Origin of the sequence: Citrobacter sp. Cpo147, from assembly GCF_030332405.1 — a bacterium.
Classification (GTDB): Bacteria; Pseudomonadota; Gammaproteobacteria; order Enterobacterales; family Enterobacteriaceae; genus Citrobacter; species Citrobacter portucalensis.
In genome coordinates this window covers 173,014-230,684 of the sequence record NZ_JAOWHX010000041.1, presented here as the reverse complement: position 1 = coordinate 230,684, position 57,671 = coordinate 173,014, and the positions used below count along the sequence as shown (strand labels likewise).

General features: G+C 52.5%; 49 protein-coding genes and 1 pseudogene (2 of these 50 only partly in view). 31 read left to right on the top strand and 19 right to left on the bottom strand.

From position 1 onward, the window contains the following. Both thrB and thrC read left to right on the top strand, forming a co-directional pair. Window positions 1–657, top strand: the 3' portion of a protein-coding gene (thrB, locus tag OGY06_RS21770; RefSeq protein ID WP_008786144.1) for a homoserine kinase. 273 nt of this gene lie to the left of the window's left edge; the window shows 657 of its 930 coding nt (coding positions 274–930); its start codon lies off the left edge, out of view; it ends in the stop codon at window positions 655–657. 3 nt (window positions 658–660) lie between these two features. Beyond that, the gene (thrC, locus tag OGY06_RS21765; RefSeq protein WP_063941079.1) at window positions 661–1,947 is read left to right on the top strand and encodes a threonine synthase; all 1,287 of its coding nucleotides are present in this window, start codon (window positions 661–663) and stop codon (window positions 1,945–1,947) included. A gap of 84 nt (window positions 1,948–2,031) precedes the next feature. Here thrC and yaaA read toward each other — a convergent pair whose 3' ends face one another. Together yaaA and OGY06_RS21755 are read right to left on the bottom strand one after the other, a co-directional pair. Beyond that, on the bottom strand, window positions 2,032–2,805 hold the full coding sequence (gene yaaA, locus OGY06_RS21760) for a peroxide stress protein YaaA (RefSeq protein ID WP_286605943.1): 774 nt from the start codon (window positions 2,803–2,805) through the stop codon (window positions 2,032–2,034). A 77-nt stretch (window positions 2,806–2,882) separates the two neighbouring features. After that, entirely contained in the window at window positions 2,883–4,313 is a 1,431-nt protein-coding gene (locus OGY06_RS21755) for an alanine/glycine:cation symporter family protein (protein WP_286605942.1), read from the bottom strand. Window positions 4,314–4,586: 273 nt separating this feature from the next. On the opposite strand from OGY06_RS21755, the gene tal reads away from it, so the two are divergent. From tal to OGY06_RS21740, 3 genes are all read left to right on the top strand, one after another. After that, window positions 4,587–5,540 (top strand): transaldolase, encoded by a 954-nt coding sequence (tal, locus tag OGY06_RS21750; RefSeq protein WP_286605941.1) that lies wholly within the window; start codon window positions 4,587–4,589, stop codon window positions 5,538–5,540. 110 nt (window positions 5,541–5,650) lie between these two features. Continuing rightward, on the top strand, window positions 5,651–6,238 hold the full coding sequence (mog, locus tag OGY06_RS21745; protein WP_193134993.1) for a molybdopterin adenylyltransferase: 588 nt from the start codon (window positions 5,651–5,653) through the stop codon (window positions 6,236–6,238). Window positions 6,239–6,362: 124 nt separating this feature from the next. After that, window positions 6,363–7,670 (top strand): MFS transporter, encoded by a 1,308-nt coding sequence (locus OGY06_RS21740; protein WP_197385304.1) that lies wholly within the window; start codon window positions 6,363–6,365, stop codon window positions 7,668–7,670. A gap of 34 nt (window positions 7,671–7,704) precedes the next feature. Here OGY06_RS21740 and satP read toward each other — a convergent pair whose 3' ends face one another. After that, window positions 7,705–8,271, bottom strand: coding sequence for an acetate uptake transporter (satP, locus tag OGY06_RS21735; RefSeq protein ID WP_003829744.1), 567 nt, complete (start codon window positions 8,269–8,271; stop codon window positions 7,705–7,707). 364 nt (window positions 8,272–8,635) lie between these two features. Beyond that, window positions 8,636–9,040, bottom strand: a complete 405-nt coding sequence (locus tag OGY06_RS21730; RefSeq protein WP_123268673.1) for a DUF2541 family protein — start codon at window positions 9,038–9,040, stop codon at window positions 8,636–8,638. Window positions 9,041–9,423: 383 nt separating this feature from the next. On the opposite strand from OGY06_RS21730, the gene dnaK reads away from it, so the two are divergent. Next, window positions 9,424–11,346 (top strand): molecular chaperone DnaK, encoded by a 1,923-nt coding sequence (gene dnaK, locus OGY06_RS21725; protein ID WP_003829739.1) that lies wholly within the window; start codon window positions 9,424–9,426, stop codon window positions 11,344–11,346. 85 nt (window positions 11,347–11,431) lie between these two features. Next, window positions 11,432–12,565 carry a molecular chaperone DnaJ gene (gene dnaJ, locus OGY06_RS21720; RefSeq protein ID WP_003829737.1) on the top strand — a complete coding sequence of 378 codons (1,134 nt, stop codon included), beginning with the start codon at window positions 11,432–11,434 and terminating at the stop codon, window positions 12,563–12,565. Window positions 12,566–12,633: 68 nt separating this feature from the next. Here dnaJ and OGY06_RS21715 read toward each other — a convergent pair whose 3' ends face one another. Beyond that, the gene (locus OGY06_RS21715; protein WP_286605940.1) at window positions 12,634–15,963 is read right to left on the bottom strand and encodes a DEAD/DEAH box helicase; all 3,330 of its coding nucleotides are present in this window, start codon (window positions 15,961–15,963) and stop codon (window positions 12,634–12,636) included. A gap of 248 nt (window positions 15,964–16,211) precedes the next feature. Here OGY06_RS21715 and nhaA point away from each other — a divergent pair, with 248 nt between their 5' ends. Beyond that, window positions 16,212–17,378: a Na+/H+ antiporter NhaA gene (gene nhaA / locus OGY06_RS21710; protein ID WP_003829733.1), complete on the top strand. Its 1,167-nt coding sequence runs from the start codon at window positions 16,212–16,214 to the stop codon at window positions 17,376–17,378. A 38-nt stretch (window positions 17,379–17,416) separates the two neighbouring features. Beyond that, window positions 17,417–18,316, top strand: coding sequence for a transcriptional activator NhaR (gene nhaR / locus OGY06_RS21705; protein ID WP_003829732.1), 900 nt, complete (start codon window positions 17,417–17,419; stop codon window positions 18,314–18,316). Between the two features lie 58 nt (window positions 18,317–18,374). Here nhaR and rpsT read toward each other — a convergent pair whose 3' ends face one another. After that, complete coding sequence (gene rpsT, locus OGY06_RS21700; protein ID WP_003018940.1) at window positions 18,375–18,638, bottom strand: 30S ribosomal protein S20; 264 nt, start codon at window positions 18,636–18,638, stop codon at window positions 18,375–18,377. Window positions 18,639–18,743: 105 nt separating this feature from the next. Here rpsT and OGY06_RS21695 point away from each other — a divergent pair. The 7 genes and pseudogenes from OGY06_RS21695 (at window position 18,744) to rihC (ending at window position 25,756) form a co-directional block, all read left to right on the top strand. After that, window positions 18,744–18,959: pseudogene (locus tag OGY06_RS21695) on the top strand (DUF2575 domain-containing protein). A 7-nt stretch (window positions 18,960–18,966) separates the two neighbouring features. Continuing rightward, window positions 18,967–19,905 carry a bifunctional riboflavin kinase/FAD synthetase gene (ribF, locus tag OGY06_RS21690; protein WP_003829725.1) on the top strand — a complete coding sequence of 313 codons (939 nt, stop codon included), beginning with the start codon at window positions 18,967–18,969 and terminating at the stop codon, window positions 19,903–19,905. A 37-nt stretch (window positions 19,906–19,942) separates the two neighbouring features. After that, entirely contained in the window at window positions 19,943–22,759 is a 2,817-nt protein-coding gene (ileS, locus tag OGY06_RS21685; RefSeq protein WP_003829724.1) for an isoleucine--tRNA ligase, read from the top strand. Next, on the top strand, window positions 22,759–23,256 hold the full coding sequence (lspA, locus tag OGY06_RS21680) for a signal peptidase II (protein ID WP_003018932.1): 498 nt from the start codon (window positions 22,759–22,761) through the stop codon (window positions 23,254–23,256). Before ileS ends, lspA begins: the two co-directional genes overlap by 1 nt. A 117-nt stretch (window positions 23,257–23,373) precedes the next feature. Next, window positions 23,374–23,823, top strand: coding sequence for an FKBP-type peptidyl-prolyl cis-trans isomerase (gene fkpB / locus OGY06_RS21675; RefSeq protein ID WP_003829721.1), 450 nt, complete (start codon window positions 23,374–23,376; stop codon window positions 23,821–23,823). Window position 23,824: 1 nt separating this feature from the next. Continuing rightward, a complete protein-coding gene (ispH, locus tag OGY06_RS21670; protein ID WP_003018925.1) occupies window positions 23,825–24,775 on the top strand; it encodes a 4-hydroxy-3-methylbut-2-enyl diphosphate reductase in 951 nt (316 codons plus the stop codon). A 66-nt stretch (window positions 24,776–24,841) separates the two neighbouring features. Next, window positions 24,842–25,756, top strand: a complete 915-nt coding sequence (gene rihC / locus OGY06_RS21665; protein WP_126319298.1) for a ribonucleoside hydrolase RihC — start codon at window positions 24,842–24,844, stop codon at window positions 25,754–25,756. On the opposite strand, the gene OGY06_RS21660 is transcribed toward rihC, so the two are convergent. Then, complete coding sequence (locus tag OGY06_RS21660) at window positions 25,757–26,665, bottom strand: LysR family transcriptional regulator (RefSeq protein ID WP_286605939.1); 909 nt, start codon at window positions 26,663–26,665, stop codon at window positions 25,757–25,759. It abuts the gene before it with no gap. A 92-nt stretch (window positions 26,666–26,757) separates the two neighbouring features. On the opposite strand from OGY06_RS21660, the gene OGY06_RS21655 reads away from it, so the two are divergent. From OGY06_RS21655 to caiF, 5 genes are all read left to right on the top strand, one after another. Continuing rightward, window positions 26,758–27,390: an alanyl-tRNA editing protein gene (locus OGY06_RS21655; protein WP_063941085.1), complete on the top strand. Its 633-nt coding sequence runs from the start codon at window positions 26,758–26,760 to the stop codon at window positions 27,388–27,390. 268 nt (window positions 27,391–27,658) lie between these two features. Continuing rightward, window positions 27,659–28,480 (top strand): 4-hydroxy-tetrahydrodipicolinate reductase, encoded by an 822-nt coding sequence (dapB, locus tag OGY06_RS21650; RefSeq protein ID WP_008786159.1) that lies wholly within the window; start codon window positions 27,659–27,661, stop codon window positions 28,478–28,480. 455 nt (window positions 28,481–28,935) lie between these two features. Next, the gene (gene carA / locus OGY06_RS21645) at window positions 28,936–30,084 is read left to right on the top strand and encodes a glutamine-hydrolyzing carbamoyl-phosphate synthase small subunit (protein WP_003018918.1); all 1,149 of its coding nucleotides are present in this window, start codon (window positions 28,936–28,938) and stop codon (window positions 30,082–30,084) included. 17 nt (window positions 30,085–30,101) lie between these two features. After that, the gene (carB, locus tag OGY06_RS21640) at window positions 30,102–33,326 is read left to right on the top strand and encodes a carbamoyl-phosphate synthase large subunit (protein ID WP_286605938.1); all 3,225 of its coding nucleotides are present in this window, start codon (window positions 30,102–30,104) and stop codon (window positions 33,324–33,326) included. 277 nt (window positions 33,327–33,603) lie between these two features. Further along, window positions 33,604–33,999, top strand: a complete 396-nt coding sequence (gene caiF / locus OGY06_RS21635) for a carnitine metabolism transcriptional regulator CaiF (RefSeq protein WP_003829705.1) — start codon at window positions 33,604–33,606, stop codon at window positions 33,997–33,999. Window positions 34,000–34,075: 76 nt separating this feature from the next. On the opposite strand, the gene caiE is transcribed toward caiF, so the two are convergent. The 6 genes from caiE to caiT form a co-directional block, all read right to left on the bottom strand. After that, entirely contained in the window at window positions 34,076–34,672 is a 597-nt protein-coding gene (gene caiE, locus OGY06_RS21630) for a carnitine operon protein CaiE (RefSeq protein ID WP_149335412.1), read from the bottom strand. A 55-nt stretch (window positions 34,673–34,727) separates the two neighbouring features. Continuing rightward, complete coding sequence (gene caiD / locus OGY06_RS21625) at window positions 34,728–35,513, bottom strand: crotonobetainyl-CoA hydratase (protein ID WP_286605937.1); 786 nt, start codon at window positions 35,511–35,513, stop codon at window positions 34,728–34,730. Window positions 35,514–35,567: 54 nt separating this feature from the next. Then, the gene (gene caiC / locus OGY06_RS21620; protein WP_197385298.1) at window positions 35,568–37,121 is read right to left on the bottom strand and encodes a crotonobetaine/carnitine-CoA ligase; all 1,554 of its coding nucleotides are present in this window, start codon (window positions 37,119–37,121) and stop codon (window positions 35,568–35,570) included. A 61-nt stretch (window positions 37,122–37,182) separates the two neighbouring features. Further along, window positions 37,183–38,400, bottom strand: coding sequence for an L-carnitine CoA-transferase (gene caiB / locus OGY06_RS21615; RefSeq protein WP_126319874.1), 1,218 nt, complete (start codon window positions 38,398–38,400; stop codon window positions 37,183–37,185). A gap of 123 nt (window positions 38,401–38,523) precedes the next feature. Beyond that, window positions 38,524–39,666 carry a crotonobetainyl-CoA dehydrogenase gene (gene caiA, locus OGY06_RS21610; RefSeq protein WP_063941089.1) on the bottom strand — a complete coding sequence of 381 codons (1,143 nt, stop codon included), beginning with the start codon at window positions 39,664–39,666 and terminating at the stop codon, window positions 38,524–38,526. A 34-nt stretch (window positions 39,667–39,700) separates the two neighbouring features. Further along, entirely contained in the window at window positions 39,701–41,218 is a 1,518-nt protein-coding gene (gene caiT / locus OGY06_RS21605; RefSeq protein WP_003829695.1) for an L-carnitine/gamma-butyrobetaine antiporter, read from the bottom strand. A gap of 480 nt (window positions 41,219–41,698) precedes the next feature. Here caiT and OGY06_RS21600 point away from each other — a divergent pair, with 480 nt between their 5' ends. The 9 genes from OGY06_RS21600 to folA all read left to right on the top strand — a co-directional run bounded on the left by OGY06_RS21600 (window position 41,699) and on the right by folA (window position 50,136). Continuing rightward, window positions 41,699–42,469, top strand: a complete 771-nt coding sequence (locus OGY06_RS21600; protein ID WP_191221844.1) for an electron transfer flavoprotein FixA — start codon at window positions 41,699–41,701, stop codon at window positions 42,467–42,469. A gap of 15 nt (window positions 42,470–42,484) precedes the next feature. Continuing rightward, on the top strand, window positions 42,485–43,426 hold the full coding sequence (locus OGY06_RS21595) for an electron transfer flavoprotein subunit alpha/FixB family protein (RefSeq protein WP_286605936.1): 942 nt from the start codon (window positions 42,485–42,487) through the stop codon (window positions 43,424–43,426). 48 nt (window positions 43,427–43,474) lie between these two features. Further along, window positions 43,475–44,761, top strand: a complete 1,287-nt coding sequence (locus OGY06_RS21590; RefSeq protein ID WP_286605935.1) for an FAD-dependent oxidoreductase — start codon at window positions 43,475–43,477, stop codon at window positions 44,759–44,761. Then, a complete protein-coding gene (fixX, locus tag OGY06_RS21585; RefSeq protein ID WP_000203736.1) occupies window positions 44,758–45,045 on the top strand; it encodes a ferredoxin-like protein FixX in 288 nt (95 codons plus the stop codon). Before OGY06_RS21590 ends, fixX begins: the two co-directional genes overlap by 4 nt. 147 nt (window positions 45,046–45,192) lie before the next feature. Then, window positions 45,193–46,536 (top strand): MFS transporter, encoded by a 1,344-nt coding sequence (locus tag OGY06_RS21580; protein ID WP_003829621.1) that lies wholly within the window; start codon window positions 45,193–45,195, stop codon window positions 46,534–46,536. Between the two features lie 91 nt (window positions 46,537–46,627). Then, entirely contained in the window at window positions 46,628–46,861 is a 234-nt protein-coding gene (locus OGY06_RS21575; RefSeq protein WP_003018880.1) for a YgdI/YgdR family lipoprotein, read from the top strand. Between the two features lie 211 nt (window positions 46,862–47,072). Next, window positions 47,073–47,603 carry a glutathione-regulated potassium-efflux system oxidoreductase KefF gene (gene kefF / locus OGY06_RS21570; protein ID WP_003829618.1) on the top strand — a complete coding sequence of 177 codons (531 nt, stop codon included), beginning with the start codon at window positions 47,073–47,075 and terminating at the stop codon, window positions 47,601–47,603. Then, window positions 47,596–49,458 (top strand): glutathione-regulated potassium-efflux system protein KefC, encoded by a 1,863-nt coding sequence (gene kefC / locus OGY06_RS21565; RefSeq protein ID WP_003829616.1) that lies wholly within the window; start codon window positions 47,596–47,598, stop codon window positions 49,456–49,458. The genes kefF and kefC overlap by 8 nt, the downstream gene beginning before the upstream one ends. Window positions 49,459–49,656: 198 nt before the next feature. Beyond that, window positions 49,657–50,136, top strand: coding sequence for a type 3 dihydrofolate reductase (gene folA, locus OGY06_RS21560; RefSeq protein WP_003018873.1), 480 nt, complete (start codon window positions 49,657–49,659; stop codon window positions 50,134–50,136). A gap of 96 nt (window positions 50,137–50,232) precedes the next feature. Here the strand turns inward: folA and apaH are convergent, their stop codons facing one another. From apaH to lptD, 6 genes are read right to left on the bottom strand one after another with little or no spacing between them, the layout of a single operon-like run. Beyond that, a complete protein-coding gene (apaH, locus tag OGY06_RS21555) occupies window positions 50,233–51,081 on the bottom strand; it encodes a bis(5'-nucleosyl)-tetraphosphatase (symmetrical) ApaH (protein WP_003829612.1) in 849 nt (282 codons plus the stop codon). Between the two features lie 10 nt (window positions 51,082–51,091). After that, window positions 51,092–51,469: a Co2+/Mg2+ efflux facilitator ApaG/CorD gene (apaG, locus tag OGY06_RS21550; protein WP_003018867.1), complete on the bottom strand. Its 378-nt coding sequence runs from the start codon at window positions 51,467–51,469 to the stop codon at window positions 51,092–51,094. 2 nt (window positions 51,470–51,471) lie between these two features. After that, window positions 51,472–52,293, bottom strand: coding sequence for a 16S rRNA (adenine(1518)-N(6)/adenine(1519)-N(6))-dimethyltransferase RsmA (gene rsmA / locus OGY06_RS21545; protein ID WP_003829609.1), 822 nt, complete (start codon window positions 52,291–52,293; stop codon window positions 51,472–51,474). After that, window positions 52,286–53,278 (bottom strand): 4-hydroxythreonine-4-phosphate dehydrogenase PdxA, encoded by a 993-nt coding sequence (gene pdxA / locus OGY06_RS21540; RefSeq protein ID WP_286605934.1) that lies wholly within the window; start codon window positions 53,276–53,278, stop codon window positions 52,286–52,288. The genes rsmA and pdxA overlap by 8 nt, the downstream gene beginning before the upstream one ends. Beyond that, window positions 53,278–54,564, bottom strand: coding sequence for a peptidylprolyl isomerase SurA (surA, locus tag OGY06_RS21535; protein WP_003018860.1), 1,287 nt, complete (start codon window positions 54,562–54,564; stop codon window positions 53,278–53,280). The genes pdxA and surA overlap by 1 nt, the downstream gene beginning before the upstream one ends. Window positions 54,565–54,617: 53 nt before the next feature. Then, window positions 54,618–57,026 (bottom strand): LPS assembly protein LptD, encoded by a 2,409-nt coding sequence (gene lptD, locus OGY06_RS21530; protein WP_164563134.1) that lies wholly within the window; start codon window positions 57,024–57,026, stop codon window positions 54,618–54,620. A 379-nt stretch (window positions 57,027–57,405) separates the two neighbouring features. Here lptD and djlA point away from each other — a divergent pair, with 379 nt between their 5' ends. Beyond that, window positions 57,406–57,671, top strand: partial view of a co-chaperone DjlA gene (gene djlA / locus OGY06_RS21525; protein ID WP_003829600.1) — the 5' portion only. It continues 550 nt past the right edge of the window; 266 of the gene's 816 nt are visible here — the first part of the coding sequence; the start codon lies at window positions 57,406–57,408; its stop codon lies beyond the right edge, outside the window.

Here is a 57,671-nt window from a genome sequence, read left to right as displayed (position 1 = left end):
ATTGGCTCCGGGTTAGGCTCCAGCGCCTGTTCCGTCGTGGCGGCGTTAGTCGCTATGAACGAACATTGCGGTAAGCCGCTCAACGATACGCGCCTGTTAGCGATAATGGGCGAACTTGAAGGACGTATCTCCGGCAGTATTCATTACGATAACGTCGCCCCGTGCTTTTTGGGCGGTATGCAGTTAATGATTGAAGAAAACGGCATTATTAGCCAGCAGGTGCCAGGCTTTGATGAGTGGCTGTGGGTACTGGCGTATCCAGGGATTAAAGTGTCGACGGCTGAAGCGCGGGCGATTCTCCCAGCGCAGTATCGCCGTCAGGACTGTATCGCTCACGGGCGGCATCTGGCGGGATTCATCCATGCCTGCTATTCCCGTCAGCCTCTTCTGGCCGCGAAGCTGATGAAAGATGTCATTGCTGAGCCGTATCGTACCCGCTTGCTGCCAGGCTTTAGCCAGGCGCGTCAGGCGGTAGCCGAAATTGGCGCACTGGCCAGCGGTATATCTGGGTCTGGGCCGACGTTGTTCGCCTTGTGCGATAAGCCGGATACGGCACAGCGCGTAGCAGATTGGCTGGGTAAAAATTACCTGCAAAATCAGGAAGGCTTTGTTCATATTTGCCGGCTGGACACGGCGGGCGCACGGGTACTGGGATAATCAATGAAACTGTATAATCTGAAAGATCACAACGAACAGGTCAGCTTTGCACAGGCTGTTACGCAAGGACTGGGCAAGAATCAGGGATTGTTTTTTCCGCACGATCTACCGGAATTCAATCTGACAGAAGTGGATGAGATGCTGAAGCAGGACTTCGTTAGCCGCAGCGCGAAGATCCTGTCCGCATTTATTGGTGATGAGATCCCTCAGGAAATTCTGGAAGAGCGCGTGCGTGCGGCATTTGCCTTTCCGGCACCGGTTGCTCAGGTTGCCGCGGATGTCGGCTGTCTGGAACTGTTCCACGGCCCAACGCTTGCATTTAAAGACTTTGGCGGGCGCTTTATGGCGCAGATGCTGACGCACATTAGTGGCGACAAACCGGTAACGATTCTGACGGCGACCTCCGGAGATACCGGGGCGGCCGTTGCGCATGCCTTTTATGGCCTGAAAAATGTGCGCGTGGTGATCCTTTACCCGAACGGCAAGATCAGCCCATTACAGGAAAAACTGTTCTGTACGCTGGGCGGTAACATTGAAACTGTGGCTATTGATGGCGATTTTGATGCCTGCCAGGCGCTGGTGAAACAGGCGTTTGATGACGAAGAGCTGAAGGTGGCTCTGGGACTGAACTCGGCTAACTCAATTAACATTAGCCGTCTGCTGGCGCAAATCTGTTACTACTTTGAGGCTGTGGCTCAACTGCCGCAAGAGGCGCGTAATCAACTGGTGATTTCCGTTCCCAGCGGTAACTTTGGCGATCTGACTGCCGGGCTGCTGGCGAAATCACTGGGCTTGCCGGTGAAGCGTTTTATCGCGGCGACTAACGTTAATGATACGGTTCCGCGCTTCCTTGCAGAAGGTGAGTGGGCACCGAAAGCGACTCAGGCGACGTTGTCGAATGCGATGGATGTCAGCCAGCCGAACAACTGGCCGCGCGTGGAAGAACTGTTCCGCCGTAAAATCTGGCGTCTGAATGAGTTGGGTTATGCCGCCGTTGACGATGCCACGACTCAGGACACGATGCGTGAGTTACATGAGATGGGCTACACCTCAGAACCGCATGCGGCGGTGGCTTTCCGCGCGCTGCGTGACCAGCTAAACCCTGGCGAGTATGGCTTGTTCCTTGGTACTGCGCATCCGGCGAAGTTTAAAGAAAGCGTTGAAGAGATTCTTGACCTGACGCTGGCGTTGCCAAAAGAACTGGCGGAACGCGCGGATCTGCCGCTGCTTTCTCATCACCTGCCTGCTGATTTTGCTGAACTGCGTAAGCTGATGATGACCCGCGGGTAATGGTTGTGCCCGCTGGCGCTTTGCTTAGCGGGCCGACAAAATCTGTAGGCCGGATAAGGCGTTAGCCGTCATCCGGCCTTTTTACTATTGCTCGTGGCGTTTAAATACCAGTTCGCCGTTTCCTGATGCTTCTTCATCAAAGAAATAGCCTTCGCTGTTAAATGCGGTCAATTGTTCCGGCTGCGTTAAGCGGTTCTCAATAATGTAGCGACTCATCAGGCCGCGCGCTTTTTTGGCATAGAAACTGATGACTTTGAACTTGCCGTTTTTCTCGTCGAGGAAGACTGGTTTGATAAGCTCAGCGTTGAGTTTTTTCGGCTTCACGGATTTAAAATACTCATCCGAGGCGAGGTTGATCACCACGCTGTCGCCTTGCGCTTCCAGCGCTTCGTTAAGTTTTTCGGTGATGGTATCTCCCCAGAACTGGTAGAGATCTTTACCCTTCGCATTGGCCAGACGAATGCCCATCTCCAGACGGTAAGGCTGCATCAAATCCAACGGACGTAAAACGCCGTATAGCCCGGACAGCATCCGTAAATGCTGTTGAGCGAAGTCGAAATCCGCCTCGCTGAAGGTTTCAGCCTGCAACCCTGTATAGACGTCGCCTTTAAACGCCAGGATGGCCTGACGTGCATTGTCCGGCGTGAAGTCAGGCTGCCAGTCATGGAAACGGGTGGCGTTCAGATCCGCCAGCTTGTCGCTAATCCCCATCAGCTTGCCAATCTGCGGTGCAGAGAGCTGGCGTGCCACGTGAATAAGCTGCTGAGAGTGATCCAGCAACTCGGGCAGCGTATGACGTGTCGTTGCCAGCGGGCTTTGGTAGTCGAGCGTTTTTGCAGGTGAAATCAGAATCAGCATATCCAGTCCTTGCAGGAAATTTACTGCGACTTTAGCAAAAAAAACGACTGAATTGATCGATGGTTGCGATTGCCGCGCTATTCGCGCGGCGTTTCATCCCAGCTATCGGGCGCAAGCTGTTGTCTGATATCAGGATAACGGCGCGGATCGAATTCCGGGCGCACCCCGAGTTTACGCTGGCGCAGATAGTCGATGGCGATGGTATGGACAACCGGAGAAAGCAGCAGAATCGCCGTCAGGTTAGTGATGGCCATACAAGCCATAATGATGTCGGCCAACTGCCAGACGAGTGGGAAGCTGACTAACGTTCCCCCAACAACGGTACTCACGGTAGCGATACGTAATAGCCAGATGACGCGCATGTTGTCCAGCTTCAGGAAAACGAGGTTGTTTTCCGCATAAATGTAGTTGGCGACGATAGAGCTAAAGGCAAACAGAATCACAATAAAAGCCACGAATCCGGCTCCCCATTCACCCGTCAGCGAGACCATGGCTCTTTGCAGCAACTGGATGCCTTCCATTGGCACATAAGTGGTGCCATTACCCGCCAGTAAAATGATCATTGCGCTGGCCGTACAAAGAATTAGCGTATCGCCCAATACACCAATCATTTGCACAATGCCTTGTGCTGCAGGGTGTGGCGGCCAGGATGCTGCCGAGGCAGCTGCGTTCGGGGTTGAGCCCATTCCGGCTTCATTAGAGAACATACCGCGTTGAAAGCCGCTGGCAATAGCCTGGCTCAGCGTATACCCGGCGGCACCGGCCGCGGCCTCCTGCCAGCCAAAGGCGCTTTTTATGATGGTCATGATAATGCCGGGGAGCTGTCCGAAATGCCAAAGGCAGATGACGAGGCTACAACCGATCCACAGCAGCGCCATCATCGGAACAAACCATTGCATCAGGCGTGCGACGCCTTTAATGCCGCCGACGATGACCACTAATGACGCGATTGCCAGTGCGATACCGGAGAAGAGGGGAGGGATATCAAAAGCAAAATCCAGCGCACGAGAGACTGAGTTCGCCTGAACGCTGTTAAAAATCAGGCCATAGGCAATGAGTAAAAAGATGGCAAACAGCACGCCCATCCAGCGCATGCCCAGCCCACGGGCCATATACCATGCAGGACCGCCGCGAAACTGTCCCTTGCTGTCGCGCTCTTTATACAGTTGGGCAAGTGAGCACTCAGCGAATGAGGTTGCCATACCAATGACCGCCGAGACCCACATCCAGAAAATGGCTCCCGCGCCGCCGGCGGCGATCGCCAACGCCACACCCGCCAGATTTCCGCTACCGACGCGCGCGGCAAGACTGGTGCACAATGCCTGAAAGGAAGTTAAACCGCCCGGCTGCGGGCTGATGCTGTTTTTAAGACTTTTGCCAAACTGGCGAATATAGCGGAATTGCACGAACCCTGTACGCCAGGTGAACCAACATCCTGCGCCAAGCAGGAGGTAGATCATCACCGATCCCCAGAGTATTTCATTAATAAATGAGAAAAAATCAGGCATTAACATCCCTCTTGTTGATGCCGGTAAGCGCGAATAATCCCGTGTAAGCGCTACCAATTATCGACCAGTATATACCTTATAAGGTGATTGATTGCGGGAGTTTACCATAACAATGGGTATATCTTTAATTGCGCATCACGGGCTGTGAGATGCGTAATCAGGGCTGAGCAGCGGGTCGGACAATCCAGGCGGTTGCGCTGAGAGTGCGTCGTGCTATCATCAGGGAAGATCGGTTACATCCCCCTAACAAGCTGTTTAAAGAGAATCGCTATCATGACGGACAAATTGACCTCCCTTCGTCAGTTCACCACAGTAGTGGCCGACACCGGAGACATCGCGGCAATGAAGCTGTATCAGCCTCAGGATGCCACAACTAACCCTTCTCTCATTCTTAACGCAGCGCAGATCCCAGAATACCGCAAGCTGATTGATGATGCTGTAGCCTGGGCTAAGCAGCAGAGCAACGATCGCGCACAGCAGATCGTCGACGCGACCGACAAACTGGCAGTAAATATCGGTCTGGAGATCCTGAAACTGGTCCCGGGTCGTATTTCTACTGAAGTTGACGCTCGTCTGTCCTACGACACCGACGCGTCCATCGCGAAAGCAAAACGTCTGATCAAAATGTACAACGATGCTGGCATCAGCAACGATCGCATTCTGATCAAACTGGCTTCAACCTGGCAGGGCATCCGTGCCGCTGAGCAGCTGGAAAAAGAAGGTATCAACTGTAACCTGACTCTGCTGTTCTCCTTCGCGCAGGCGCGCGCATGTGCAGAAGCTGGCGTATACCTGATTTCTCCGTTTGTTGGTCGTATTCTGGACTGGTACAAAGCCAACACTGACAAGAAAGAGTATGCACCGGCAGAAGATCCGGGTGTGGTTTCCGTAACGGAAATCTACGAGTACTACAAACAGCACGGTTACGAAACCGTGGTGATGGGTGCGAGCTTCCGTAACGTCGGCGAAATCATTGAGCTGGCAGGCTGCGATCGTCTGACGATTGCTCCGGCACTGCTGAAAGAGCTGGCGGAAAGCGAAGGCACTATCGAACGTAAACTGTCCTTCTCCGGCGAAGTGAAAGCGCGCCCTGCACGTATCACTGAAGCTGAGTTCCTGTGGCAGCACAACCAGGATCCGATGGCTGTAGACAAACTGGCGGACGGTATCCGTAAGTTTGCTGTAGACCAGGGTAAACTGGAAAAAATGATCGGCAATCTGCTGTAATCATTAACGCGTGGCCCTGACAGGGGTCACGCTACCTCTTCTGAAACCTGTCTGTCCTTCCCTTCGCAGTGTATCATTCTGTTTAACGAGACTGTTTAAACGGAATAATCATGAATACTTTACGCATTGGCCTGGTTTCCATTTCTGACCGTGCTTCCAGCGGCGTTTACCAGGATAAAGGCATCCCGGCCCTTGAAGAGTGGCTGGCATCTGCCCTTACCACCCCTTTTGAGCTGCAAACGCGACTGATCCCGGATGAACAGGCGATCATCGAACAGACCTTATGTGAGCTGGTGGATGAAATGAGCTGTCATCTGGTGCTGACTACCGGCGGAACGGGTCCGGCCCGCCGCGATGTAACGCCTGATGCCACGCTGGCCGTAGCCGACCGCCAGATGCCGGGCTTTGGCGAGCAGATGCGCCAGATAAGCCTGCACTTTGTGCCAACGGCTATTCTCTCCCGCCAGGTTGGTGTGATTCGCAAACAGGCGTTGATCCTGAATCTGCCAGGGCAGCCGAAATCGATCAAAGAAACGCTGGAAGGCGTGAAAGATGCCGACGGTAAGGTTATCGTGCCGGGTATATTTGCAAGTGTACCGTATTGTATACAGTTGCTGGATGGGCCGTATGTGGAAACCGCACAGGCTGTTGTAGCATCTTTTCGTCCTAAAAGCGCAATCCGCGATATAAACGCCTGAAAGTAGCCCGATCGTGACATAAGTGCCAATGACAGTGGAGTATTGAATTGTTTACGATATAGTAATTTTTGCTTTACATATATCGGCTGACAGATTCAATAACTCCACTGACTCATGGTTTGCTATGTCACAACACACTCGACCGCTGAATCGCCAGGATTATAAAACTCTTACGCTTGCTGCCCTCGGCGGTGCGCTTGAGTTTTATGATTTCATTATCTTCGTCTTCTTTGCCGCTGTTGTTGGCGAACTCTTCTTCCCGGCAGACATTCCTGAATGGCTACGTCAGGTGCAAACCTTTGGCATTTTTGCCGCCGGATATCTGGCGCGTCCGCTGGGTGGCATCATCATGGCGCACTTTGGCGATCTGGTCGGGCGTAAGAAAATGTTCACCCTGAGCATTTTGCTGATGGCGATACCGACGCTGGCGATTGGTCTTTTGCCTACCTACGCCTCAATGGGGATCCTCGCACCGCTGCTGTTACTGATGATGCGTATTTTGCAAGGTGCTGCCATCGGCGGAGAAGTGCCGGGCGCGTGGGTGTTCGTGGCGGAACACGTACCGGAGCGCCGCATCGGCATTGCCTGTGGCACGCTGACCGCCGGGCTGACGGTGGGGATTCTGCTGGGATCGGTGGTCGCAACTCTGGTGAATACCAGCCTGACGCAGCAGGCGGTGCATGACTACGGCTGGCGTATCCCGTTCCTGCTGGGGGGCGTGTTTGGGCTGGTGGCGATGTACCTGCGTCGTTGGTTGCAGGAAACGCCCATCTTCCTCGAAATGCAGCAGCGTAAAGCGCTGGCGCAAGAGCTACCGGTGAAGTCGGTGGTGAGCAAACATAAAAAAGCGGTGGTCATTTCCATGCTGCTGACCTGGCTGTTATCGGCCGGGATAGTGGTGGTGATCCTGATGTCGCCAGTCTGGTTGCAGAAGCAGTATGGTTTTGCACCCGCGCTAACGTTACAGGCCAACAGTGTCGCCACCATTATGCTGTGCGTCGGGTGTCTGCTGGCCGGGTTTATTGTCGACCGGGTCGGCGCCAGCAAAACCTTTATTGTCGGCAGCCTGCTGCTGGCCTGTTCAAGCTGGTTTTTCTATCACCTGACCGGCAGCCATCCTCAGCACTTGTTCTTGTTATACGGGCTGGTAGGGGTGTGCGTTGGTGTGGTGGGAGCAGTGCCTTATGTGATGGTGCGGGCGTTTCCGGCAGAGGTCCGCTTTACCGGAATTTCCTTTTCTTACAACGTGTCGTACGCCATTTTTGGTGGTCTGACGCCAATCGCCGTGACGATGTTAATGAGCGTGTCGCCAATGGCTCCGGCCTGGTATGTGCTGGCGTTATCGCTGGTGGGGTTAGGTCTGGGGATTTGGCTGCGACAGGATATTTATCATCGCGATACGAGCGTACAGGGAGAGTTACAGCGCTTGTAAGGAATATCCCCCCGTTCGGGGGGATAGCGTCAGTTTAGTGCGCTTCACCGATCGGCAGGATGGTACGGCCAAACTGTTCGTTCAGCACTTCACCCATCGCCAGGTAAATGGCGCTTGCGCCACACACTAAGCCAATCCAGCCAGCAACGTGAATGATCGCTTCGTTACCTGCAATGTTGCCAACCGCCAGCAGTGCGAACAGCACTGTCAGGCTCAGGAAGACAAACTGCAACGCGCGGTTAGCTTTCAGCGTGCCAAAGAACATGAACAGTGTGAACACGCCCCACAGACCCAGGTACACGCCCAGGAACTGACCATTGGTTGCATCCGCCAGGCCCATTTTCGGCATGATCAGGATTGCAACCAGCGTCAGCCAGAACGAACCGTAGGAGGTAAAGGCGGTTAAACCGAAGGTGTTGCCTTTTTTATATTCCAGCAGACCGGCAAATATTTGCGCGATACCGCCGTAGAAAATGCCCATCGCCAGAATAATAACGTCAAAGGCGAAGAAACCCGCGTTGTGCAGGTTAAGCAGAATGGTGGTCATGCCAAAGCCCATCAGGCCCAGCGGTGCCGGATTAGCCAACTTAGTGTTGCCCATAATTCCTCAAAATCATCATTGATTGAATGGTGAAATAGTTTCCCCAAATAACGATCACTGTCTTCGGGGCGCGGCATGATAATCAGGGGAGAGGGCACTGTCTATGATCTAACGAAGGGAAAATGAATTATTTTCCCTGTGATGGGCATCACGCTTACGCATGGTTGATCATTTTGCTAAGACAGACGATTTGAAGTACCACCGGGAACTGAGGGATTTGGTGGACGATCTGGTGAGAAATACCCATAGCCAGATGGCGCTGCTTCATGGGCGCGGCAGTGGTTATTCCAGTTCAAAGGCTTTCGCATCAACCGCGTATCTGCCCCGCATGTTTTCTATGGCTTCTGAATCAAAATGTGCGGAATTAGTCGTCGCCAATAACTTTCAGCGTTGCCATGTCAGAGGAGTTTACCGACTGGCCTGAGAAGGTGATTTTGGACACGCAGCGTTTATTGTCGTTATCGCTATTAATATTGATCCAGTTGGTCGTTTGTCCCTCTTTAATGGATGACGGGACGTTCAGGCTTTGGCTGGAAGTGCGTACGGCTTTGAAGTAGACGGATGCGCCGTTAAGTTTAATATCGCCGCGATCGGCGGTGAGCTGAATGCGTTTTACAACCCGGCAAACGGGAATTCTCAGCGTGAGATCGTTGGTTGCGTTGCGGGGCATCGCAATCATACCCAGAACTTTATGATCGTTAGCGTGCGCGGCGCTGCTCAGCAGCAGGCCCATAAGCAGGCTGGTGGAAAGGGTTAACACGGATTTCATGGAATTTCTCTTTGACGGCTGCAAAAGTGCGTAACTTCAGACCATCTTACCGCCGTCGGAGAAACGATTCATGCTCGTAATCTTTTCTTTTTATTACAATTTTTATATGAATGGCTTTATTTATTTAATTGGTGGTGCGAATTAATCCTGGTTGGCAACTATTCATTTTTTAATCTTTTAGCCTTTTTTCTGTGATTTTATTGCCACAAGGCTAAAAAAAATTTTCATGCCCCCCTTGATGACGTGGGTTACGACCCCATCTTGTAGACAACCGCAGTGGTGAGTCTGAAAAAAAACGATTCAGGGTAGTTGAAACCGCACGTTTCGCCCTTATTACAGATTCACAACCACATGATGACCGAATTTTTAGTGGAGACGTTTAGATGGGTAAAATTATTGGTATCGACCTGGGTACTACCAACTCTTGTGTAGCGATTATGGATGGCACTACTGCACGTGTGCTGGAGAACGCCGAGGGCGATCGCACCACGCCTTCTATCATTGCTTATACCCAGGATGGTGAAACTCTGGTTGGTCAGCCGGCTAAACGTCAGGCAGTGACAAACCCGCAAAACACCCTGTTTGCGATTAAACGCCTGATTGGCCGCCGCTTCCAGGACGAAGAAGTACAGCGTGATGAAGCCATCATGCCGTACAAAATCATCGGTGCTGACAACGGTGATGCATGGATTGATGTAAAAGGTCAGAAAATGGCACCGCCGCAGATTTCTGCTGAAGTGCTGAAAAAAATGAAGAAAACGGCTGAAGATTACCTGGGCGAACCGGTAACTGAAGCGGTTATCACCGTACCTGCATACTTCAACGATGCTCAGCGTCAGGCAACCAAAGATGCTGGCCGTATCGCAGGTCTGGAAGTAAAACGTATCATCAACGAACCGACCGCAGCGGCACTGGCTTACGGTCTGGATAAAGAAGTTGGCAACCGTACTATCGCGGTTTATGACCTCGGTGGTGGTACTTTCGATATCTCTATTATCGAAATCGACGAAGTTGACGGCGAAAAAACCTTCGAAGTTCTGGCAACCAACGGTGATACCCACCTGGGTGGTGAAGACTTCGACAGCCGTATGATCAACTACCTGGTTGACGAATTTAAGAAAGATCAGGGTATCGATCTGCGTAATGATCCGCTGGCGATGCAGCGTCTGAAAGAAGCCGCTGAGAAAGCGAAGATCGAACTGTCTTCCGCTCAGCAGACCGACGTGAACCTGCCGTACATTACTGCAGACGCGACTGGTCCGAAACACATGAACATTAAAGTGACCCGTGCGAAACTGGAAAGCCTGGTTGAAGACCTGGTTAACCGTTCTATCGAGCCGCTGAAAGTTGCTCTGCAGGATGCTGGTCTGTCTGTTTCCGACGTTCAGGACGTTATCCTGGTCGGTGGTCAGACTCGTATGCCGATGGTACAGAAGAAAGTTGCTGAGTTCTTCGGTAAAGAGCCGCGTAAAGACGTTAACCCGGACGAAGCAGTGGCAATCGGTGCTGCCGTTCAGGGTGGTGTATTGACCGGTGATGTGAAAGACGTGCTGCTGCTGGACGTTACCCCGCTGTCTCTGGGTATCGAAACCATGGGTGGCGTGATGACTCCACTGATCGCGAAAAACACCACTATCCCGACCAAGCACAGCCAGGTGTTCTCTACCGCTGAAGACAACCAGTCTGCGGTAACCATCCACGTGCTGCAGGGTGAACGTAAACGCGCCGCTGATAACAAAGATCTGGGTCAGTTTAACCTGGATGGTATCAGCCCGGCTCCGCGCGGTATGCCGCAGATCGAAGTTACTTTTGACATCGATGCCGACGGTATCCTGCACGTTTCCGCGAAAGACAAAAACAGCGGTAAAGAGCAGAAGATCACCATCAAGGCTTCTTCTGGTCTGAACGAAGAAGAAATTCAGAAAATGGTTCGCGAAGCAGAAGCGAACGCAGAATCTGACCGTAAGTTTGAAGAGCTGGTTCAGACTCGTAACCAGGGTGACCATCTGCTGCACAGCACTCGTAAGCAGGTTGAAGAAGCAGGCGACAAACTGCCAGCTGATGACAAAACTGCCATCGAGTCTGCACTGACCGCGCTGGAAACTTCTCTGAAAGGCGAAGACAAAGCGGATATCGAAGCGAAAATGCAGGCGCTGGCACAGGTTTCCCAGAAACTGATGGAAATCGCTCAGCAGCAGCACGCACAGCAGCAGGCTGGCGCAGCAGGCGCTGATGCTTCTGCAAACAACGCGAAAGATGACGACGTTGTCGACGCCGAGTTTGAAGAAGTGAAAGACAAAAAATAATCGCCCTTTGAACGGGTAATTACTGGCACGGGCGAAGAGGTTTCCTCTCCGCCCGTGCACGCATGTTAGGGGCAGATAAAAAGAGATGGCTAAGCAAGACTATTACGAGATTTTAGGCGTTTCCAAATCAGCGGAAGAGCGTGAAATCAAAAAGGCCTACAAGCGCCTGGCCATGAAATTTCACCCGGACCGCAACCAGGGTGATAAAGAGGCCGAAGCCAAGTTTAAAGAGATCAAAGAAGCGTACGAAATCCTGACCGATGCGCAAAAACGTGCGGCTTACGATCAGTACGGTCATGCTGCGTTTGAGCAAGGCGGCATGGGCGGTGGCGGCGGTTTTGGCGGCGGGGCTGACTTCAGCGATATCTTTGGTGACGTGTTTGGCGATATTTTTGGCGGCGGTCGTGGTCGTCAGCGCGCCTCACGTGGTGCTGATTTACGTTACAACATGGATCTCACTCTGGAAGAAGCCGTGCGTGGCGTCACCAAAGAGATCCGTATTCCGACTCTGGAAGAGTGTGACGTCTGCCACGGTAGCGGTGCGAAGGCAGGTACTCAGCCGCAGACCTGTCCAACCTGTCATGGTTCTGGTCAGGTACAGATGCGTCAGGGCTTTTTTGCCGTACAGCAGACCTGTCCACACTGCCAGGGTCGCGGTACGCTGATCAAAGATCCGTGCAACAAATGCCACGGTCATGGTCGTGTTGAGAAAAGCAAAACGCTGTCCGTTAAGATCCCGGCAGGGGTTGATACCGGCGACCGTATTCGTTTAGCGGGCGAAGGTGAAGCCGGTGAACATGGTGCGCCAGCAGGTGATTTGTACGTTCAGGTGCAGGTAAAACAGCACCCAATTTTCGAACGTGAAGGCAATAACCTGTACTGCGAAGTACCGATTAACTTTGCGATGGCAGCGCTGGGCGGCGAGATTGAAGTCCCAACGCTGGACGGTCGCGTGAAGCTAAAAATTCCGGGCGAAACGCAAACTGGCAAACTTTTCCGCATGCGTGGAAAGGGCGTCAAGTCTGTACGCGGTGGCGCTCAGGGCGACCTGCTGTGCCGCGTGGTGGTTGAAACCCCTGTGGGCCTGAACGACAAGCAGAAGCAACTGCTCAAAGATCTGCAGGACAGCTTTGGCGGTCCGACCGGCGAACAAAACAGTCCGCGCTCCAAAAGCTTCTTCGACGGTGTGAAGAAGTTCTTTGACGATCTGACGCGCTAAGCTTACTGCCGTATATTCTAAAAAGCCTGAAATTGGAAAATCTCAGGCTTTTATTTTTGGTTCTGTTCTCACTTCCACTCCAGGCTTACCTGTTCAACAACGATATTTGTCTCTGCTTTCTCCGGCAAGGTATGTGCGACACTTGCAAATCCGGGTAATGTCTTCCATACCAATGGGTCTCCAATAACAAAAATGTGTTTTTTAGCACGGGTAAGGGCCACGTTCAGAAGATTAGGTTTGCTCGAAGCCCATTCTGCGCCGCCGCGATTGTGTACATCACATCCAAGAACAAAAATAACGATGTCGTTTTCTTTCCCCTGAAAAGTATGGACTGTACCAACACAGCTTTTTTGCCACTCTTTAATTTCTTTATGTTTTAGTCGCGGTGAGTATTGTTGCCAGCTGGCCAGCTCTCTTTGTTCAATCAGTTCCAACAAAGCATATTTAACAGCCTTGAATGGAGTAATAACGTAAATAGACCCCAGATCTATATTTTCCGTGAGTAGACGGTCCAGCAGTGTAATCAGGCTTTGACCGTGACTATCTCGGTACTGCTTGTCTCCCAAACCGCCTCTTGAAACCAACCAGTGGTTTTCAAGTTCGCCATTGACAAGACGGCTACAGATTTTGTCTGTATCAAGCCCGTGAATCATCCGGTTATTGTATGCCAGTTTATTAGCAATACTGAACATGGGTTCGATACAACGGCGATGTACCCATAATGGGATCCCAATCCAGATGTTATTGTTCATCATCTCTAATTTGCAGCCCCAATGATTGACGCGATCGGCAACCTGTTGGACTGAGAGCTTTTCTGGATTCCACTTTTCAGCATGCTCGTGTAGAAGGTCCTGACAAAGGTGCCTAACCAGTGATGGAGAGGTGGTGAATACAGGCTCAATCTGTAACGGATCGCCCACAACGAGTACGCGTTTGGCGCGCCATATAGCGCCGACGGCCTGTTGAGGTGATGCCTGGCCAGCTTCATCGATCATTACCCAGCCAAGCTCGCCGCCTTTTACTCCATGCAGCATACGTCCCACTGAGGCAAAGGTTGTAGAGAGTACCGGGACAAACATGCATAACGTTTGCCACCAGGGGAGTGGCGTGGGCTCAAGATGAGGGGAATTTAAAAAATTCCTCAGGCGGAGCAGGAACATTTCTCTAAAGCGATCAACGCTCCCCATTGCCTCGTAAAGCCAGGCTTGATGAAGATCCATCGCAGCCATAAACAACAGTGAGCGTTGGCGGTTGATCTGAGCGTTTTGCCAGAATGCGGTGCGCTGTAAGCCAGCATTATCGATGGGTTTATGGCTATCAGGTAGAGCTATTCCTGAAAACTTATCCTTCAGGCCCCGCAATTTTTGTTCTATTTCCTCGCGCAGCAGGGCAATCCTGTCTATTTCTTGCTGTAAGCGGCGTTTTTGGGCGTCTGCCTCATTCAGTTGTTTACGCTGTTCAGAAATGAGCTGTGTTTTGTGTATTAATGATGCGCTAAGCGTTAAAAGATGCTGTTGTGTGTTACGTAATGATGTCTGGTAAGTCTGTACCTTTTTACGATTGAGCAAACGAGTCAGCAGGCCCGGTGCATCGGCTTCTTCTATTTTTTGCTGTTGCTTGGCATGCTGAATCTGTTTTTCAATTACGTCCTGCTCAGCTTCAAATTCCTTAAGTGCGCTAAGCCGCTCTTGACATCGCACTGCCGCTTTTGCCATGTCCGAAGACAAAACATCAGATGAACAGTAAGGTTTTTTTGCCAGCAGTTCGGCTAATTCTGCTAACTGTTTTTGCAGCTCTTCTGTTGTTTTCAGGCAGTGAATGAAATGCTGCTTTGCTGCGGTAAAAGAGAGTTTATTGTGGCAAGACTTCCAGCGCCAAAGGCTGAGAAAGTTTTCGTTGTCCGGTCTGGCCATTTCGACTGATGTGTCGCGTAAAAAATGCTCATCAAACAGTAGTCTTTGGGCGAGTTTTGTACGATTTGTTTTTCTTCCAAGAGCTACTGAAATTAATCCCCAACACTGTTTTTCTGTCGCAAGAGGACGAAAGAGATGGTAATTACGCTCAGTTCCTTTTCCATCTTTATCTCTTTTATGCGCAGATTTGGGCAGGGATTTTGCTGCAACTTGATTTGCGGTCGGTGACAAATAGTCAAGAGAACGAAATTCTTCGGCCAGCGATTTCTTTTGCGGTAATTCGTTAGAGATATTTTCTACGGCTGCATTATTGGATGAGGCCACAATCATTTCGAAACCGGTCAGCTCCGGGACGATAAAGCCTTCATGGGTCAGCGTATCTTCCACATTACTGAAGCCCGCAAGGACTCTCGCTCGTTCAACGACATTATGCGCAACTAAATCACGCAGCAACGTCGTTTTCCCCGTTCCCGGAGGCCCATTTACTGATAGTAATCCACCTTCAGCAAGCTCTTCTACCGCCGTGTTAATTGCAAACTGCTGCATTAATGACATCGCGTGCTCTGGCTCTGAAGGCCAACGCCCCAGAGGCATTTTAGTCGGATGCAGCTTATCGATAATGGCTGTTAGTCCTTTCTGAGAATAGAGATCCGGGTTTCTGTGAATAAGGTGAGTGAGGTAAGTATTGAGTGTTCGGCATCGAGTGTCTTCCAATGATGACATTGCATCTTCAATATCCTCAAAAAAGAAGCTATTTAAGATGGGAAGTACTAATGCCTTTTCATTGTCGCTTATGAGGTCTTCCGTTTCGCTAGCTTCTTCTTGTTCCGTGTCCTGGCTCTCATTGTTGCCGTTAAACCAGTCAATTTGTATTGCATATTGCCATTCAGGTGCAAAGTCCGCCCATGATGTTAAATGAGTGTCGAGCAGCGTGAGAATATTGCTTGCGCGCAATACTCCCGGGCCTTTTTCCCTTACGGGCTCTAACGTAACGCAGAAATCATTGAATGTATCGGCAAGATGCATACAATCGACCGCGAAGACTGATGAGTCGAGTTTGTGGAATTGACGTTTTTTAAGATGGCCCAACGCCCAGGGTAGCGAACTTACCGACAGTTTATCTCTCGTGGGTACACCTTCTCCGTTCAACTGCATCTTAGCAAAACAGGTTGTCCCTTCCTGATCCAAGCGCTGTTCGCATTCGTCGTCATTTTCCTCATTTGTTCCAAGAACCTCCTGACTAATACGGCTGACGATATTTTTCTCAAATAGCCCTAAGTGAACAATAAATGATGCCTTCGGCGGAATGTCATATTGCTGGCGTAATTTCTCTGAATGCCACGGAAGTGAAGCATCACCTAATGTAATGAGTTTTTTTAGTGGGATCAGCAGGCTTTTATCTTTTCTTTCAAGCGTATAAGGCTGAAAAAATTCTATGCGTTGCCAGGTTCTCAATATTTCTTGCGGGAGAGGTGTCGAGTCCATCTTAGCTCTTTGATTATTATCCCAATATATCAATGAATACGAGAATACTCTGATCCAAGAATTTTTGAAGATCTGAGAGGAGGAATCATTCTCTCTGGCGGTAATGGCACAGGCAGAACATCTTGATGATTGCTGAAATTTTTACTCGTAAAATCCGATCTATCCATAATGAATAATCTAATTTTAACGAGCTTTTTGAGGGTGTAAGATAGTATTTACGAAGTATTCACCCAATAGAGAGAATAAAAGTGAAACATCTGCATCGTTTTTTTAGTAGTGACGCCTCGGGGGGCATCATTCTGATCATCGCAGCCGTGGTCGCTATGCTGATGGCAAATATCGGGGTTACCAGCGGATGGTACCACGCCTTTTTGGAAACGCCCGTTCAACTGCGGGTTGGCGCGCTTGAGATCAACAAAAATATGCTGCTGTGGATCAACGACGCGTTGATGGCGGTGTTCTTCCTGTTGATTGGTCTGGAAGTAAAGCGCGAGTTAATGCAAGGTTCGCTGGCCAGTCTGCGTCAGGCGGCGTTCCCGATCATTGCTGCTATCGGGGGCATGATTGTCCCGGCGCTGCTGTACCTGGCATTCAACTATGCCGATCCCATCACCCGTGAAGGGTGGGCGATCCCGGCGGCAACGGATATCGCTTTTGCGTTAGGTGTGCTGGCGTTGTTGGGCAGTCGTGTACCACTGGCGTTGAAAATCTTCCTGATGGCGCTGGCGATTATTGATGACCTCGGCGCTATCGTCATCATCGCACTGTTCTATACCAGCGATCTCTCGCTGCTGTCGCTGGGCGTTGCCGCGTGCGCGATCCTCGTTCTGGCGGCATTGAATCTGTGCGGAGTGAGACGCACCGGTATTTATATTCTGGTCGGCGTAGTGCTGTGGACTGCCGTACTGAAGTCTGGCGTGCATGCAACACTGGCGGGCGTGATCGTGGGCTTCTTCATTCCATTGAAGGAAAAACACGGACGTTCACCGGCGAAGCGACTGGAGCATGTTCTGCATCCATGGGTGGCATACCTGATCCTGCCACTGTTTGCCTTCGCTAACGCAGGCGTTTCACTGCAGGGCGTCACTATTGATGGACTGACCTCGATATTACCGCTGGGGATCATTGCCGGCCTGTTGATCGGCAAACCGTTGGGTATCAGTCTGTTTTGCTGGCTGGCGTTACGCCTCAAGGTGGCGCAATTGCCGGAAGGAACGAATTTCCAGCAGATTATGGCGGTCGGTATTCTTTGCGGCATTGGCTTTACGATGTCGATTTTTATTGCCAGCCTGGCGTTTGGCAACGTCGATCCTGAGCTGATTAACTGGGCAAAACTGGGGATCCTGATCGGCTCCTTGTTGTCGGCAGTGATAGGTTACTGCTGGTTACGTGCCCGGTTGAACGCATCAGCCTGACGGGATAACCCTTTCGTGACAATTTTCAGGGAGAGAGTATGTCTCATATAAATTACAACCATCTGTACTACTTTTGGCATGTCTATAAAGAAGGGTCAGTGGTTGGTGCAGCAGAAGCGCTTTATCTGACACCGCAGACCATTACCGGGCAGATTAAAGCGCTTGAGGAACGCTTACAGGGAAAATTGTTTAAGCGGAAGGGGCGTGGGCTGGAGCCCAGTGAGTTAGGCGAATTGGTTTTTCGTTACGCGGATAAGATGTTCACCTTAAGCCAGGAAATGCTGGATATCGTGAACTACCGCAAAGAGTCTAATTTGCTGTTCGATGTCGGCGTGGCGGATGCGCTATCGAAGCAGTTGGTCAGTAGCGTACTGGATGCCGCTGTGGTTGAAGATGAACAAATCCATCTGCGTTGTTTTGAATCAACGCATGAGATGCTGTTGGATCAACTCAGCCAACATAAGCTGGATATGATCATCTCCGACTGCCCGATCGATTCTACGCAGCAGGAAGGGTTGTTCTCAGTGCGGATAGGCGAGTGCAGCGTGAGTTTTTGGTGCACCAAACCGCTGCCTGAAAAACCATTCCCGGCCTGCCTTGAGGAGCGTCGGTTGCTGATCCCAGGGCGCCGTTCGATGCTCGGACGTAAGCTGCTGAACTGGATCAACTCACAAGGATTGAATGTCGAAATCCTCGGTGAGTTTGATGACGCTGCGCTGATGAAAGCGTTTGGGGCAACGCATAATGCTATTTTTGTTGCACCTACGCTGTATTCGCACAATTTCTATGCCGATGATTCTATTGTTGAAATTGGACGCGTAGAAAATGTGATGGAAGAGTATCACGCCATATTTGCGGAAAGGATGATCCAGCATCCGGCGGTGCAGCGTATCTGCAATGCGGACTACTCGGCGCTCTTTACGCCAACGAACAAATGACAGACATAAAAAAACCCGCTTGCGCGGGTTTTTTCACAAAGCGACAACAAGCAGGCGATTAAGCCAGTTTGTTGATCTGTGCAGTCAGGTTTGCTTTATGACGTGCAGCTTTGTTTTTGTGGATCAGACCTTTAGCAGCCTGACGGTCCACGATTGGTTGCATTTCGTTAAATGCTTTCAGTGCAGTAGCTTTGTCGCCAGCTTCGATAGCTGCGTATACTTTCTTGATGAAAGTACGCATCATAGAGCGACGGCTAGCGTTGTGCTTGCGGGCCTTTTCAGACTGAACGGCGCGCTTCTTAGCTGATTTGATATTAGCCAAGGTCCAACTCCCAAATGTGTTCTATATGGACAATTCAAAGGCCGAGGAATATGCCCTTTTAGCCTTCTTTTGTCAATGGATTTGTGCAAATAAGCGCCGTTTAAATTGCAGCACTCGTTGCGTAGTGATGGCGCAGGATTCTACCAGCTTGCGTGGCGTGAATACAGCTTTTCCACGAGAAAAATTGCATTGGCGTGCCCGTGAAGGTCTGCAATTTGTTTCATAACAATGAAAACAATCCTCTTTCTGTTTCGTAGAAACAATCGCCGGTTAACGTTGACCGCGGTACAGGGTATACTTTCACGATTTTCACTGTTTTGAGCCAGACATGAAGCTGATACGAGGCATACATAATCTCAGTCAGGCCCCGCATGGGTGTGTGCTGACTATTGGTAATTTCGACGGCGTGCACCGTGGTCACCGTGCGTTGCTGCAGGGTTTACGGGAAGAAGGGCGCAAACGCAATTTACCGGTGATGGTGATGATTTTCGAGCCGCAGCCGCTAGAGCTGTTTGCGACCGACAAGTCACCTGCGCGCCTCACTCGCCTGCGCGAAAAACTGCGTTATCTGGCGGAATGCGGCGTGGACTACGTGCTGTGCGTGCGTTTTGACAGGCGCTTTGCGGCATTAACGGCGCAGACCTTCATCAGCGATCTGCTGGTTAAGCGCCTTGGTGTACAATTTCTTGCCGTTGGTGATGATTTCCGCTTTGGCGCTAGCCGTGCGGGCGATTTCTTGTTATTACAGGAAGCGGGCGCTGAGTATGGTTTTGATATCACCAGCACCCAAACCTTCTGCGAAGGCGGTGTGCGCATTAGCAGCACCGCGGTACGTCAGGCGCTGGCAGAAGATAACCTGCAACTGGCCGAAAGCCTGCTTGGGCATCCTTTTACTATCTCAGGACGTGTCGTTCACGGTGATGAATTAGGGCGCACCATCGGTTTTCCGACGGCAAACTTACCGCTGCGTCGCCAGGTTTCTCCGGTGAAAGGGGTTTATGCAGTTGAAGTGATGGGACTGGGTGACAAACCTTTACCCGGCGTCGCCAACATCGGCACCCGCCCGACGGTAGCAGGCGTACGCCAACAGTTGGAAGTGCATCTATTGGACGTTGTAATGGACCTGTATGGTCGCCATATAGATGTAGTACTGCGTAAAAAAATACGCAGCGAACAGCGATTTGCCTCGCTGGATGAGCTAAAAGCGCAGATTGCGCGTGATGAGTTGACTGCCCGTGAATTTTTTGGGCTAACAAAACCGGCTTAATGCCTATACGAGTTTTAAATACGGAACCGAGAATCTGATGAGTGACTATAAATCAACCCTGAATTTGCCGGAAACAGGGTTCCCGATGCGCGGCGATCTCGCCAAGCGCGAACCGGGAATGCTGGCGCGTTGGACTGATGATGACCTGTACGGCATCATTCGTGCGGCCAAAAAAGGCAAAAAAACCTTCATTCTGCATGATGGCCCTCCTTATGCGAATGGCAGCATTCATATTGGTCACTCGGTTAACAAGATTCTGAAAGACATTATCGTGAAGTCCAAAGGACTCACGGGTTATGACTCGCCTTACGTTCCGGGCTGGGACTGCCACGGTCTGCCGATCGAGCTGAAAGTAGAGCAGGAATACGGCAAACCGGGCGAGAAGTTTACCGCCGCTGAGTTCCGTGCCAAGTGCCGCGAATACGCAGCGACCCAGGTTGACGGTCAGCGTAAAGACTTTATCCGTCTTGGCGTACTGGGCGACTGGTCGCATCCGTACCTGACCATGGACTTCAAAACCGAAGCCAACATCATTCGTGCGCTGGGTAAAATCATCGGTAACGGTCACCTGCACAAAGGTGCGAAGCCGGTGCACTGGTGCGTTGACTGCCGTTCCGCGCTGGCGGAAGCGGAAGTTGAGTATTATGACAAAACCTCCCCGTCCATCGACGTAGCGTTCCACGCTGCCGATCAGGATGCGGTGAAAGCGAAATTTGGCGTTTCTGACGTCAACGGCCCGATCTCTCTGGTTATCTGGACCACTACCCCGTGGACGTTACCGGCGAACCGCGCAATCTCTCTGGCACCTGATTTTGACTATGCGCTGGTGCAGATTGACGGCCAGGCTGTGATTCTGGCGAAAGATCTGGTTGAAAGCGTTATGCAGCGTATTGGCGCGGCTGAATACACCATTCTCGGCACCGTTAAAGGCGCTGAGCTGGAACTGCTGCGCTTTACCCATCCGTTTATGGGCTTCGATGTACCGGCTATCCTTGGCGATCACGTTACGCTGGATGCGGGTACCGGTGCGGTTCATACCGCTGGCGGTCACGGTCCGGATGACTACGTCATCAGCCAGAAATACGGTCTGGAAATCGCTAACCCGGTTGGCCCGGACGGCGCATACCTGGCGGGTACCTATCCGGATCTGGACGGCGTGAACGTCTTTAAAGCCAACGACAAAATCGTTGCGCTGCTGAGCGAAAAAGGTGCGCTGCTGCACGTTGAGAAGATGCAGCACAGCTACCCATGCTGCTGGCGTCACAAGTCACCGATCATCTTCCGCGCGACCCCACAGTGGTTCGTCAGCATGGATCAAAAAGGCCTGCGCGCACAGTCGCTGAAAGAGATCAAAGGCGTGCAGTGGATCCCGGACTGGGGCCAGGCGCGTATTGAATCGATGGTTGCTAACCGTCCTGACTGGTGTATCTCTCGTCAGCGTACGTGGGGTGTGCCGATGTCTCTGTTTGTTCACAAAGACACCGAAGAGCTGCATCCGCGCGCTATCGAACTGATGGAAGAAGTGGCTAAACGCGTTGAAGTTGACGGCATCCAGGCGTGGTGGGATCTCGATCCGAAAGATATCCTCGGCGACGAAGCTGACCAGTATGTCAAAGTCCCGGATACGCTGGACGTATGGTTCGACTCTGGTTCAACCCACTCCTCCGTCGTGGACGTGCGTCCTGAGTTTGCGGGCCATGCGGCAGATATGTATCTGGAAGGCTCTGACCAGCACCGTGGCTGGTTCATGTCATCTCTGATGATCTCCACCGCCATGAAAGGCAAAGCACCTTATCGCCAGGTACTGACCCACGGTTTCACCGTTGATGGTCAGGGCCGTAAGATGTCCAAGTCTATCGGTAACACCGTTTCTCCGCAGGATGTGATGAACAAACTGGGCGCGGATATTCTACGTCTGTGGGTGGCTTCAACCGACTATACCGGTGAAATGGCCGTTTCTGACGAAATTCTGAAACGTGCTGCCGACAGCTATCGTCGTATCCGTAACACCGCGCGCTTCCTGCTGGCGAACCTGAACGGGTTCGATCCGGTAAAAGACATGGTGAAACCGGAAGAGATGGTGGTTCTGGACAGGTGGGCGGTAGGTTGTGCGCAAGCGGCGCAGGACGAAATCCTGAAAGCCTATGAAGCCTATGACTTCCACGAGGTGGTACAGCGCCTGATGCGCTTCTGCTCCGTCGAAATGGGTTCGTTCTACCTCGACATCATCAAAGACCGTCAGTACACCGCGAAAGCGGACAGCGTGGCGCGTCGTAGCTGCCAGACTGCGCTGTTCCATATCGCTGAAGCGCTGGTTCGTTGGATGGCGCCGATCATGTCCTTCACCGCCGATGAAATCTGGGGCTACCTGCCGGGCGATCGTGAGAAGTATGTCTTTACCGGTGAATGGTACGAAGGTCTGTTTGGCTTAGGCGAAACCGAGGCGATGAACGATGCCTTCTGGGACGAGCTGCTGAAAGTGCGTGGCGAAGTGAACAAAGTCATCGAACAGGCACGTGCGGATAAGAAAGTCGGTGGTTCTCTGGAAGCGGCAGTGACCCTGTACGCTGAACCTGAGCTGGCGGCGAAACTGACCGCGCTGGGCGAAGAGTTGCGTTTTGTACTGCTGACCTCTGGTGCGACGGTTGCGGATTATGCAGCGGCTCCTGCTGATGCTCAGCAGAGCGAACTGCTCAAAGGTCTGAAAATCGTACTGAGCAAAGCCGAAGGTGAGAAATGCCCGCGCTGCTGGCATTACACTACCGACGTCGGCCAGGTGGCGGAACATGCAGATATCTGCGGACGCTGTGTCAGCAACATCGCCGGTGATGGCGAACAACGTAAGTTTGCCTGATGAGTAAGCCTCTTTGTTCAACAGGACTACGCTGGCTGTGGCTGGTGGTAGTCGTGCTGATTATCGATTTAGGCAGCAAATACCTGATCCTCCAGAACTTTGCTCTGGGGGATACGGTGTCGCTGTTTCCGTCGCTTAATCTGCACTACGCGCGTAACTACGGTGCGGCGTTTAGCTTCTTAGCTGACAGCGGCGGCTGGCAACGTTGGTTCTTTGCCGGCATCGCCATCGGTATTTGCGTCATCCTGATGGTGATGATGTATCGCTCGAAGGCGACGCAGAAGCTGAACAACATCGCGTATGCGTTAATCATTGGCGGTGCGCTGGGCAACTTGTTCGACCGCCTGTGGCACGGCTTCGTGGTTGATATGATTGACTTTTACGTCGGCGACTGGCATTTCGCGACCTTCAATCTGGCCGATACTGCTATCTGTATCGGCGCGGCATTGATTGTGCTCGAAGGCTTCCTGCCGTCGAAAGAGAAAAAAGCCGCATAAAAAAATGCCGGATGGCGCTATGCTAATCCGGCCTACAATATACTGCGATGCTTGTTTGCCCGGTAAGCGTAGCGCCACCGGGCAAACAGGCGGCAGCAATTTTAAAGAGCAACCTGCATGTCTAAATCAGTACAGAGTAACAGTGCGGTGCTGGTGCACTTCACCCTTAAGCTCGACGATGGCTCAACCGCAGAGTCAACCCGCAATAACGGCAAGCCTGCGCTGTTTCGCCTGGGTGACGGTTCTCTGTCTGAAGGACTGGAACAACACCTGCTGGGGCTAAAAGAAGGTGATAAAACCACTTTTGCTCTGGAACCGGATGCCGCCTTTGGCGTGTCAAGCCCGGACTTAATTCAGTATTTCTCGCGTCGGGAATTTATGGACGCGGGCGAGCCAGAAATTGGCGCTATCATGCTCTTTACCGCAATGGACGGCAGTGAGATGCCTGGTGTGATCCGCGAAATCAACGGTGACTCGATCACGGTTGATTTCAACCATCCGCTGGCCGGGCATACCGTTCATTTTGATATTGAAGTGCTGGAAATCGAACCGGCACTGGAGGCGTAAAATGCAGATCCTGTTGGCCAACCCGCGCGGTTTTTGCGCTGGCGTAGACCGCGCTATCAGCATTGTGGAAAACGCGCTGGCTATTTATGGCGCGCCGATTTATGTCCGTCACGAGGTGGTGCATAACCGCTATGTGGTGGATAGCCTGCGCGAGCGCGGCGCTATTTTTATTGAGCAAATCAGCGAAGTGCCGGATGGCGCGATCCTGATTTTTTCCGCTCACGGCGTGTCTCAGGCGGTGCGTAACGAAGCCAAAGGCCGCGACCTCACGGTTTTTGATGCAACCTGTCCGTTGGTAACGAAAGTGCATATGGAAGTTGCCCGCGCCAGCCGTCGTGGTGAAGAATCCATTCTGATTGGTCACGCCGGGCACCCGGAAGTTGAAGGCACAATGGGTCAGTACAGCAACCCGCAAGGGGGAATGTATCTGGTTGAATCACCGGATGATGTGCTGAAACTCAATGTGAAAAATGAAGGAAAATTATCCTTCATGACACAGACAACGCTTTCCGTTGACGACACTTCTGACGTTATTGATGCGCTGCGTCAACGCTTCCCGAAAATTGTCGGGCCGCGCAAAGACGATATCTGTTATGCCACCACCAACCGTCAGGAAGCGGTTCGCGCGCTGGCGGAACAGGCTGATGTTGTGCTGGTGGTCGGCTCTAAGAACTCCTCTAACTCCAACCGTCTGGCTGAACTGGCCCAGCGCATGGGGAAAGCTGCGTATTTGATTGACGATGCGACCGACATCCAGGAAGCGTGGGTGAAAGAAGCGAAGTGTGTGGGCGTGACGGCCGGAGCCTCGGCGCCGGATATCCTGGTGCAAAATGTGATTGCTCGCCTGCAAGAGCTTGGCGGTGGGGAAGCGATCCCACTGGAAGGCCGCGAAGAGAACATCGTTTTCGAAGTGCCGAAAGAGCTGCGTGTGGATGTTCGTGAAGTAGAGTAAGTCTTTTCGGTTACGATTATGAGAAGATGCCAGACTTAACGTCTGGCATTTTTTTATGGAGAAACCATGCGCTTACCGATCATTCTTGATACCGATCCCGGCATTGATGATGCCGCCGCCATTGCCGCCGCGCTGTTTGCCCCTGAGCTGGATCTGCAACTGATGACCACGGTAGCAGGCAATGTTTCGGTGGAAAAAACCACCCGTAATGCGTTGCAGTTGCTGCACTTCTGGAATGCGGATGTTCCGCTGGCGCAGGGGGCATCAATGCCGCTGGTGCGGCCGCTGCGTGATGCCGCTTCCGTGCACGGCGAGTCCGGTATGGAAGGGTATGAATTTGTCGAACACGACCGCCAGGCGATGGCAAAACCCGCTTTCCAGGCGATTCGCGATGCGTTGATGCATGCCCCGCAGCCCGTGACGCTTGTAGCGATTGGCCCGCTGACCAACATTGCGCTGCTGCTGACTCATTATCCTGAATGCGTATTCAACATTCAGCGTCTGGTGATTATGGGCGGCTCTGCCGGGCGCGGGAACTTCACACCCAACGCCGAGTTTAATATTGCTATCGATCCCGAGGCCGCCGCGAAAGTCTTCCAGAGTGGGCTGGAGATTGTGATGTGTGGGCTGGATGTCACTAATCAGGCTATGCTCGCCCCGGACTATCTGGCGACGCTCCCCCAGCTTAACCAGACGGGGAAAATGCTGCATGCGCTGTTTAGCCATTACCGTAGCGGCAGTATGAATACGGGGCTGCGAATGCACGATCTGTGCGCTATTGCCTGGCTGGTGCGCCCGGAACTGTTTACCCTGCAGTCGTGTTTCGTGGCGGTTGAAACCCAGGGCGAATATACCTCGGGTACGACGGTGGTGGACATCGAAGGGCGCCTGGGGCATCCGGCAAATGCGCAGGTTGCGCTGGGCCTGAACGTTGAAGGTTTCCAGCAGTGGGTGGCAGAGGTATTTGCCCGCGCGCTGTAATCAGGTGTTGTGCAACGGCACCTTCTCACTGAGATAATCAATCATCGCCCGCATTCTGGCGGGCATATGTTGATTGCGCGTCCATAGCAGCCACAGTTCCCCGCTGTAGTCGCTGATAAATTCCCATTCTGGCAGAACCTGGACAATCTCGCCATTGGCGAGTGCCTCGCTGGCGGTGAACAGTGGCAGGCTGCCGATTCCCAGATCCTTTTTTACCGCGTCCAGACGCACACCGGTGTGGTTGGCGGCGTAACGGCCATAAGTCTGAATGGTCTCCATGCGCTCACCGCGTCGAAACTTCCAACGTGAATCCGCAGGTGTCTCGCCAAGACTGATACAGCTATGCTCGCGCAGTGCCTGCGGATGCTCGGGCGTACCGTGCTTGCGTAAGTATTCGGGGGTTGCGCATATCACATGACTGACCGGCATCAGCGGTTTCCCGTACAGGCCCGGGGAGGGCGACTGGCTGATGCGCAGTGCAAGGTCGACGCCGTCGTCGATTAAATCCATATACCGGTCTTCCAGCCGAAGGCAGACGTCCACTTGCGGGTAGCGCGCAAAGAATTCGGCCATCAGCGGATGAATGACAAATCGCCCCACCGCTTTCGGCACGCTGAGGGTCAGTTGCCCTTGCGCGATGGTTTGTCGACTGCTGCCTGAGTCGACAGCCATTTGTGCCGCATGCAGCATTTCCTGCGCGTGTGCATACACAATTTTGCCCGTTTCGCTGAGCGCCAACTTGCGCGTCGTACGGTGCAGCAGCTTACTGCCCAACGCCTTCTCGAGGCGTGAAGCGCTGCGGCTAATAGCGGAAGGCGTAGCCCCCGAGGCTTTGGCGGCAGCGGAGAAGCTCCCCTGGTCGATAATCAACACAAAGGTGGCAAGGTCGGGAAGAAGGTTAGGATTCATTTGTGCTTACCAGGCAAAGATGCATTGAACCAGCGCAGGATTATCGCCGTCAGTAAAGTGAATATACTCTTCCCATCAAGAGGAGAGCAATCATGACTGAACGTCTTTATTACACCAGCGATAACACTGAAGGCCAGGCTAACTTACTGAGTTGCTCGGCTGAACCGGATGGACGGTACTCGGTGGTACTGGATAGAACCCTTTTTCACCCGCAGGGAGGCGGGCAGCCTGCGGATGCGGGCTGGATTGATGATGAGCGGGTTGAAACAGTCCTCGCGCGCGGTGACGATGTGGTGCACATCCTGGCAAAACCGCTCCTCCCCGGCATCGTGAACCTGCGTGTGGATGCCGCGCTGCGTCAACTGCACGCCCGCCTGCACTCGGCAGGACATCTTATCGGCCTGGCGGGTACAGCGTTCGGCTGGCTCCCGGTGAAAGCACACCATTGGCCCAATGAGGGGCGCATTACTTTCGCCGCCGGTGAAAACGGCACGTTACCGGATACGCTATCGCTGCAGGAGAAAATCAACGCCTGGCAGGCAGACAATCTCTCCAGACAAGTGACATTCACCGATGGGTTGCGGCAGGTTGGATTTGGTCATCTCCTTGCTTATCCCTGCGGAGGGACGCATGTTGCGCATCTCTCTGAGATTGGGCCGGTGACGATTACTCAGGTGAAGATGAAAAAAGGGCAAATGATCGTCAACTACACGCTCGTGCCATAAAACCACACTCGCGAAAATATCTACGCAGACTGGCTGGTTTGTGCTCGTATTTCCGTCGTTTTCCCATCATTTTGCGCCATACTGAGTAAGTTTGACTTCTTTCCTGTGCTCCAGCAATGATTCATCCTGCGGGATGAATCATGTCTTTTACTGATATTCCCCTCTGTTTATCATTAAATTCTAATTATGGGTGTTTTCAGCTAGCGGCCTCCGGGCGCGCTGGTTACTCTGAAAACGGTTTACGCAATTTTTATAAAAGAGAATAGCTATGCATGAAGCACAAATCCGTGTCGCAATTGCCGGCGCCGGTGGCCGCATGGGACGGCAGTTAATCCAGGCCGCCATGGCGATGGAAGGTGTTCAATTGGGTGCCGCGTTAGAGCGCGAAGGCTCGTCCTTACTGGGAAGTGATGCCGGAGAATTAGCGGGGGCCGGAAAAACGGGCGTTACCGTGCAAAGCAGCCTTGACGCGGTGAAAGATGATTTCGATGTTTTCATCGATTTTACCCGTCCGGAAGGCACGCTGGCGCATCTGGCGTTTTGTCGTCAGCACGGTAAAGGGATGGTGATTGGCACCACCGGCTTTGACGATGCCGGTAAACAGGCTATTCGTGATGCCGCGCAGGAGATTGCGATCGTTTTCGCCGCGAACTTTAGCGTCGGCGTGAACGTTATGCTTAAGCTGCTGGAGAAGGCGGCGAAAGTGATGGGCGATTACACCGATATTGAGATTATTGAAGCTCACCACCGCCATAAAGTTGATGCGCCGTCAGGCACTGCGCTGGCGATGGGCGAGGCGATTGCCGGGGCGCTGGATAAAGATTTAAAAGAGTGTGCCGTCTATTCGCGTGAGGGTTACACCGGCGAGCGCGTACCGGGCACGATCGGTTTTGCCACGGTGCGGGCGGGGGATATCGTCGGTGAGCACACCGCGATGTTTGCTGATATTGGCGAGCGTATTGAGATCACGCATAAAGCGTCCAGCCGCATGACTTTTGCCAATGGCGCAGTGCGTTCGGCAATTTGGCTAAAATCAAAGTCAAATGGTCTTTTTGATATGAAAGATGTGCTTGATTTACGCAGTTTATAGCTTTAATTACCCTTCGTGATGTGGTTATTGTAATCATAATTGTTTGATTACATAGGGCAATATTTTATTGCCCTTTTATTTTTAGCTTCTGAATATGTTTTTTCTTTTTATTGGTTATTTTTCCGTATTTTGTTGGGTGATTCTGTTATCTCAATGTAAATTTTGACCAAATGGTCCACTTTTTTCTCTCCCGCATTCTGTTTTTACACTCTTTGCCTGCCGCAAGCGTTTTCCACCCCGAGTTAGCTGATCTTTTTGCCTGTTAAATCGTGTGATTTATCCCAGTGGCGCAAAATAATAATAAAAATTGCCCTTTTGGGTAGACTTTTACGTGGGCTATCTCTAGAATGCCGCCGTTTGCCAGAAATCCATAGGTAAGCAAATTTGCATTGATTCATGAGGTGTTAATGAATTAATATGCAAATAAAGTGAGTGAATATTCTCTGGAGGGTGTTTTGATTAAGTCAGCGCTATTGGTTCTGGAAGACGGAACCCAGTTTCACGGTCGGGCCATAGGGGCAACAGGTTCGGCGGTTGGGGAAGTCGTTTTCAATACTTCAATGACCGGTTATCAAGAAATCCTCACTGATCCTTCCTATTCCCGCCAAATCGTCACTCTTACTTATCCTCATATCGGTAATGTCGGCACCAATGAAGCCGATGCAGAATCTTCTCAGGTACATGCGCAAGGCCTGGTCATCCGCGACCTGCCGCTGATTGCCAGCAACTTCCGCGATACTGAAGACCTCTCTTCTTACCTCAAGCGACATAACATTGTGGCGATTGCTGATATCGATACCCGTAAGCTGACGCGTTTGCTGCGTGAAAAGGGCGCACAGAACGGCTGCATCATCGCGGGAGATAACCCGGATGCGGCGCTGGCACTGGAAAAAGCAAAAGCTTTCCCTGGCCTGAACGGTATGGATCTGGCGAAAGAGGTAACCACCGCGGAGCCTTATAGTTGGACGCAGGGGAGCTGGACGCTAGCCGGTGACCTGCCGGAAGCGAAATCTGCCGATGAACTGCCTTTCCACGTTGTGGCTTACGATTTCGGCGCCAAACGTAACATTCTGCGTATGTTAGCGGACCGCGGCTGCCGCCTGACGGTTGTACCGGCGAAAACCTCAGCAGAAGACGTTCTGAAGATGAATCCGGACGGTATTTTCCTGTCCAACGGCCCTGGCGACCCGGCGCCGTGCGACTACGCGATTACCGCGATTCAGAAATTCCTCGAAACCGATATTCCGGTATTTGGCATCTGCCTCGGCCATCAGCTGCTGGCGCTGGCGAGCGGCGCGAAGACCATTAAGATGAAGTTTGGCCACCACGGCGGCAACCATCCGGTAAAAGATATTGATAACAATACCGTGATGATCACCGCACAGAACCACGGTTTTGCTGTAGATGAAGCCTCCATGCCTGCCAACCTGCGCGTGACCCACAAGTCACTGTTCGACGGCACCTTGCAGGGGATTCATCGTACCGATAAACCGGCGTTTAGCTTCCAGGGGCACCCTGAAGCGAGTCCGGGTCCGCACGACGCTGCACCGTTGTTCGACCACTTTATCGAGTTAATTGAGCAATACCGTCAGTCCGCGAAATAATCAGGAGTAAAAGAGCCATGCCAAAACGTACAGACATAAAAAGTATCCTGATTCTGGGCGCGGGTCCGATTGTTATCGGTCAGGCGTGTGAGTTTGACTATTCCGGCGCGCAGGCGTGTAAAGCCCTGCGTGAAGAGGGTTACCGCGTTATTCTGGTGAACTCCAACCCGGCAACCATCATGACCGACCCGGAAATGGCCGATGCCACTTACATCGAGCCGATTCACTGGGAAGTGGTACGCAAAATTATTGAGAAAGAACGCCCGGATGCGGTGCTGCCAACCATGGGCGGTCAGACAGCGCTGAACTGTGCGCTGGAACTGGAACGCCAGGGCGTACTGGCTGAGTTCGGCGTGACCATGATTGGCGCAACGGCGGATGCCATTGATAAAGCGGAAGACCGTCGTCGCTTCGATATCGCGATGAAGAAGATTGGTCTCGACACCGCACGTTCAGGCATCGCTCACACCATGGAAGAAGCGCTGGCGGTTGCCGCTGACGTTGGCTTCCCGTGCATTATCCGCCCTAGCTTCACCATGGGCGGCACCGGTGGCGGTATCGCCTACAACCGCGAAGAGTTCGAAGAAATCTGCGAACGCGGTCTGGATCTTTCCCCAACCAACGAGCTGCTGATTGATGAATCACTGATTGGCTGGAAAGAGTACGAGATGGAAGTGGTGCGTGATAAAAACGACAACTGCATCATCGTCTGCTCCATCGAAAACTTCGATGCGATGGGCATCCATACCGGTGACTCCATCACCGTAGCACCTGCCCAGACGCTGACCGACAAAGAATATCAAATCATGCGTAACGCCTCGATGGCGGTACTGCGTGAAATCGGCGTAGAAACCGGCGGCTCTAACGTCCAGTTTGCGGTAAACCCGAAAAACGGTCGCCTGATTGTCATCGAGATGAACCCGCGCGTATCCCGCTCCTCGGCGCTGGCGTCCAAAGCTACCGGCTTCCCGATTGCGAAAGTCGCCGCCAAGCTGGCCGTAGGTTACACCCTCGACGAACTGATGAACGACATCACCGGTGGCCGTACTCCGGCCTCGTTTGAACCGTCCATCGACTACGTTGTGACGAAAATACCACGCTTCAACTTCGAGAAATTCGTTGGTGCTAACGACCGCCTGACTACGCAGATGAAATCTGTCGGTGAAGTGATGGCGATTGGCCGTACCCAGCAGGAATCGTTGCAGAAAGCGCTGCGCGGTCTGGAAGTGGGCGCGACCGGCTTCGACCCGAAAGTAAGCCAGGACGACCCGGAAGCACTGACTAAAATCCGTCGTGAGCTGAAAGACGCTGGCGCTGAGCGTATCTGGTACATCGCCGATGCCTTCCGTGCTGGCCTGTCCGTCGATGGCGTGTTCAACCTGACCAACATCGACCGCTGGTTCCTGGTGCAGATTGAAGAGCTGGTACGTCTGGAAGAAAAAGTCACCGACCTTGGCATCAACGGCCTCGACGCTGACTTCCTGCGCGTACTGAAGCGCAAAGGCTTCGCCGATGCGCGTCTGGCGAAACTGGCCGGCGTTCGCGAAGCGGAAATCCGCAAACTGCGCGACCAGTACAATCTGCACCCGGTCTACAAACGCGTGGATACCTGTGCGGCAGAATTTGCCACCGACACCGCTTACATGTACTCCACCTATGAAGATGAGTGCGAAGCGAACCCGTCCGTTGACCGCGATAAAATCATGGTGCTGGGCGGTGGTCCAAACCGTATCGGTCAGGGCATTGAGTTTGACTACTGCTGTGTACACGCCTCGCTGGCGCTGCGTGAAGACGGTTATGAGACCATCATGGTCAACTGTAACCCGGAAACCGTTTCAACTGATTACGACACCTCTGACCGCCTGTACTTCGAGCCGGTCACGCTGGAAGACGTACTGGAAATCGTGCGTATCGAGAAGCCGAAAGGCGTCATCGTACAGTACGGCGGACAGACCCCGCTGAAGCTGGCGCGTGCGCTGGAAGCGGCAGGTGTACCGGTTATCGGTACCAGCCCGGATGCCATCGACCGCGCCGAAGACCGCGAGCGTTTCCAGCAGGCGGTTGACCGTCTGAAGCTGAAACAACCGGCGAACGCTACCGTAACGGCTATCGAACAGGCTGTTGAGAAGGCGAAAGAGATTGGCTACCCGCTGGTAGTGCGTCCGTCGTATGTTCTCGGTGGTCGCGCGATGGAAATCGTCTACGACGAAGCCGACCTGCGTCGCTACTTCCAGACCGCAGTCAGCGTTTCTAACGATGCGCCGGTACTGCTGGACCGTTTCCTTGATGACGCGGTTGAAGTGGACGTGGACGCTATCTGCGACGGTGAAATGGTGCTGATTGGCGGCATCATGGAGCATATCGAACAGGCGGGCGTACACTCCGGTGACTCCGCATGTTCTCTGCCTGCGTACACCCTGAGCCAGGAAATTCAGGATGTGATGCGCCAACAGGTGCAGAAACTGGCCTTCGAACTGCAGGTTCGCGGTCTGATGAACGTCCAGTTTGCGGTGAAGAATAACGAAGTTTACCTGATTGAAGTGAACCCGCGTGCGGCACGTACCGTTCCGTTCGTCTCCAAGGCAACTGGTGTACCGCTGGCGAAAGTCGCGGCGCGCGTGATGGCCGGGAAAACGCTGGCACAGCAGGGCGTAACCAAAGAAGTAATCCCTCCGTACTACTCGGTAAAAGAAGTGGTGCTGCCGTTCAACAAATTCCCGGGCGTTGACCCGCTGTTAGGGCCAGAAATGCGCTCTACCGGGGAAGTGATGGGCGTGGGCCGTACCTTCGCGGAAGCGTTCGCCAAGGCACAGTTGGGCAGCAGCTCCACCATGAAAAAACAGGGTCGTGCGCTGCTCTCCGTTCGCGAAGGCGATAAAGAGCGCGTGGTGGACCTGGCAGCGAAACTGCTGAAGTTTGGCTTCGAGCTGGATGCGACGCACGGGACCGCGATTGTGCTGGGTGAAGCGGGTATCAATCCACGTCTGGTGAACAAGGTGCATGAAGGTCGTCCGCACATTCAGGACCGTATCAAGAATGGCGAGTACACCTATATCATCAACACCACCGAAGGTCGTCAGGCGATTGAAGACTCCAAGCTGATTCGCCGCAGCGCGCTGCAGTACAAAGTGCATTATGACACTACGCTGAACGGCGGTTTCGCCACAGCGATGGCGTTGAATGCCGATGCCACCGAGAAGGTAACATCGGTGCAGGAAATGCACGCGCAGATCAAAAAGTAATAAACAAAAGGTCCGGTGAATATTGCTCTAACCAGACCTGTAATATAATTTTGAAAGGGTTTCTGTAAAGAAACCCTTTTTTTGTCTTGCGTAAGGTCATTCCTGGACAAGTCCGTTTCCGTAACCACATTTTCAATGTAATAAGCACGATATTGCTCACACTAATCAACATTCAAGTCGCATACTATCCTTTATATCCACAATTTTAATATGGCTTAGTTTTTATTAATTTGGACAGGCCGTAGCCAGATTTTTAATTTGTGAAAATGGTGTGCTTATGTGTGAAAAATATGTTGAAAGACCGCTTTATTTGTTAATTGCTGACTGGATGATGGCCGAGGATCGTTGGATCACCGCAAAGGAAATTTCCCGCCATTTTGATATCGAGCACTGCAAAGCAATTAATACGCTCTCTTATATTCTGTCGGAAGTGGGCGAAATTGTTTGTGAAGTTAAGATGATCCCTAATCAGATTGCCGGTCGGGGTTGTCAGTGCCAGCGTCTGGTGAAAGTCGTGAGCATTGACTCTCATCTTTACAGCCGACTGAATCACAATTTGCAGGAGAAAAAGGTGAGCATGGCGAAAACGCCACGCCTGTCTGCCGTTCCTCCAACAGAGCTCAACCGTGAGCAGAAATGGCAGATGATGCTCTCCAAGAGTATGCGTCGCTAATAATCAGTTTGCCTGATGGCGGCATAAACGGTGATTGACGCGTAGGCCGGATAAGCGTGAGCGCATCCGGCATCAATTACTGTGCTGATTTGGGTTTTACGTCCGTTGTGCCTTTCAGGCGTGGCCGGTTTTCTTCGACCCGCGTTAAGGGCAGTGTTTCGTGTAGACCTGTGTGGCAGCGGATTGCAAGATCCTGATACTCTTTGGTGTTTAGCCGTTTCCAGTGCAGTTCCTGGTCCGTGACTTCACGCAATACGCGAGCGGGTGAGCCAACCAGCATCTGCCTTGCCTCTCCCTGAAATCCGGCTTTGACAAAGCTCATGGCGGCGACAATGCTCTCTTCGCCAATCACTGCGCCGTCCATAATGACGCTGTTCATGCCGATCAGCGCATCTCTGCCCACCACGCAACCGTGCAGGATTGCGCCATGGCCGATGTGTCCGTTCTCATGCACAATGGTATCGGTGTCACAGTAGCCGTGCATGATGCAGCCATCCTGCAAATTAGAACCAGCCTCCAGGATCAAGCGACCATAGTCACCGCGCAATGACGCGTGCGGGCCAATATAAACTCCGGCACCCACTATGACATCGCCAATCAGCACGGCGCTGGGATGGACAAAGGCATCCGGATGTACCACCGGAATCAGGCCCTCAAAGGCGTAGTAGCTCATCGTTTTATCTCGGTTTTATTGCCGGATCAGCGAATCGCTATCCGGCATCGGCTTATTAACGACCTTTCCACACCGGGTCGCGTTTTTCGGCAAACGCCTGCGGACCTTCAAGCGCATCTTCCGAATGCAGTACAGATGGATAGTGTTTCAGCACGCCGCTGCGGATGTAGCGGTAGCCTTCTTCCACCGGCATTTCGCTGGTGGTGCGATAGATCTCTTTCAGTGCGGCGATAGCCAGCGGGGCGCTATTGACCAACTGCTGCGCCAGTACGCGCGCGCTATCCATCAGTTCGCTCTGGCTGACAACGCGGTTGACGATGCCCCAGCGCAGCGCTTCTTCGGCGCTCATTCGTCTGCCGGTCATCACCATTTCGTTGACGATTGCCGGTGGCAGCAGCTTAGGCAGACGCAGTACGCCACCGCTGTCTGGCACGATCCCGAGCTTGGCTTCCGGTAGTGCGAAGCTGGCGTTATCCGCGCAGACGATAAAATCCGCTGCCAGCGCCAATTCAAAACCACCGCCAAACGCATAGCCGTTTACCGCAGCGATGACCGGTTTATCGAGGTCGAAAATTTCGGTTAAACCGGCAAAGCCACCTGGGCCAAAATCGGCATCCGGCGCTTCACCTTCAGCCGCCGCTTTTAAGTCCCAGCCCGCAGAAAAGAATTTCTCACCGCCGCCGGTGATAATCGCTACGCGTAATTCCGGGTCGTCACGAAAATTAAGAAACGCTTCACCCATGGCAAAGCTGGTTTTGGCGTCAATGGCATTGGCTTTAGGTCGGTCGAGGGTAATTTCCAGGATCGGGCCGTTACGGGTCAGATGTAATGATTCACTCATAGTTCATCTCCAGATAAATAGATTTCCCGGCAGGAGGAGTTCCTGTCGGAAGGGTTATTTCAGATTTTTTTTGATTATTTTTCCTGAACAATTGCGCGGCAGGTCGGCTCTTATCTCCATAAAAGAGGGAACCTTGAATTTCGCCATATTGTTTTCGCAGAAGCTGAAGAACTCGGCTTCGCTTAATGTTTCACCTTCATTAAGGACGATAAACGCTTTAATGGCTTCATCACGGATTGAATCTTTAATACCGACAACCACAATGTCCTGAATTTTCGGATGCGCAGAAATAATATTTTCCAACTCGACGCAGGAGACATTTTCCCCACCGCGTTTAATCATGTTGCAGCGTCTGTCGACGAAATAAAAATAGCCATCCTCATCCTGATAGCCCGAATCACCGGTATGTAACCAGCCCCCGGGCTCCAGCGCTTTGGCGGTAGCCTCCGGCTGCGCGTAGTACTCTTTGAAGATGGTTTTGCCCGGCACGCCTTTAATACAGATTTCGCCAATTTCTCCGGCGGGCAGGGGACGGTTGTGATCGTCACGGATTTCGGCTTCATAGCTAAATCCCACGCGGCCAATGGAGGGCCAGCGTCGTTTGTCTCCGGGACGGTCGCCGATAATACCGACGATGGTTTCAGTCATACCGTAGGAGGTCAGCAGCCTGACGCCAAAGCGTTCGGTAAAATCGTCTTTTTCCTGCTCGGATAAATTGAGATAGAACATCACTTCGCGCAGGTGATGCTGTTTGTCGGTTGGTGCAGCGGGCTGCACCATTAGCGTTCTGATCATCATCGGAATGCATTCGGTAACTGTCGCCTTATATCTATGCACCTGATTCCAGAACGCCCTGGCACTGTACTTCTCTAGCAGCACAAAGGTGCTGCCTGCGGAGAATGCGGGCATTGCGGCGGTACACTGACAGTCGATATGAAAAGCGGGCATCACCGTCATGTAGACGTCATCATTACGCAGAGCAATTTGCCAGGCAGAGTAATAGCCCGCAAAACGCAGGTTGTAGTGGGTAATTACCACCCCTTTAGGTCGAGAGGTGGTGCCTGAGGTAAACAGAATTTCCGCCGTATCGTCAATGGATAACGCGGGCATATAGCACAGCGTGGCGGACTGGCGGGATTGCAGTTGGGTAAAGTGACTCACGCCGTCGTCAGCCGGAAGCTGTTCGCCAATCAGACAGATATGATTAAGCGGGGTGCTATTTTCCAGCCGTATCTGGCGGTACATAGGATAAAACTGGGCGCTGGTGACCAGCAGACTTACCTGGCTGTTTTGCAGGATCCAGGCACTTTCTTCACCCAGCAAGCGGGCATTAATCGGTACCATGATGGCGCCAATTTTTGCCAGCCCAAACCAGCAAAAAATGAATTCCGGACAGTTATCCAGATGCAATGCGACCTTATCGCTCTTGCGGATCCCTAAGGAATGGAACAGGTTTGCGGTGCGGTTAATCTCTTCATTGAGCGAGGCATAGCTAAACTGCCGAACGACTCCTTCGCAGGATTCGAAAATTAACGCCGTTTTATCTCCGTACACCCCGGCCAGGTCGTCCCACATCTGACGTAAGTTTTGTCCGCCAACGATATCCATATTGCTTTATCCACTGAAATCAGGCGTGAGCGCTAACCATCGAGGGGTCAGCGCGTCGCGTTTATTCCTCAACTCTGGCCAGGCCTTTGCCGACCAGCTCATTTATGTCTGCTTCGCTATAACCAATATTTTTCAGAATGGCGGCAGTATCCATGCCATGTGACGGCATGCCGCGCCAGATTTTCCCCGGGTTGTTTTTAAATTTCGGCATGATGTTTGGCCCTTTGCAGGTGCGGCCATCCATTGTTTGCCACTGAGTAATAGATTCACGGGCAACGTACTGCGGGTTGCCTTCCAGTTCAGGAATAGTCAGCACCTTCGCGCAGGCGATGTTCAGCTCAGCAAAGCGCGTCTGGACTTCGGCGATGGTGTGCGTTGCCAGCCAGGCGTCCAGTTTCTCTTCCACAAGCGGGCCGTAAGGGCATTCCACACGATGAATAAGCTGGGTGCCCTCCGGGACTTCCGGTGTGCCAAGAATGTGGGCGAGGCCAATATCCTTGAAGCATTCGTTGATTTGCGTGATGCCGACCAGCTCCATGACGATATAGCCATCGGCGCATTTATACAGGCCGCAGCCAGCGTAATACGGGTCTTTGCCTTTGGTCATGCGTGGGCAAATTTCGCCGCCGTTGAAGTAATCCATCATGAAATACTGACCCATGCGCAGCATCACTTCGTACATAGCGATATCGATGCTTTCACCTTTACCCGTTTCGCGCACTTTGTGCAGGGCTGCCAGCGCTGCTGTCGTTGCGGTCATCCCGGAGAAGTAATCGGCGGTGTACGGGAAGGCGGGCATTGGCTGATCCACGTCGCCGTTTTGGATCAGATAGCCGCTGAACGCCTGTGCGATGGTGTTATACGCCGGAAGATTGGTGTACTCCTCGGTTCCAAACTGGCCGAAGCCGGAAAGGTGGGCGATAACCAGTTTCGGGTTATGTTCCCACAGCACTTCATCGGTAATACCGCGGCGGGCAAAGGCTGGGCCTTTACTGGCTTCAATGAAAATATCGGTGGTTTCCATCAGCTTCAGAAACGCTTCCCGGCCTTCATCTTTGAAAATATTCAGCGACAGGGCGTGCAGGTTACGGCGTGAGAGCTGCGGGTAGTTAGGCTGCACGCGGATGGTATCGGCCCATGCGACGTTTTCAATCCAGATAACCTCGGCGCCCCATTCGGCGAACATCTGTCCGGCGAAAGGACCGGCAATTTCGATCCCTGAAAAGACAACGCGTACCCCGGAAAGCGGGCCGAAGGCTGGCATTGGTAAATGATTCATCATTTTTCTCCTGGCATTTATGGGTGTCCATGTAGGCCGGATAAGGCGCTCGCGCCGCCATCCGGCATTGAGTGCCTGATGGCGACGCTATGGCGTCTTATCAGGCCTACAGGTTGCGTCGTTCTAGCGGTATTGCTTGAGTACCGCACGACCCAACGTCAGGATCTGCATTTCGTCAGAACCACCAGAAACACGGTCAACGCGCAGGTCACGCCAGAAACGCGTGATGCGGTGGTTGCCCGCGATACCAACACCTCCCAGTACCTGCATGGCGGTGTCTACCACCTCGAACGCGGCGTTGGCGCAGAAGTATTTACACATTGCCGCGTCACCCGAAGTAATGGTGCCGTTATCCGCTTTCCATGCGGCTTCCAGCAGCATGTTTTTCATGGAATTCAGTTTGATCGCCATGTGCGCAAACTTCTCCTGGATCAGCTGGAAACGGCCGATCGTTTCGCCAAACTGTACGCGTTGGTTGGCGTAACGCGCGGCGTCTTCAAAAGCGCACATTGCCGTACCGTAGTTGGTCAGCGCGACGAGGAAGCGTTCATGGTCAAACTCTTCTTTTACGCGGTTGAAACCATTCCCTTCCCGACCGAACATGTCTTTCTCGTCCAGTTCAACGTCGTCAAAGGTGATTTCACAGCAGCTATCCATGCGCAGACCGAGTTTCTCCAGCTTGTTGACCTTGATACCCGCTTTGCTCATGTCAACGAACCACTCAGTGTAAACAGGTTTATCCGGCGATGCACCATCTCTCGCCATCACCACGATGTACGGGGTATAGGCGCTACTGGTGATAAAGCACTTACTGCCATTAAGATAAACCTTACCATCTTTGCGTGTATAAGTGGTTTTCAGACTGCCAACATCCGATCCCGCTCCCGGTTCGGTGATAGCAGAGTTCCACATCTGCTTACCGGTCCCCTGGAACGCCATGATTTTATCAATTTGCTCTTGGGTACCTTCACGCAGAAAAGTGTTAAAACCGCCTGGTAATTGGTACAACACGTAAGTCGGTGCACCAAGACGTCCGAGTTCCATCCAAACAGCGGCAACGGTGACAAAACCGGCTTCAAGTCCGCCATGTTCTTCCGGGATCAACAGGCTATCGATGCCCATATCCGCCAGCGCTTTTACAAAACGCTCAGGGTAGACGCTGTCGCGATCGCACTCGGCAAAATAAGCTTCCCAGTTCTCACTGGCCATCAGTTCACGAATACCGGCGACAAACAGTTCCTGCTCGTCATTTAAGTTGAAATCCATCTTTCAGCCTCTTGATCAATTGGGTTAATAAGAATTACTTGTCTTTCCAGTGCACTTTGGCGTCTTTAATAAAGGACAGCGTCACCATGATGTTGACGAAGAACAGCGGACATCCCCCGGCGATAATTGCGGTCTGAATGGGCTTCAGCCCACCCAGCGCCAGCAGAACGATGCCGATGACGCCGACCAGAACGGACCAACCGATACGCACCAACAGCGGCGGTTCTTCACCATCACGAACTTCGCGACAGGTGGACATCGCCAGGGTGTAGGAGCAGGCGTTAATCAGCGTGACGGTGGCAATAAAGCAGAGGATAAAGAATCCCCACATGGTGGCGGTGCTGAGCGGTAAAGCAGCCCAGGTTTCGATAATGGCGCGCGCCACGCCGTGTTGTTCAATTAGCTGCGGGATGTTGAGAATGTTTTTATCCATCAGCAGCAGCGTGTTGCTGCCAAGGACGGTCCACAGGATCCAGGTGGATGCGGTCAGGCCCAGTACCATCCCGAAACACAGTTCACGTACGGTACGACCGCGAGAAATACGTGCCAGGAAGATACTCATCTGGATAGCGTAAATAACCCACCACGCCCAGTAGAAAACAGTCCAGCCCTGCGGGAAGCCGCCTTTGCCGATGGCATCGGTATAGAACAGCATGCGCGGCAGATGCATCAGCAGCATGCCGACCGAGTCGGTGAAGTAGTTCATGATGAAGCTGGCGCCACTGACGATAAACACCCAGCCGAGCATCAGGAAGCTTAGATAACTACGTACGTCGCTGGCGATCTTGACCCCTTTTTGCAGGCCGCAGGCCACGCAAATGGCATTCAATATGATCCAGCAGGTAATGATGATGGCGTCGAGTTGCAGCGTATGCGGAATACCGAACAGCCATTGCATACACTCGGTTACCAGCGGGGTAGCGAGACCGAGGCTGGTGCCCATCGCGAAGATCAGCGCCACCAGATAGAAGTTATCGACGATGGTGCCGAACAAGCCCTTAGCATGCTTCTCGCCAACTAACGGCACCAGTGTGGAACTGGGGCGGATAACGTCCATTTTGCGTACAAAGAAGAAGTAGGCGAACGCGACTGAAAGGAAGCTGTAGGTTGCCCACGGCAGCGGTCCCCAGTGGAACAAGCTGTACGCCAGAGCTATCTCTTTTGCGCCAACGGAGTTGGGGGCGAGAGCAAAAGGCGGGGTAGAGATATAATAGTAGATCTCGATGGAACCCCAGAACAGCACCGCGGCGGATGTACAGGAAGCGAACATCATAAAAATCCAGCTGGCGGTACTAAACTCGGGTTTTTCGTCGCCTAATTTCTTTTTCGAATATGGGCCAAAGACCAACCAGAACCAACCGAAGAGCATGACGACCATATACCATTCGAATGCCCAACCCCAGACGTTGGTGACATAACTGAATACCGCATTAATAACGACGTTAGCGGCATCAAGATCTCTTACTGTTAGCCAACAAAGTATCCCAACAATTATTAATGGCGGAAAAAAAACCTTCGGTTCAATTCCCGACTTTCTCTTTTCATTTTTCATAAGTGAATTCCAGTGTGAAAACGAAATTTATTTAGCGTGCCCGTATGTGATTGTTTGTTTATTTGTTATTAATGATTTGTTGATAACTTTTTAACCTCTGGGGCGCCTCAGTGAGTAACTCATAATGGGTATTCACTTCCGGCTATTCTGTTATCTGTGTCACACTTTTTTATGCTGGTTATTTTGTCTGAAAATCCAAATAATTCTTTTATTAATCATAATATTAATGTTGATTTTTTAACTTTTTTAAGTGACTGGTGTTCAATATTGTTGAACCAGCAAACAATATTGAAAATTTTCGTATTTGACATGTTTCTTTCAATATTGGTGAGGTGCATAACACTATTGAAAGTTACGAATATCAATGTGTGACATTTTCAATATTGGTGATTAATGTTTTATTTCCGAATTAAAGAGCGTGATATCTGTATTTAACACCGCCGATATAAATACGTTTCCTTCATGATTTCTGGAGATGCAATGAAGATAATTACTTGCTACAAATGCGTACCTGATGAGCAGGATATTGCGATTAATAATGCTGATGGAACACTCGATTTCAGCAAAGCGGATGGCAAAATCAGCCAATATGATCTGAACGCGATCGAAGCGGCTTGCCAGTTAAAACAGCAGGTGGGAGAGGCTCAGGTTGTGGCCATGAGCGTCGGCGGCAAAGCGCTGACCAATGCAAAAGGGCGCAAAGATGTGCTCTCCCGTGGCCCAGATGAACTGATTGTTGTCATTGACGATCAATTTGAACAGGCGCTGCCGCAACAAACCGCCACCGCGCTGGCCGCCGCCGCACAAAAATCAGGTTTTGATCTGCTTATTTGCGGCGACGGTTCTTCCGATCTTTATGCTCAGCAGGTTGGCCTGCTGGTGGGCGAAATGCTGAACGTGCCGGCGATTAACGGCGTGAGTAAAATCCTCTCTCTTACCGACAGCACGCTGACGGTAGAGCGTGAACTGGAAGATGAAGTTGAAACCCTGAGTATCCCGCTTCCGGCGGTTATCGCGGTCTCTACTGACATCAACACCCCTCAAATCCCTTCCATGAAAGCCATTCTTGGCGCGGCGAAAAAACCGGTTCAGGTCTGGTCGTCTGCGGACATTGGGCTGAACGGTACGCAAGCGTATTCCGAACAACAGGTTGCCGCACCGAAGCAGCGCGAGCGTCAGCGCGTTGTGATTGAAGGTGACGGTGAAGAACAGATTGCTGCGTTTGTCGAGAATCTTCGCAAAATCATTTAATTATCAGGGGATGTTATGAACAAATTTTCCAGTGTCTGGGTATTCAGCGATACCCCTTCTCGTCTGCCGGAACTGATGAATGGTGCGCAGGCTTTAGGTGAAAACGTTAACACGTTTGTGCTCAGCGATGAGGACAGCGCGGCGGCATGCCATTTAGGGGCGGATCATGTCTGGCTGCTCAGCGGCAAACCAGAAGACCGTATGGTTGAAGACTACGCCGATGCGATGGTCGAAACCATTCGTCAGCACAGCGAGGGCGGCGCGGTGCTGCTGCCGAATACGCGTCGGGGCAAGCTGTTAGCGGCAAAGCTGGGCTTTCGCTTGTCGGCTGCAGTCTCAAATGACGCCAGCGCAGTCGCGGTGCAGGACGGAAAAGCAGCGGTCAAACATATGGTCTACGGCGGCCTGGCGATGGGAGCAGAAACAATCGCTTCACTGTTTGCTGTGATCACACTCAGCAGTGGAACGTTTGACGCGCAGCAACTGGATACCGCTCGCAGCGGCGAGGTGCACACCGTCCAGTGGCAGGCTCCGGCTATCGCCGTGACCCGTACGGCCACTCAGGCGCGTCAGAGCAATAGCGTTGATCTCGACAAAGCCCGTCTGGTGGTCAGCGTGGGGCGCGGTATCGGTAGCAAAGAAAATATCTCGTTGGCTGAAGCGCTGTGCCAGGCGATTGGCGCTGAGCTGGCCTGTTCCCGTCCAGTGGCGGAAAACGAGAAGTGGATGGAGCACGAACGCTACGTCGGCATTTCCAACCTGATGCTCAAACCAGAACTGTACCTGGCCGTGGGGATCTCCGGGCAGATCCAACATATGGTCGGCGCCAACGGCGCGCAGACGATTTTCGCCATCAACAAAGATAAAAATGCGCCGATCTTCCAGTACGCAGATTTTGGCATCGTTGGCGATGCGCTGAAGATCCTGCCTGCGCTGACGGCTGCTCTGGCGCGTTAAACCAATCGGGCAGGGTGCGAAAGTATCCTGCCACTGACAGGAGTACGTATGTCCGAAGATATCTTTGATGCCATCATCGTGGGTGCAGGTCTGGCCGGTTCGGTTGCGGCGCTGGTGCTGGCTCGGGAAGGTGCACAGGTGCTGGTCATCGAGCGCGGCAATTCTGCTGGCGCGAAGAATGTCACCGGTGGGCGCATGTATGCCCATAGCCTGGAACGCATCATTCCCGGCTTTGCTGAGCAGGCCCCCATTGAACGCATCATCACCCACGAAAAACTCGCCTTTATGACCGACAAAGGGGCGATGACCATCGACTATTGCAATGGTGAAGAGGCCGTATCGTCGCAGGTTTCTTATTCCGTCTTACGTAGCAAATTTGACGCCTGGCTGATGGAGCAGGCCGAGGAGGCGGGAGCCCAGCTTATCACCGGTATTCGGGTGGATAATGTTGTGCAGCGCGAAGGCAAAGTCGTGGGTGTGGAAGCCGATGGCGATATTCTGGAAGCCAAAGTGGTGATCCTCGCTGACGGGGTGAATTCTTTGTTGGCAGAAAAACTGGGCATGGCAAAGCGCGTTGAGGCATCGCATGTTGCCGTTGGCGTAAAAGAGCTGATCGAATTGCCAAAATCGGTGATTGAAGATCGTTTCCAGTTACAGGGGAACGAAGGCGCAGCCTGCCTGTTTGCCGGTTCGCCAACCGATGGGTTGATGGGCGGGGGCTTCCTCTATACTAATGAAACGACCCTTTCTCTGGGGCTGGTCTGCGGTCTTCATCATCTGAAAGATGCTAAAAAATCGGTCCCACAAATGCTGGAAGATTTCAAACAGCATCCGGCGGTTGCCCCACTGATCGCTGGTGGCAAGCTGGTGGAATATGCCGCGCACGTCGTACCGGAGGCCGGTATGAATATGCAGCCTGAACTGGTGGGTGACGGAGTGCTGATTGCCGGTGATGCTGCCGGAATGTGTATGAACCTCGGCTTTACCATCCGTGGTATGGATCTCGCCATATCTGCAGGCGAAGCGGCGGCGAAAACGGTGCTTTCCGCGATGAAGCGCGACGACTTCAGCAAGCAGTCGCTGGGCGAATACCATCAGCATCTCGATGATGGTCCAATGCGCGATATGCGCATGTATCAGAAGCTTCCCGCTTTCCTTGATAACCCACGCATGTTTACCGCCTATCCCGAAATGGCGGTCAGTATCGCGCGCGACCTGTTCACCGTGGATGGTTCCGCTCCGGTGCCAATGCGCAAAAAAATCCTGCGTCATGCGAAGAAAGTGGGCTTCATCAACCTGATGAAAGATGGCCTGAAAGGAGTGACCGTATTATGACATCTCCCGTCAATGTGGACGTCAAACTGGGCGTCAATAAGTTCAATGTGGATGAAGACAGCCCGCACATCATTCTCAAAACCGATCCTGATAAACAGGCGCTGGAAGTACTGATTAAGGCTTGTCCAGCCGGACTGTATAAAAAGCAGGACGACGGCAGCGTTCGTTTTGATTACGCCGGATGCCTGGAGTGCGGAACGTGCCGCATTCTCGGACTTGATACAGCGTTGGAAAAATGGGAATACCCGCGCGGGACATTTGGCGTGGAGTTTCGCTACGGCTAATAAGTGCGAGGTTGTGCACCCGTAGGTCGGATAAGACGCGGTAGCGTCGCCATCCGGCAATCATGTGGCGCCAATGCCGGATGGCGGCGTAAACGCCTTATCCGGCCTACAGATGACGCTTTGCCCGTGTTGAAACAGGAAGTCGCTATGCAGCAGCCCAGGAACTTTGATGACATCAAATTTACCTCTATTCACCGCCGGATAATGCTGTGGGGAAGCGGTGGGCCATTTCTGGATGGTTATGTGCTGGTGATGATTGGCGTGGCGCTGGAACAGCTCACGCCAGCATTGAAACTGGACGCACAGTGGATTGGTCTGCTGGGGGCCGGCACGCTCGCCGGTCTGTTTGTGGGGACGTCGCTGTTTGGCTACATTTCCGATAAGGTCGGGCGGCGAAAAATGTTCATCATCGATATTATCGCCATTGGCGTGATATCGGCGGCAACCATGTTTGTTTCCTCACCCGTTGAACTGTTGGTGATGCGTGTGCTGATCGGCATTGTGATTGGTGCCGATTATCCAATTGCTACATCGATGATTACCGAGTTCTCCAATACCCGCCAGCGCGCTTTCTCCATCGGTTTTATCGCCGCGATGTGGTATGTCGGCGCCACCTGTGCCGATCTGGTCGGTTACTGGCTGTATGATGTTGAGGGCGGATGGCGCTGGATGCTGGGCAGCGCGGTGATCCCCTGTATTTTGATCCTGATTGGGCGCTTCGATCTTCCTGAATCGCCGCGCTGGCTGCTGCGTAAAGGTCGGGTGAAAGAGTGTGAAGCGATGATGATCAAACTGTTCGGCGAACCGGTGGTGTTCGACGAAGAGGCGCCGCAGGAGACGCGCTTCCTGCAGCTGTTTAACCGCCGTCATTTCCCGTTTGTCCTGTTTGTTGCCGCTATCTGGACCTGTCAGGTGATCCCGATGTTCGCCATTTATACCTTTGGTCCGCAGATTGTTGGACTGTTGGGGCTTGGTGCCGGGAAAAGCGCGGCGTTGGGCAATGTGGTGATAAGCCTGTGCTTTATGCTGGGGTGCATTCCGCCCATGTTCTGGCTCAATAGCGCGGGCCGTCGGCCATTGTTAATTGGCAGCTTTATTATGATGACGCTGGCGCTGGCCGTGCTGGGGTTAATTCCTGATATGGGAGCGTGGCTGGTGGTGCTGGCGTTTGCCGTGTACGCCTTTTTCTCGGGGGGACCGGGAAATCTTCAGTGGCTGTACCCAAATGAACTGTTCCCTACCGACATTCGCGCATCTGCCGTCGGGGTGATTATGTCCTTAAGCCGCATCGGCACCATTGTTTCAACCTGGGCACTGCCGGTGTTCATTACCAAATACGGGATCAGCAATGTCATGCTGATGGGCGCAGGAATTTCGCTGATTGGCCTGCTTGTGTCCATCGCTTTCGCCCCGGAAACGCGAGGTCTGACGCTGGCGCAAACCAGTCAAATGACGATTCGCAGTAAGCCCGTGACCAGGGCGAGTTATTAGGAGTGTTCTGTATTTTCCCTGCAACTCAGTCAGTTAGCCTACAGTTAACTGGGTATATCACTGAAAACAACTGAAAAGCAGGGAGAACACCATGCAAAAACATATCCTGATCACCTCAATTTTTACCGCAGCAGCACTATTTACCGTAGCCGGTTGTTCCTCAAACCAGGCGGTTAAAACCACCGATGGCAAAACAATCGTCACTGACGGCAAACCGCAAGTCGATGATGATACTGGCCTGGTGTCGTATAAAAATGCGCAAACGGGTAAGACGGAACAGATTAACCGCGATCAGGTTAAGGATATGAGTGAGCTGGACAACTAATATACACTTCATCCTTCAAGTTGCCTCAGTGTTGGCTGCGCTCATTCACCCCAGTCACTTACTTTAGTAAGCTTCTGGGGATTCATTCCCTTGCCGCCTTGATGCAACATGAATGATTTTGTGTATAGGCCTCAATAATATTGGCTGTTAGCCTGCGGATTAACTGACTAAACTCACTGTTATTACAATAATGCAGTGAAACAGGCTAATCATGATCCTCATCATTTATGCGCATCCCTATCCGCAGCACTCGCATGCGAATAAGCGGATGCTTGAACAGGCAAGGACGCTGGAGGGCGTGGAGATCCGCTCGCTCTACCAGCTCTACCCCGACTTCAATATCGATATTGCCGCTGAACAGGATGCGCTGGCACGCGCTGATTTGATCATCTGGCAGCATCCGATGCAGTGGTACAGCACACCTCCATTACTCAAGCTGTGGATGGATAAAGTCCTTTCGCACGGCTGGGCGTATGGCCATGGCGGTACTGCGCTGCACGGTAAACATCTGCTGTGGGCAGTGACGACCGGCGGCGGTGAAAACCACTTCGATATTGGCTCCCATCCCGGATTTGATGTGCTTTCTCAACCCTTACAGGCGACGGCACTTTATTGTGGCCTCAAATGGCTACCGCCGTTTGCGATGCACTGTACGTTTATCTGTGATGATGAAACCCTGCAAGCGCAGGCGCGTCACTACAAACAGCGTCTGATGGAATGGCAGGAGGCACACCATGGATAGCCATACGCTGATACAGGCGCTGATTTACCTCGGATCGGCGGCACTGATTGTCCCCATCGCCGTACGGTTGGGGCTCGGGTCGGTACTGGGGTATCTCATTGCCGGGTGCATTATCGGCCCATGGGGCCTGAGGCTGGTGACGGATGCCGAATCCATCCTGCATTTTGCGGAGATCGGTGTGGTGCTGATGCTGTTTGTTATCGGCCTTGAACTGGATCCGCAACGTTTGTGGAAACTGCGAGCCTCGGTGTTCGGCGGCGGCGCATTGCAAATGGTGGTTTGCGGAGGCCTGATTGGTGTGTTCTGTATGTTCCTCGGTCTGCGCTGGCAGGTAGCGGAGCTGATCGGCATGACACTGGCGCTTTCCTCTACGGCTATCGCTATGCAGGCAATGAATGAACGCAACCTGATGGTTTCGCAAATGGGTCGCAGCGCCTTTGCCGTGCTGCTGTTCCAGGATATCGCTGCTATTCCACTGGTGGCGATGATCCCATTACTGGCAGCGAGTGGCGCATCAACAACGCTTGGGGCGTTTGCATTGTCTGCCCTTAAGGTAGCGGGCGCACTGGTGCTGGTGGTGCTGTTAGGTCGTTATGTCACACGTCCTGCCTTGCGTTTTGTCGCCCGTTCGGGCCTGCGGGAAGTGTTCAGTGCCGTTGCGCTGTTCCTCGTGTTTGGCTTCGGTCTGCTGTTGGAAGAGGTTGGATTGTCGATGGCGATGGGGGCATTCCTGGCTGGGGTGCTGCTGGCAAGCTCTGAGTATCGCCACGCGTTGGAAAGCGACATTGAACCATTTAAAGGACTGCTGCTGGGGCTGTTTTTCATCGGTGTAGGGATGTCTATCGACTTTGGTACGCTGATTGATAATCCCTTGCGCATTATCATTCTACTGGTCGGTTTCCTGGTTATCAAAACCGTCATGCTGTGGTTGATAGCGAAACCGTTGCAGGTGCCGAACAAGCAGCGTCGCTGGTTTGCCGTATTATTAGGGCAGGGCAGTGAGTTTGCCTTTGTGGTGTTTGGCGCGGCGCAAATGGCAAATGTGCTCGATCCTGACTGGGCGAAATCGCTGACGCTGGCGGTGGCGTTGTCGATGGCGGCTACGCCGATTTTGCTGGTGATTTTGACGCGTCTGGAAAAATCGGCGACTGAGGAAGAGCGGGAAGCCGATGAAATCGATGAGGAACAACCTAGGGTGATCATCGCCGGGTTTGGGCGATTTGGCCAGATAACCGGTCGTTTGCTGTTGTCGAGCGGGGTCAAAATGGTGGTTCTTGATCATGACCCGGACCATATCGAAACGCTGCGTAAATTCGGGATGAAGGTTTTCTATGGCGACGCGACCCGGATGGATCTGCTGGAGTCTGCCGGGGCGGCGAAAGCTGAAGTCATTATTAATGCCATTGACGATCCGCAAACCAGTCTGCAATTAACTGAAATGGTTAAAGAGCATTTCCCGCATCTGCAAATTATTGCTCGTGCGCGCGACGTGGATCATTACATCCGCCTGCGCCAGGCGGGCGTGGATATGCCGGAACGTGAAACCTTTGAAGGTGCATTGAAGACCGGACGTCTGGCGCTGGAAGGTCTCGGGCTTGGGCGCTATGAGGCACGTGAGCGGGCTGACGTATTCCGCCGATTCAATACCATGATGGTAGAGGAGATGGTGAAAGGGGAAAATGACGCGACTTCCCGCGCGGCCGTTTATAAACGCACCAGCGCAATGCTGAGTGAAATTATTGCGGAAGATCGTCAGCACTTATCGTTAATTCAACGCCATGGCTGGCAAGGCACGGATGAAGGTAAGCATACGGGCGATGTCGCCGATGAGCCGGAAGTGAAACCGTCAGCATAGGGTAAAAAATGTGATGTTCTGCAAACTTTACTGCTAATTGACTGTTTTTGAACTACTGTAATGCTGGCGTACCACCTTAAATAGGTCGGTTCGCCAGCAGAACGGAAAATTTTCCTGTTCATCCTCTTTCCGCCAGTCGACGAAAGATTGCGCTTTCCGTATAGTGGCGACAATTTTTTTGTATCCGGGAAATATTCAATGATCAGTCTGATTGCGGCGTTAGCGGTAGATCGCGTCATCGGTATGGAGAACGCCATGCCGTGGAACCTCCCTGCCGATCTCGCCTGGTTTAAACGTAATACCTTAAACAAGCCGGTTGTCATGGGACGCCACACCTGGGAATCCATCGGGCGACCGTTACCTGGGCGTAAAAATATCGTCATCAGCAGTAAGCCTGGCACCGACGATCGCGTGCAGTGGGTGAAGTCTGTGGATGAAGCAATTGCGGCCTGCGGCGATGAACCTGAAATTATGGTAATTGGCGGTGGGCGTGTGTATGAGCAGTTCCTGCCAAAAGCGCAGAAACTGTATCTGACGCACATTGATGCGGAAGTGGAAGGGGATACGCATTTCCCGGACTACGAACCGGATGACTGGGAGTCGGTGTTCAGTGAATTCCACGATGCTGACGCGCAAAACTCTCACAGCTACTGCTTCGAGATTCTGGAGCGTCGTTAATACTGTAAGTGCCGGATGGCGGCGAAACGCCTTATCCGGCCTACTTTTGTGCCAGATGTAGGCCTGATAAGCGTAGCGCCATCAGGCATAAACCTATCAGGCGTTGACCGCTTCGCCAGGATCCAGGTTCAGATGGCGATTTGATGGCTGCACAAAGTACTGTTTGTCTTCCCAGCGCAGACAGGTGAGATCGCCTCCCCAGCAACACCCCGTATCCAGCGCGTAAATGCCTTCTGGCGTGCCTTTACCCTCCAGCGAGGCCCAGTGCCCGAATGCAATGCTGTACGCTTCACTGACAGGTCCAGGGATGGCAAACCACGGCTTCAGCGGGGCAGGTGCGTCTTCTGGTGACTCTTTGCTGTACATATCCAACTGACCGTTAGGGAAGCAGTAACGCATGCGGGTAAAGGCGTTGGTAATAAAACGCAGGCGCGCCAGCCCGGTCAGTTCCGGGGTCCAGTTATTGGGCATGTCGCCGTACATCGCATCAAGGAAGAAGGGATACGAGTCGCTCGACAGCACGGCTTCAACATCGCGAGCACAGTCTTTTGCCGTCTGCAGGTCCCACTGTGGGGTGATACCGGCATGCGCCATTACCAGCTTCTTCTCTTCGTCTACCTGCAACAGCGGTTGACGGCGGAGCCAGTTAAGTAATTCGTCGGCATCCGGTGCTTCGAGCAGCGATGTGACCCTGTCTTTAGGTTTATTACGACTGATACCGGCGAATACGGCCAGCAGGTGTAAATCGTGATTACCCAATACTAACCGCACGCTGTCGCCCAGTGATTTCACGTAGCGCAAAACGTCCAGCGAGCCCGGTCCACGAGCGACCAGATCGCCGGTGAGCCATAGGGTGTCTTTTTCGGAATTAAAGTCTACCTGATGCAGCAAGGCTACCAGTTCATCGTAACAACCGTGAACGTCGCCAATAAGGTATGTCGCCATAGTTATTGTTTTAATGAATGAGTGTTGGAACGGCGAGTCGGAATACGGGAATATCGATGGTAAAGGCGATGCCTTGTTCATCGATCATTTCGTAATGACCCTGCATGGTGCCCAGCGGTGTTTCAATCACCGCACCGCTGGTGTACTGGTACTCTTCGCCGGGTTCGATGTGGGGCTGGACGCCAACCACGCCTTCACCCTGAACTTCGGTTTCGCGGCCATGACCATTAGTGATCAACCAATAACGCCCCAACAGCTGCACAGGCGCTCGCCCCAAATTGCGGATAGTTACGGTGTAAGCAAAAACGTAACGTTCATCATCAGGTGAGGATTGCGCCTCAATGTAGACGCTTTGTACCTGAATGCACACTCGGGGCGAATTGATCATGTTTAACTCTCCTTCGATGGCGCGTTTTCTGACAGATAGTTAGCCATCCGGCAGTATTGCGCGACAGAGATATTTTCCGCTCGCATCGCCGGATCAATGCCCAGCTCTGTCAGTACTTCAACGCTAAACAGGTTGCCGAGACTGTTACGTACCGTTTTACGGCGCTGATTAAACGCTTCGGTGGTAATACGGCTCAGCACACGAACATCTTTAACCGGGTACGGCATCGTCGTATGAGGAACCAGACGCACAACGGCTGAATCAACTTTAGGCGCTGGCGTAAATGCGGAAGGCGGTACTTCAAGTACCGGGATCACATTGCAGTAATACTGCGCCATGACGCTTAATCGACCATACGCTTTACTGTTTGGCCCTGCAACCAGACGATTGACCACCTCTTTTTGCAACATGAAATGCATGTCGGCAATGGCATCAGTATAGGAAAAAAGATGGAACATGAGCGGCGTGGAGATGTTGTACGGCAGGTTGCCGAATACACGCAGCGGCTGCCCCATCGTTTGTGCCAGTTCGCCGAAGTTCATGGTCATAGCATCTTGCTGATAAATCGTCAGCTTAGGCCCTAAAAACGGGTGTGTCTGTAGGCGTGCTGCCAGATCGCGGTCGAGTTCAATGACCGTGAGCTTGTCCAGACGTTCGCCTACTGGTTCGGTCAATGCCGCCAGGCCCGGGCCGATTTCGACCATAGCCTGACCTTTCTGCGGGTTGATAGCAGAGACAATACTTTCGATCACAAACTGATCGTTGAGGAAGTTCTGCCCGAAACGTTTACGGGCTAAATGGCCCTGATGGACTCGATTATTCATTGGTATTAACAATCATTTTGATGGCGAGATTAAGCGCCGTAATAAAACTGCCGACATCTGCTTGTCCACGGCCCGCGAGTTCAAGTGCGGTGCCGTGATCGACGGATGTGCGAATAAAGGGCAGGCCCAGCGTGATATTCACACCGCGACCAAATCCCTGGTATTTTAGCACGGGGAGACCCTGATCGTGGTACATTGCCAGCACGGCATCCGCGTGGTCGAGATATTTGGGCTGAAACAGCGTATCTGCGGGCAGCGGACCGTTTAATTTCATTCCCTGCGCACGCAGTTCATCGAGTACCAGAATGATGGTATCTATCTCTTCCGTTCCCATATGACCGCCTTCACCAGCATGCGGGTTAAGACCGCACACCAGAATATGCGGATCGGCAATGCCGAACTTGGTGCGTAAATCATGATGCAAAATGCCGATCACTTCCTGAAGCAGGGCGGGCGTAATGGCGTCGGCAACGGCTCTGAGCGGCAAATGCGTGGTTGCCAGGGCAACGCGCAGCTCTTCGGTCGCCAGCATCATAACAACTTTCTTTGCCTGTGAGCGCTCTTCAAAAAACTCGGTATGTCCGGTAAACGGGACGCCAGCGTCATTGATAACGCCCTTGTGAACCGGGCCGGTGATCAGCGCCGCAAACTCACCTTGCAGACAACCATCGCAGGCGCGAGCCAGCGTATCCACCACATATTGCCCGTTTTCTACCGCCAACTGACCCGCGACAACAGGTGCCCGCAGCGCAATCGGTAACAGCGTCAATGTGCCTGCTGATTGCGGTTTGGCTGGGGTATCTGGAGAGTATGGGAGGAGTGAAAGCGGTAAACCGAGCATCGCTGCCCGGTCATTGAGGAGTGCTGCATCCGCACAGACAACAAGTTCTACAGGCCACTCGCGCTGGGCGAGTTGAACCACCAGGTCCGGGCCAATCCCGGCGGGTTCGCCGGGAGTGATAACAACGCGTTGAGCACGAGTCATTAGTTGCTCAGAACTTTAACGTAAGCGCTGGCGCGCTGTTCCTGCATCCAGGTTGCTGCTTCCTCCGAGAATTTACGGTTCATCAGCATACGGTAAGCTCTGTCTTTCTGCGCCGCGTCAGTTTTATCAACGTTACGCGTGTCCAGCAGTTCGATCAGATGCCAACCGAAAGAGGAGTGCACCGGGGCGCTCATCTGGCCTTTATGAAGTTTGGTCAGCGCATCGCGGAAAGCTGGGTCGAAAATATCCGCTGCAGCCCAGCCCAGATCGCCGCCCTGGTTGGCAGAGCCTGGATCCTGAGAAAACTCTTTAGCGGCTGCCGCGAAGGTAGTTTTACCGCTCTTAATATCTGCCGCGATTTGTTCCAGCTTCAGACGCGCCTGCTGATCGGTCATGATCGGCGACGGCTTAAGCAGAATGTGGCGAGCATGAACTTCAGTCACGGAGATGCTTTGGCTTTGGCCACGCATATCGTTGACTTTCAGGATGTGGAAGCCGACACCGGAACGAATTGGGCCAATGATATCGCCTTTTTTCGCAGTGCTTAACGCCTGGGCAAAGATACCCGGCAGCTCCTGAATACGTCCCCAACCCATCTGACCGCCTTTCAGCGCCTGCTGGTCAGCGGAATAAGTAATAGCCAGTTTTCCGAAATCACTACCGTTACGCGCTTCATCAACAACAGAGCGCGCCTGGCTTTCAGCCGCGTTAACCTGGTCGGACGTTGGGTTTTCTGGTAATGGGATCAGAATGTGGCTCAGGTTCAGCTCGGTGCTGGCATCGTTTTGGTTGCCTACCTGCTGCGCCAGGGCATCCACTTCCTGAGGCAGGATAGTGACGCGACGGCGAACTTCGTTGTTACGCACTTCAGAGATGGTCATCTCTTTGCGGATCTGGCTACGATAGGTTGAATAGCTTAAGCCATCCTGTGCCAGACGGCTGCGCATCTGATCCAGCGTCATGTTGTTCTGCTTGGCGATGTTGGCAATAGCCTGATCCAACTGCTCGTCAGAGATTTTCACCCCCATCTTCTGACCCATTTGCAGGAGGATTTGATCCATGATCAAACGTTCCAGGATCTGATGACGCAGCGTGGCGTCATCCGGTAATTGCTGACCTGCCTGACCTGCATTCAGTTTTACTGACTGCATTAAGCCATCGACGTCGCTTTCCAGAACGACGCCGTTATTGACGACGGCTGCGACTTTATCGACTACCTGTGGGGCAGCGAAACTGGTATTCGCGATCATGGCGATACCGAGAAGCAGCGTTTTCCAGTTCTTCATACTTTTTCCATTTCAATTAACCGCAATGCGGATTACGTTGTAAATCAATCAGATCATAAAGCGCTTTGATACGGCAAAATGTTCGAACGTAACATTTGAGTCGTGCCGAGACCGTAGTTTGAGCTCAGGCCGCGGAGTTCGATATTAAAGCCGATCGTGTTGTCATAAATCGCGTGCTGCATTTTGTCATCCCAACCGTTCAGCTTACGCTCGTAGCCGAAGCGAATGGCATAACAGCAGGAGTTGTACTGCAGGCCCAGCATTGAATCTGCTTCTTTGTTCACTTTGGTATCGAAGTAGTAAGCACCGACAATCGACCAACGATCGGCGATCGGGAAGCTTGCCACTGCGCCCACCTGCGAAATCCCGTTTTTATACTGATCTGCCGTAGAGTAGTAAGACGGCAAAGTAGCCTGGATATACTCCGAACTGGCGTAACGGTAGTTCAATTGCAGCATACGGTTTTCATCGCGACGGTATTCAATACTGCTGCTGCTGGTTGCAACGCTGTCCAGACGCGTGTCGTACTGGATCCCACTGCGTAAACCCCAACGATCGGAGATGCGCCAGTAGGTGTCGCCTGCCCATACCAGTGAGCCCGTTTTGTCGTCATTCTCCCATTTAATGTTGTCATCGCCGGTGCGAGACTCGGTGAAATAGTAGATTTGACCCACAGAAATATTAAAACGTTCAACGGCTGCGTCATCATAAACGCGAGATGTGACCCCGGTCGTCACCTGGTTGGCAGAAGCAATACGGTCCAGGCCGCCATAGGTACGGTCACGGAACAGGCCGCTGTAGTCAGATTGCAGCAGGGAAGAGTCATAGTTGAAGATATTACTTTGGTCGCGATATGGGACGTACAGGTACTGCGCGCGCGGTTCCAGCGTCTGGGTATAACCCGGCGCCAGCATTTGCATGTCACGCTCGAACACCATTTTGCCGTCAACTTTAAACTGCGGCATTACGCGGTTCACGGATTCTTCCAGAGAATTGGCCGTGTTAAGGGCGTTTAAATTATCGTTAGTAGGATTGTTACGATAATTGTTTCTTGCGAATGATTGATATTCGCTAATGTTACTTTGCTGATAGTGCGTTGCCAGCAATTTCGCTTCGGTATTAATACTTCCCCAGTTATTCGACAGCGGTAAACTGATAGTTGGTTCAAGGTGTAAACGGGTTGCTTCCGGTCTATTGTCATTGGTATTGACGAAATGGACCGCCTGGCCATAAATACGGGTATCAAACGGACCGACGTCGTTTTGGTAGTAGTTTACGTCTAACTGCGGCTGCGCAGAGTAGCTATTACTGTTTTGTGCGTCGAAGACCTGGAACTGCTTGGTCGATACCGTAGCGTCAAAGTTTTGTACCGCGTAGCCGACGCTGAATTTCTGCGTGGCGTAGCCGTCGGTACTGGAACCGTATTTGTTATCGAAATCGTTAAAGTAGCTGGTGTCGCTGACCTTGGTGTAGTCGACGTTGAAACGCCACACCTGGTCCATCACCCCAGAGTGCTGCCAGTAGAACAGCCAGCGACGTGAATTGTCATCATTCGGATGTTCGTCCTCGTACACTTTATCGGAATTCAGATAGTCGAACTCCATCAAGCCCGCACCCGCCTGGGTGAGGTAGCGGAATTCGTTCTCCCACATGATCCCGCCGCGACGGTGCATATAGTGCGGCGTGATGGTGGCGTCCATATTGGGCGCAATGTTCCAGTAATACGGGAGGTAGAACTCAAAATAGTTATTGGTGGAATATTTTGCGTTCGGGATCAGGAAACCGGAACGGCGCTTATCGCCGACGGGTAACTGTAAATAAGGACTATAAAAGACTGGAACCGGACCCAGTTTAAAACGGGCGTTCCAGATCTCTGCGACCTGTTCTTCACGGTCGTGGATAACTTCGCTACCGACGACGCTCCAGGTATCGGAACCTGGCAGACAGGAGGTAAAGCTACCGTTTTCCAGAATGGTATAACGGTTTTCCCCACGTTGTTTCATCAGGTCAGCTTTCCCGCGCCCCTGACGGCCGACCATCTGGTAATCACCTTCCCAGATGTTGGTATCTTTGGTATTCAGATTGGACCAGCCCTTCGGCCCCTTCAGAATAACCTGATTGTCGTCATAATGGACATTGCCCAGCGCATCGACGGTACGAATTGGCTCCGGCTGGCCTTCAGCCTGCTTCTGATGAAGCTGCACTTCGTCGGCCTGCAGGCGGCTGTTACCCTGTGCGATATCCACGTTGCCGGTAAACACCGCGTCATCGGGATAATTCCCTTTTGCGTTGTCGGCATTGATGGTGACGGGTAACTCATTAGTCTCGCCCTGTACCAGAGGACGGTCATAGCTCGGCACGCCCAGCATACACTGTGAGGCGAGATCGGCTGCCAGGCCCTGATGGCTATAGAGGGCGCTGGCAATCATGGTGGCCAGAAGAGTGGGAATACGTTTTTTCATACGTTGTATTTATTGTTCCATCATCAGTAGCGTCGCGCGTGACAAACGGTCACAGCCTAACTTATCTCATCTTCACTTCGCTAGTATTAATCCTGCCCATTTTATACCTGCCACCTTTCAAGCTGCATCTTCGTTGTCTTCCTCGTTCACCCCAGTCACTTACATGGGTAAGCTCCAGGGGACTCACTACGTTGCGGCCTTGCTGCAACTCGAAATCCAACGGGTATAGCGTTTGTGGTGTTAGGCACGGCATTGAATGACAGGTATGATAATGCAAATTATAGGCGATGTCCCACAATTGACCGCAGCCGTAAATCGGTAAAAGCACCTTATATTGTGGGACATAGCCTGGCTGAGAGCGGAAAGATTTGGGGAGTCTATGCAGTATTGGGGAAAGATAATTGGTGTAGCCGTGGCCTTAATGATGGGCGGCGGCTTCTGGGGTGTGGTTCTGGGGCTGTTAGTTGGCCACATGTTCGACAAAGCCCGCATGCGCAAAATGGCGTGGTTTGCCAACCAACGTGAACGCCAGGCGCTGTTTTTTGCCACCACTTTTGAGGTGATGGGACATCTGACCAAATCCAAAGGTCGCGTCACGGAAGCCGATATTCATATCGCCAGCCAGTTGATGGATCGGATGAATTT

Excerpts from the sequence above, each read along its gene's own strand:
- lspA (WP_003018932.1), top strand. The coding sequence starts at position 22,759 with ATGAGTAAGCCTCTTTGTTCAACAGGACTACGCTGGCTGTGGCTGGTG.
- yaaA (WP_286605943.1), bottom strand. The coding sequence starts at position 2,805 with ATGCTGATTCTGATTTCACCTGCAAAAACGCTCGACTACCAAAGCCCG.
- apaG (WP_003018867.1), bottom strand. The coding sequence starts at position 51,469 with ATGATCAATTCGCCCCGAGTGTGCATTCAGGTACAAAGCGTCTACATT.
- caiE (WP_149335412.1), bottom strand. The coding sequence starts at position 34,672 with ATGAGCTACTACGCCTTTGAGGGCCTGATTCCGGTGGTACATCCGGAT.
- OGY06_RS21575 (WP_003018880.1), top strand. The coding sequence starts at position 46,628 with ATGCAAAAACATATCCTGATCACCTCAATTTTTACCGCAGCAGCACTA.
- OGY06_RS21600 (WP_191221844.1), top strand. The coding sequence starts at position 41,699 with ATGAAGATAATTACTTGCTACAAATGCGTACCTGATGAGCAGGATATT.
- apaH (WP_003829612.1), bottom strand. The coding sequence starts at position 51,081 with ATGGCGACATACCTTATTGGCGACGTTCACGGTTGTTACGATGAACTG.
- caiC (WP_197385298.1), bottom strand. The coding sequence starts at position 37,121 with ATGGATATCGTTGGCGGACAAAACTTACGTCAGATGTGGGACGACCTG.
- OGY06_RS21660 (WP_286605939.1), bottom strand. The coding sequence starts at position 26,665 with ATGAATCCTAACCTTCTTCCCGACCTTGCCACCTTTGTGTTGATTATC.
- caiF (WP_003829705.1), top strand. The coding sequence starts at position 33,604 with ATGTGTGAAAAATATGTTGAAAGACCGCTTTATTTGTTAATTGCTGAC.
- kefC (WP_003829616.1), top strand. The coding sequence starts at position 47,596 with ATGGATAGCCATACGCTGATACAGGCGCTGATTTACCTCGGATCGGCG.
- ileS (WP_003829724.1), top strand. The coding sequence starts at position 19,943 with ATGAGTGACTATAAATCAACCCTGAATTTGCCGGAAACAGGGTTCCCG.
- OGY06_RS21595 (WP_286605936.1), top strand. The coding sequence starts at position 42,485 with ATGAACAAATTTTCCAGTGTCTGGGTATTCAGCGATACCCCTTCTCGT.
- rihC (WP_126319298.1), top strand. The coding sequence starts at position 24,842 with ATGCGCTTACCGATCATTCTTGATACCGATCCCGGCATTGATGATGCC.
- mog (WP_193134993.1), top strand. The coding sequence starts at position 5,651 with ATGAATACTTTACGCATTGGCCTGGTTTCCATTTCTGACCGTGCTTCC.
- lptD (WP_164563134.1), bottom strand. The coding sequence starts at position 57,026 with ATGAAAAAACGTATTCCCACTCTTCTGGCCACCATGATTGCCAGCGCC.
- caiD (WP_286605937.1), bottom strand. The coding sequence starts at position 35,513 with ATGAGTGAATCATTACATCTGACCCGTAACGGCCCGATCCTGGAAATT.
- satP (WP_003829744.1), bottom strand. The coding sequence starts at position 8,271 with ATGGGCAACACTAAGTTGGCTAATCCGGCACCGCTGGGCCTGATGGGC.
- nhaR (WP_003829732.1), top strand. The coding sequence starts at position 17,417 with ATGTCTCATATAAATTACAACCATCTGTACTACTTTTGGCATGTCTAT.
- OGY06_RS21655 (WP_063941085.1), top strand. The coding sequence starts at position 26,758 with ATGACTGAACGTCTTTATTACACCAGCGATAACACTGAAGGCCAGGCT.
- caiB (WP_126319874.1), bottom strand. The coding sequence starts at position 38,400 with ATGAATCATTTACCAATGCCAGCCTTCGGCCCGCTTTCCGGGGTACGC.
- ribF (WP_003829725.1), top strand. The coding sequence starts at position 18,967 with ATGAAGCTGATACGAGGCATACATAATCTCAGTCAGGCCCCGCATGGG.
- fkpB (WP_003829721.1), top strand. The coding sequence starts at position 23,374 with ATGTCTAAATCAGTACAGAGTAACAGTGCGGTGCTGGTGCACTTCACC.
- caiT (WP_003829695.1), bottom strand. The coding sequence starts at position 41,218 with ATGAAAAATGAAAAGAGAAAGTCGGGAATTGAACCGAAGGTTTTTTTT.
- thrC (WP_063941079.1), top strand. The coding sequence starts at position 661 with ATGAAACTGTATAATCTGAAAGATCACAACGAACAGGTCAGCTTTGCA.
- kefF (WP_003829618.1), top strand. The coding sequence starts at position 47,073 with ATGATCCTCATCATTTATGCGCATCCCTATCCGCAGCACTCGCATGCG.
- tal (WP_286605941.1), top strand. The coding sequence starts at position 4,587 with ATGACGGACAAATTGACCTCCCTTCGTCAGTTCACCACAGTAGTGGCC.
- surA (WP_003018860.1), bottom strand. The coding sequence starts at position 54,564 with ATGAAGAACTGGAAAACGCTGCTTCTCGGTATCGCCATGATCGCGAAT.
- carB (WP_286605938.1), top strand. The coding sequence starts at position 30,102 with ATGCCAAAACGTACAGACATAAAAAGTATCCTGATTCTGGGCGCGGGT.
- OGY06_RS21715 (WP_286605940.1), bottom strand. The coding sequence starts at position 15,963 with ATGGACTCGACACCTCTCCCGCAAGAAATATTGAGAACCTGGCAACGC.
- caiA (WP_063941089.1), bottom strand. The coding sequence starts at position 39,666 with ATGGATTTCAACTTAAATGACGAGCAGGAACTGTTTGTCGCCGGTATT.
- folA (WP_003018873.1), top strand. The coding sequence starts at position 49,657 with ATGATCAGTCTGATTGCGGCGTTAGCGGTAGATCGCGTCATCGGTATG.
- OGY06_RS21580 (WP_003829621.1), top strand. The coding sequence starts at position 45,193 with ATGCAGCAGCCCAGGAACTTTGATGACATCAAATTTACCTCTATTCAC.
- ispH (WP_003018925.1), top strand. The coding sequence starts at position 23,825 with ATGCAGATCCTGTTGGCCAACCCGCGCGGTTTTTGCGCTGGCGTAGAC.
- fixX (WP_000203736.1), top strand. The coding sequence starts at position 44,758 with ATGACATCTCCCGTCAATGTGGACGTCAAACTGGGCGTCAATAAGTTC.
- OGY06_RS21755 (WP_286605942.1), bottom strand. The coding sequence starts at position 4,313 with ATGCCTGATTTTTTCTCATTTATTAATGAAATACTCTGGGGATCGGTG.
- OGY06_RS21740 (WP_197385304.1), top strand. The coding sequence starts at position 6,363 with ATGTCACAACACACTCGACCGCTGAATCGCCAGGATTATAAAACTCTT.
- dnaJ (WP_003829737.1), top strand. The coding sequence starts at position 11,432 with ATGGCTAAGCAAGACTATTACGAGATTTTAGGCGTTTCCAAATCAGCG.
- rsmA (WP_003829609.1), bottom strand. The coding sequence starts at position 52,293 with ATGAATAATCGAGTCCATCAGGGCCATTTAGCCCGTAAACGTTTCGGG.
- dapB (WP_008786159.1), top strand. The coding sequence starts at position 27,659 with ATGCATGAAGCACAAATCCGTGTCGCAATTGCCGGCGCCGGTGGCCGC.
- OGY06_RS21730 (WP_123268673.1), bottom strand. The coding sequence starts at position 9,040 with ATGAAATCCGTGTTAACCCTTTCCACCAGCCTGCTTATGGGCCTGCTG.
- dnaK (WP_003829739.1), top strand. The coding sequence starts at position 9,424 with ATGGGTAAAATTATTGGTATCGACCTGGGTACTACCAACTCTTGTGTA.
- pdxA (WP_286605934.1), bottom strand. The coding sequence starts at position 53,278 with ATGACTCGTGCTCAACGCGTTGTTATCACTCCCGGCGAACCCGCCGGG.
- OGY06_RS21590 (WP_286605935.1), top strand. The coding sequence starts at position 43,475 with ATGTCCGAAGATATCTTTGATGCCATCATCGTGGGTGCAGGTCTGGCC.